Source organism: Stenotrophomonas sp. STEN022, assembly GCF_056760155.1.
Genome location: NZ_JBRREG010000034.1, coordinates 1 through 43,097, shown reverse-complemented (window position 1 = coordinate 43,097; position 43,097 = coordinate 1). Strand labels below are relative to the sequence as shown.

The window sequence follows — 43,097 nt, the reverse complement described above, 5'->3', positions numbered from 1 at the left end:
TTGCCACGGGCAACGTGACCAATGCGGTGCTGGGCAGCGGTACCGACAACCCGAGCTGCGCTACGGCGGGCGGTTGCGATACAAGCACGCCGGTTGCCGCACCTGCGGTGATCTATCGCAAGTCGGTGGTATTGCCCGTGGGCAAGACCGAAGTGTCGGTAGGCGACGTGCTGACCTACACGCTGACCACGGTGGTGAGCAACTCCAAGACTACCGCTGCGGTGGTGTTGCACGACACCCTGGGTACCGGTCTGGCGTTTGCGGCGGTGACCGTGCCGGGTGCGTATACCGCTGTGACCACGGGCAACCCGCTGAGCTTCACCCTGCCGGCCAATACCGCGCCGGGCAGCTATGCAGTGAGCTACACCGCCACGGTAACGGCCGTTGCCACGGGCAACGTGACCAATGCGGTGCTGGGCAGCGGTACCGACAACCCGAGCTGCGCTACGGCGGGCGGTTGCGATACAAGCACGCCGGTTGCCGCACCTGCGGTGACCTATAGCAAGAGCGTGGTCAGTCCTGCGTCGGGCGTTGAGGTCAAGGTAGGTGATCAGATCACCTACCGCCTGACCACTACCGTCAGCGGTGCGCAGACCACTGCTGCGGTCGTGCTGAGCGACACCCTGGGCTCTGGCCTGCAGTTCAATGCAGTGACGGTTGCTGGTGGTTATGCACATACAAGCGTGGCTGGGAAGGAAGTATTTACCCTGCCGTTGGGCCAGCTGCCCAATGCTGATGGCAGTGGCAAGACCTATGTCGTGGAGTACACCGCGACAGTGACCGCGGCAGCAACCACTTCGGTGGCCAACAGCGTGAGCGGCAGTGGTGGTGGCGGTACTCCGCCGACCTGTTCGGGCTCTTGCACTACAACGACGCCGTTGGGCGCACCGGCAGTGACCTATGCCAAGAGCGTGGTCAGCCCCGCCTCGGGTGTTGAGGTCAAGGTGGGTGATCAGATCACCTATCGGTTGACCGCCACGGTCAGCGGGTCGCAGACCACTGCCGACATCGTCCTGAGCGATACCTTGGGCACTGGCCTGCAGTTCAATGCAGTGACGGTCGCCGGTGGCTACACACGCACAAGCGTGGCCGGGAAAGAAGTGTTTACTTTGCCGCTGGGCCAGCTGCCCAATGCAGACGGCAGTGGCAAGACCTATGTCATGGAGTACACCGCTACGGTGACCGCAGCAGCGATCACGTCGGTGGACAACAGTTTGACTGGCACTGGCGGTGGTACTCCGCCTATCTGCAGCGGTGTTTGCACGACCACCACGCCGGTGGCTGCACCCGCAGTGACCTACAGCAAGTCGGTGGTATTGCCTGCGGGCAAGACCGAAGTGTCGGTGGGCGATGTGCTGACCTACACGCTGACCACGGTGGTGAGCGATGCACAGACCACCGCACCGGTGGTGCTGAGCGACACCCTGGGTACCGGTCTGGCATTTGCTGCCGTGACCGCGCCGGGCGTGTACAGCGCCGTGACCACGAGCAACCCGCTGAGCTTCACCCTGCCGGCCAATACCGTGCCGGGCACCTATGCAGTGAGCTACACCGCCACGGTGACCAACGCGGCCACCGGCAGCGTGACCAATGCGGTGCTGGGCAGCGGTACCGACAACCCGAGCTGTGGCACGAGCTGCACGACCACCACCCCGGTGGCCAAGCCGCTGTTGATCGTGAGCAAGAGCTCGAATCCGGGGAATGGCGGTACCGTCAGTATTGGCGACACCATCACCTACACGCTCAATGTGGTGGTGGAGAACGCGGCACTGTTCTCCGAAGTGCTGTTGACCGATACACCGGACCAGGCCTTGGCGATCAGCAATCTGCCGGCCGGTTGTGCACTCAATGCGGGCGTACTGATCTGCCGTCTGCCGGCAGGTACGCCGGTGGGGACGCATACGTTCAGCTATGACGCCGCGGTGTTGCCGTCGGCCAATGGCAAGGTGAACAACGTGGTTGTGGCTTCAAGCCAGGACCCGTTCATGCCGACGCCGGAGTGCGATGTCTGCACGACCGAGCACAACGTCAATGCGCCGTTGATCCGCCTGACCAAGACTGCGGGCAGCTCTGATGTCAGCATCGGTGACCTGGTGCGCTATTCACTCACCGTCGAGAATGTTGGCTCCAGCGACCTGGTTGACGGCATCGTCATCGATACGCCGCCGGCTGGCTTCACCTATGTGGAAGGCTCCGTCGTCGTCGCTGATGGTGACAAGGCCGGGATGGTGACCGGCAGCTCGCCGCTGCGTATTTCCGGGCTGGACGTCGCGGCAGGGGAAAGCGCGACGATCGTCTATGTGATGCGGGTAGGTGCCGGGGTGCGCTCTGGTACCCACATCAACCAGGCGCAGGTACGTTCGCGTAACAACGAACCGGTGTCCAACACGGCCACCGCAGAAGTGACGTTGACCGGCGATCCGATGATCGACGACAGCCTGCTGTTGGGTACGGTGTTCAATGACCGCGATGGCGATGGCTGGCAGGACAACGCAGAACTGACCCGCCTGCATGTGCAGGGTGGCTTTGCTGCTGATGCCTATGTGGCCGGTTCCACCACCATCGATCGAGGCAATGGTCATCAGGCCGAAGCCGATGCCAGTGCGCCGCTGCTGCATGGTCTGGCACTGGGACGCATCAGTGCCCGTCAATCGGTGGCTGATCCGGTTGAAGACCACCAGTTGGTGATCCGTCAGCACCTTACCCGTCTGGCATTCACCGATGACTTCGTGCTGAGTAATGCCCAGGGCGTAACCCTGCGGATGGGTGCCGATGGCAAGACCCGCACCGAACTTTCAGGCGATGCTGTCAAGGGCTTGAACGCGGCGATGCCGGTGGTGGAGCGTCGCATCGCACAGGCGGCGGACGGCTACGTGGTCGATTACATCATCCGCAACCAGGGAATCGATGAGCGCGGCATTCCGGGCGTGCGCATTGCCTCGGTCGAAGGTCTGCTGATCGAAACCGATCAGTACGGTCGCTATCACCTGGAAGGGGTGGACGGCGGCAGGTGGGAGCGCGGTCGCAACTTCATCCTCAAGGTGGATCCGACAACGTTGCCGGCTGGTTCGGTGTTCACCACGGAGAATCCGTTGCTGCGGCGTATCACTCCGGGTATCCCGGTACGCTTCGACTTTGGCGTCAAGCTGGATGAAGCCTTGATTGGCGGTGGCACCGAGCAGGCAGAGATGGCCCTGGGTGAAGTGTTCTTCGCCCCTGGCAGTGCCGAGGTGCGTGAGCGCTATCTGCCGGTGATCGAAACGATGGCTGCCAAGGTGCGTGAGCACCAGCGTGGCGAGGTATTGATCGAGGCGGGTGCGGAAAACCAATCGCTGGCATTTGAACGTGCCAGCGCGGTCAAGGCAGCACTGCTGGGCCTGCTTGAGGGTGTTGATAGCCGCCAGTTGCAGGTCAGCGTCCGCGCCAGCGTGGATGAAGCCGGCGGCATGGTGTCCGGTCTGGATGGTGAAGGCGTGCTGCTAGGCACCGTGTTGTTTGATACCGACAAGTCGGACATCCGTGCCGAGTTCGGTCCGTTGCTGGATACCGTTGCCAAGACCTTGGAAGGCATGGGCGGCGGCAGGGTTGCGATCATCGGCCATACCGATGTGCGTGCCTCGCATAGCTACAACCTCGCGTTGGGTATGCGCCGGGCCAAAGCGGTCTACGAAGCACTGGCTACACGCATGAGCGTGGAAACACGCGCCAAGTTGAGAGTTGAAGCCGAGCGTGAACCGCAGGCTCAAGCGGGAGCAGTGAAATGAGCCGGTTCAAGCACAAGCCGATGAAGATGAAGCTGTTGGATTGCACCCTGATCAGCCTGCTGGCCAGCGGCGCGCCATGGGCGATGGCACAGGACAGCACCGTTGCGGACGCTGCCGATGGCATCGCCAAGGCGGTCGATTGCGATGCGCAGGGATGCTCGGACGAAGGCGAGCTGTTGGTGCGCCTGGGCACGCGTAGCTATGACCAGCCCCGTAGTACGGACACCAACCGCGGCTCATCTTCGCAGCAGCTGCAGCCGGATCGTCGCGTAAGCATCGGTGTGCAGGCGCCGGGCAAGGCCGTGGCGACTGGCAAGTTCGCCATCGACCTGCCGGGCGGCGGCGTCATCTGGGCAACCGAAGATCCCACCCTGGGCTCAGCCGAGCTGGCGGTGTCCGCGCCATCGATGGTTCCCTTCGATGGCCAGACCATCACCAAGCCGGTGCAGTTCTATGTGCGCGGCAACTACCCCGGCTTCATCCAGCGCATGGAAGTGCGGATCTACCGCAGCACCGACACCGATCTGGTCGAGGCACTGGCGGTCGTTCCCTTGCAGGTGGGCGCGGTCACCAGTGCAACCTGGGACGGCGCACTGCCGTCGCGCTACCGCTTCCGCAAGGGCGACGAGCTGATCTATGTGGTGCGCGCCTACGGTGCCGAGGGGCAGCTGGACGAGACCTATACGCGCAGTCTGCAGTTGGTCTCGCCGGAAGAGATGGAGCGCAGCAACACCCAGCTGCGCAACTCCGTGGAACGCACGCTGGGCACCGCGCTGAGCACTGAACAGGCCCAGACCCAGAGCCTGATCGACACGGTATTCGCTGGCAATGGACTGCGCCTGCAGAACATCCCGTTGTACGGTTCACGCGTGCGCATCCAGGGGCGCAACATTCCTGAGGGCCAGAACCTGACCATCAATGGCCAGGACTACCCGGTGGACCTGGAGCGCAAGTTCGTTGCCGAATACCTAGTGCCGATCGGCCCGCAGGCATTCGCCGTCGAGGTGGGTGGCAAGAACAAGTCTGCCTATACCTTGAACATGGACGTCACCGGACGCTATTTCTTCGGCGTCGGCCTGGCTGACGTGACCATCGCACAGAACAAGGTCTCCGGTTCGGTAGAGCCGTTCTCCGGCGACAGCCGCTACCAAGATGACATCATCAGTGATGGTCGCCTTGCGTTCTATGGCAAGGCCAAGCTGCGCGGCCGCTACCTGATCACTGCCCAGGCTGACACCACTGAACGCGATCTGGACAGGCTGTTCAGCGGTTTCACCCAGGCCGACCCGCAGGATGTGTTCCGGCGTCTGGATCCGGACCTGTATTACCCGGTCTATGGTGATGACTCCAGTACCTACCGTGACGTGGACACGATGGGTCGGTTCTACCTGCGCGCGGACTGGGACAAGAGCCAGGCCTTGTGGGGCAACTATTCCACCGGCTTCACCGGCACCGAGTACGCCCAGTACCAGCGCTCGCTGTACGGTGCGGCGCTGAACTGGCGTTCGGAAGCTGCCAATGCCTGGGGCGATGCGCAAACCGAACTGCGCGCGTTTGGTTCGCAGGCCGAGACCGCACCGGGCCACAATGAGTTCATCGGCACCGGCGGCAGCCTGTATTACCTGCGCCATACCGACCTGATGCCGGGTTCGGACGTGGTCACGCTGGAGGTACGCGACCGCACCACGGGTCGCACCGAGACCCGTGTGGTCCTGCAGCGCGGTACCGATTACGAAATAGATGAACTGCAGGGTCGTATCCTGTTGACCCGCCCGCTGGCGCAGATCAGCCGTGAGAACATCAGCACGCTGACCCGCGATGCACCCTTGGACGGTTTTGAACAACGCCTGCTGGTCGACTACGAATGGGTGCCGACGGGGTTTGACGCCGACGACGTGTCCGCAGGTATGCGAGCCAAGCATTGGTTCGGGGACCATGTAGGCATGGGCGCCACCCATGTGCAGGAGCAGCGTGCAGGCGAGGACTACACCTTGACCGGTGGCGACCTGACCTTGCAGGCCGGGCGCGGCACCTTCATCAAGGCCGAGTACACCCGCACCGAGTCCTTCGGTGCGCCGGTGTTCTTCTCCGACAACGGCGGCCTGAGCTTCATCCAGAACAACGACACCAGTGCCAACCGCAAGGGCGAGGCGAAGGCGGTCGAGGCGCGGGTCAACTTCAAGGAGTTGGGCTGGAGCGAGCAGGACTGGAGCGCCGCCAGCTGGTGGCGGCAGACCACCGCCGGTTATTCGACCGGGCGTTACGACAACGGCCTGCCGGTCACTGAATATGGTGCCGAAGTGCTGGGCCAGTTCACCCCAACGCTGGGCATGTATGCACGCTACTCGCGTGCCGAGCGTGGTGCCGAGTCGCTTACCCAGGCCCAGACCACCTTCGATTGGCGGCTCAACGACGACAGCACGCTGAGCGCCGAGCTGCGCCGGGTAAACGAGGAACGCACCGGTTACGCTGCCGCGGGCACGCTGGGTGCGGTCAAGTACCAGCAGCGGATCAACACATCGGTTGAGCTGTACGGCTTGGCACAGGTGACGCTGGATGACGACGGCGGCAAGTATGCCGACAATGACGCGCTTACCGCTGGCGGCAAGTACATCACCGGCAACAACTCCTCGGTCGGTGCCGAAGCGACCACCGGCGACCGCGGCAATGCGGTCACCATGAATGCCGAATACCGCCTGCACCCTGAGCATGCCATCTACGGTGCATATACCTATTCCACCGACACTACTGCCTACGACTCGTTGTTCTCCAACAACGCGCAGAACGGTTGGACACTGGGTCAGCGTTGGCGCTTGTCCAATCAGGTTAACGTTTACAACGAAAGCCAGTTCCTGAAGGAACGCGCGCAATCAGGCATCGCCCACACCTTTGGTATGGATTTTTATCCGGCCCAGGGCTGGAACCTGGGGTTCACCCTTTCCAATGGTGAGCTGACCACCGATGCCGGTGGTGACGTGCAACGTCGTGCGGTCAGCGTATCCGGTGGCCGCACCTCGCAGGACACCGACTGGCAGAGCAAGATCGAATGGCGTCGTGACCGCGGTGCTGAGCAGCGTGACCAATGGGTCAGCAGCAATCGTTTGACCCACAAGATCAACGAGAGCTGGCGTATCGCTGCACGCTTCAACTATGCCGACACCGATGACAGGCTCAATCCGCTGGCTGGTGCCAAGTTCATCGAAGGTAACTTTGGTTTTGCTTACCGGCCCTGGAACAGCGAGCGTTGGGCGCTGTTTGGTCGCTATACCTACCTGTACGACCTGGCTTCGCTGGGCCAGCTTGGCGGCGCAAGCTATGACCAGAAATCGCAGGTGCTTTCCTTCGAAGGCGTGTACAAGCACGACCAGCGTTGGGAATATGCAGCCAAACTGGCACGTCGCGAAGGCAGCGTCCGCTATGGCCGAGGCAGCGGTCAATGGCTGGATGCGGCTACCACCTTTGCCGCAGTGCAGGCGCGTTACGAACTGGTCTACCAGTGGCACGGCCTGGCTGAATACCGCACGCTGGGAGTTACCGACGGTGGTCGCAAGCAGGGCTGGCTGGTGGGCGTGGATCGTGACATCACCCGCAACTTCCGGGTCGGCGTGGGCTACAACTTCACCGACTTCAGCGACGATCTGACCGACTACGACTACAAACATCGCGGCTGGTTCCTCAACCTGGTTGGCAAGTACTAGCCAGCATCTGGCAACGGGGCGGCACGGCCGCCCCGTTGCTGTAGCCCATACGGGGCGGCGGGCGCGAATCGTATGCGTCAGGATAGCCGCCGCCTTGATGCCGAGGGAATGGCTACACTGGCCCGGCTAAGTCGCACGGGAACTACCCTTGGTCTCCAGCTGGATCCTGCTCCTGGTCTCACTCTGCTATGCCGCGCTGCTGTTCGGCGTGGCCTGGTGGGGTGATCGTCGCCCGCTGTATCCCGACCGCCCGTGGCTGCGGCCGGTGGTCTACAGCCTGGCGCTGGCGGTCTATTGCTCGTCCTGGACCTTCTACGGTGCGGTGGGCTCAGCGGTGCGTTACGGCATCGGCTACCTGCCTATTTATCTTGGCCCGCTGCTGATGCTGATGTTTGGCTGGCGGATCATCGAGCGGCTGGCGCTGATCGCCCGCAGCGAGAATGTCGTGTCCATCGCCGACTTCATCTCCTCGCGCTTCGGCCGCTCGCGGCGGTTGGCGGCGTTGGTCGCGCTGATCGCGCTGATCGGCGTGGTGCCGTATCTGGCCCTGCAGTACAAAGCCGTGGCGATGAGCCTGCAGGTGCTGACCGGTGATGCTGCCGGCAAGGGCTTGCTGACCGATCCGGCGCTGTACGTGGCGCTGCTTATGGCCTTGTTTGCCATCCTGTTCGGCACTCGCCAGGTCGATGCCACCGAACACCACTACGGCATGATGCTGGCCATCGCCGTGGAATCGATGATCAAGCTGTTGGCGATCGTCGCAGTGGGCATATTTGCCTATGTCTGGCTGAGTGATCGCGGCGAGTCGGTGGTGCAGTCGGCACGCACCTTGTTTGAAGGCATGCCGCCGGTGGGATTTGTCTCGCAGACACTGCTCAGTTTTCTTGCGCTGATCTGCCTGCCACGGCAGTTCCACGTAGCGGTGGTTGAATGCGGCAATGCCGCCGATGTGCGTAGCGCACGCTGGATGTTCGGCGGCTATCTGGTGCTGATCTCGCTGATGATCGTGCCAATTGCTACTGCTGGTGCGGCGATGTTTGGCACCGGCCTGGCCTCGGACGACACCTTGGTGCTGGCCTTGCCGATGTCTGCCGGCAGTACGACCCTTGCCCTGATTGCCTACATCGGTGGCTTCTCCGCGGCTACCGGCATGGTCATCGTTTCATCTATCGCGCTGGCGACGATGATCAGCAACGACCTGGTCATGCCACTGTTGCTGCGTCGCAGTGGCGACCACCGCGAGGCCGCCAATGTGGCTTCGCGCGTGCTGTGGATACGACGCATGGCGATCGTGCTGCTGGCACTGGTCGCTTACGGCTATTACCGCGGCAGCAATGACGACACCATGCTGGCCGCCTACGGCCTGATGGCCTTCGCCGCGGTGGCGCAGTTCGCACCGGGCCTGCTCGGTGGCCTGTACTGGCGTGGTGCCAGCCGCCGTGGCGTTGAAACCGGCATGCTGGTCGGCTTTGTGGTCTGGGCCTATACCTTGCTGGTGCCGGCGCTGAGCCATGGTGGTTGGCTGGATGCGAGCCTGCTGACGCAAGGGCCGTTCGGCATCGGCTGGCTGCGACCACAGCAGTTGTTCGGCCTCACCGGCTGGGACCCGCTGACCCATGGCACCTTCTGGTCGCTGCTGATCAATACGGTGACCATGTTGCTGGTGTCGATGCGCTGGCGCCCCGATGTCGCCGAGCGCCTGCGTGCGGCTCCGTTCCTCGATCCGTATGCCAAGCGCCCGGTGGTGGCCGGTGACTGGCCGGCGCACGTCAAGGTACGTGATCTGCTGGCCCTGGCGACGCGCGTCATCGGTGACAACCGGGCGCGGCGTTCGTTTGCCGAACAGGCGCAGTTGCTTGAGCGCGAATTCCAGCCTGCCGCTGCTGCCGACCGTGTATGGGTGCAGTTCACCGAGCGCCTGCTTGCCGCGTCCATTGGTGCGGCCTCCGCGCGTCTGCTGCTGACCAGCCTGCTGCGCGGCTCGGGTATGGACCTGGGTGAAGTGGTAGCGGTGCTGGACGAAGCCGGTCAGGAGCTGCGCTTCAACCGCGAGATTCTTTCGACAACGCTGGAAAACATCAGCGCCGGGGTCAGTGTGGTTGATCCGGAGATGCGCTTGACCGCATGGAACCGGCGTTACCAGCAGATGTTTGGTTACCCCGACGGGATGCTTTACGTCGGCCGCCCGGTTGCTGATCTGATCCGCTACAACGCCGAGCGCGGCGAGCTGGGTTCTGGCGATACCGAAGTGCAGATCAATCGTCGTATCGGCTATATGCGCGCCGGTTCGCCGCATGTGTTCGAACGTACCGGTGCCGACGGCAAGGTGATCGAGCTGCGTGGCCAGGCCTTGCCCGGTGGCGGTTATGTCACCAGCTACAACGACATCACCGACTTCAAGAACGCAGAGCAGGCGCTGCTGGAAGCCAACGAGACACTGGAACAGCGTGTAACCGAACGCTCGCAGGCGGCTGAAGCTGCACAACAATCAAAGACACGCTTTCTTGCGGCGATCAGCCATGACGTGCTGCAGCCCTTGAATGCAGCGCGTCTGTTCGCATCGGCACTGCGCGACAGCTTGCACGAGACCGACGAGCAGCGGCATCTGGCCGAGCGTGTCGATGCTTCCCTGCGCGCGGCCGAAGAGTTGCTGGATGGCCTGTTGGATGTGTCGCGACTGGATGCAGGCGGCCTGCGCCCGACCATCAGCGAATTCGATGCCAGCGTGCTGGTGCGCGAGCTGGCGGCACAGTATACGCCGGTAGCAGCGGGACGCGGTCTGCGTCTGCATGTGTTTGCACGTACCGCGTGGGTGCGCAGTGATCGGCGCCTGTTGCGCCGCGTGCTGCAGAACTTCATGGCAAATGCGCTGCGTTACACGCGCAGCGGTCGCATCGTACTGGCGCTGCGTGTGCGTGGCGATGAGGTTGAGCTGCAGGTATGGGATACCGGTCCGGGCATTCCCGAGCACCACATGCAGCAGATCTTCAACGAGTTCCACCGCTACCAGCAGCCGTTCGACTGGGGTGAGCAGGGTCTGGGTCTAGGCTTGTCGATCTGCCAACGCATCTCCCGCCTGCTCGATCACGGCTTGAATGCGCGTAGCCAGCCTGGCCACGGCAGCATGTTCTCGATCAGCCTGCCGCGTGTGGAAACACCGGCAGTGCCGATGCCGCCGCCGCGTCAGCAGACCGCCTTCGGCGGTGATGACTCATTGGCCGGTATGCGCGTGCTGTGCGTGGATAACGACCAGGAAATTCTCGACGGCATGCGCGCCTTGCTCGGCCGCTGGAAGGTGGAGGTCATCGCCGCCAGCACGGTGGACATGGCGCTGGAGAAATTGAGTGAGCAGCCCGACGTGATGCTGGTGGATTACCACCTGCATGACAGGCTCGATGGATTGGATACCTTGATCGCCCTGCGCGAAGCCGCGCATCGGCCCTTGCCGGGCGCCTTGTTGACTGCCGATGGCCGCGATGAGTTGAAACGCATGGCCCGCGAACGCGGCTACCGCGTGCTGACCAAGCCGGTGAAGCCGGCCTCGTTGCGCGCGTTCCTGACCGCATTGAACGACCCGCGCAGGCGCTAGCAGGCAACGGGTGGTGCCGAGCCATGCTCGGCAGGGGGCTTTACCAGCGAAAAGCCAACCCCTCCCCAACCCGCCCGGCCCGAAGGCACAGCCTTCGGTCGTTCATCAGGCCGCGCGCCAGTGGCGCGCAAGCAGGCCTTCTTCACCCCCTTCGCTACGCGAAAGGGAGGGACCAACTGCGGTAGTGCCGAGCCATGCTCGGCAGAGGCTCTACCGGTAGTGCCCCAGCGCAGCATGGCTGCGCTCTACAGGTGGTGCGCTGGCTTCGCGGCTTATGCCGCTCCAACGGCGGCGGTTGCCGCACTCAGGTGCTCGTACAGAATCGCGCAGCCGATGATGATCAGGATCACGCCGCCAACGATTTCCGCGCGCTTGCCAACCAAGGCACCAAGGGCACGGCCAAGCATGATGCCGATGGTCACCATGGTCATCGTGCACAGGCCGATCACCAGCGCGACCACGCCGATATGCACATCAAGAAACGCCAAGCCAACGCCTATGGCCATCGCATCGATGCTGGTGGCGAAACCCGTTGCAGCCAGGGTCCAGAAACTCTTGTGCTGTTCGCCTGCATCCTCGCCGTTGTTGTCGGCTGCGCTCTCATCGTCTGGCTTCAGGCCGGCAATGATCATATGCGCACCCAGCAGGCCAAGCAGACCAAACGCGATCCAATGATCGAAGGCTTGCACGTACTGCGAAGCAGCGCGGCCCAGCAGCCAGCCGATGATGGGGGTGATGGCTTCGATCACGCCGAAGATCAAACCCGCGCGCAGGGCGTCGAGCAGGCGTGGCTTGCGCATGGCAGCGCCCTTGCCGACCGCTGCAGCGAAGGCGTCGGTGGACATGGCGAAGCCGATCAGAACAATGGAAATGGGAGACATCAGGATTACCGGGTCGGGCGGACACAAACGGCATGCGCCGCGCCCAACCGTAGTTGCGCACGCATGCCGCTGGTCTCGCCAACCGGGTCTGGCTGCCCACACCACGGCGCACTGGCCGAGTATGTTGACGTGGGCGCTTCCAATGCTGGAAGCAGGCTACTCCCCAAGGGAGCGCGGATTCTAGCATGGCCCACAATCTGAACGGCGAGCCCCGGGCTACCGGCTTGGCTGCGGGACTGAAACATCACTGTCATCGAAGCATGGCTTGATACGCGCGCACGGCTGGCGCAGCGCGGTAATTTCCTGCAAATCAGCACTCAAGAAACCTGATATGTGGCCGATTTCGAGGCATCTCTACGCCCGGAGTGCGGCATGAAGTTTCCCCTTGGAATCGCCCAGAAACTGCGTCTGAGCCTGCTGGCGCTGGTGGTCGGCCTGCTCGTCATCGGCTCGGCTTATGCCTGGCTCAGTGTTGGCATGCGCGGTGCCGACCAGCGGCTGCAGAGTTACCAGCAGGATGCCGCGCAGCTGGAGGCACTGGTGGCCGCGTTTGCCGAGGCGCGCCGCGCCCAGGCCGAGTATGCCATGTCGTTCTCGGCCGCCGCCGGGCAGGCGTTTGTGGCTGCCAACGCACGCCTGCAGGCTTTGCTGGCCACGGACAAGAAGGGGGCAGGTTGGGAGCAGGCATTGCGCGCGCCTCTGCTTGACTATGTTCAGTCCGGGCAGGCATTGGATCAGCGCATCACCGAACTTGGCCACGATGCCGACAGTGGCATGCAGGGCCAGCTGCGCAATGCCGTGCACGAAGTGGAGAACCTGATCGGCGAGCATCCCGATGCAGCGCTGCAGGTGTCGATGCTGACCATGCGCCGCTACGAGAAGGACTTCATCCTGCGCCGTGAGCAGAAATACGCGGACGAATTGAGTGCGCAGGTGATGCCCTTCGAGCTGCTGCTGCAGGCAGCGCGCATGCCGGACGGCAGCAAGCAGCAGGTGCGCGATGCGATGCAGCGCTACCAGGAGGCATTCCTGTCCTATGCAGCGGCGCGCTATGGGGCCGACAGCGAGACCCAGGCGATGGACGACCTTGCCGGCAAGGCCTTGCCGGTGCTGACCCGCTTGCAGCAGACACAGCGCGCCAGCCTGGCCAAGCAACGCGACGAACAGGCCGCAGCGCGGCGTTGGATGGATGCGGCCTTCGCTGCCACCGTGCTGGTGGTGGGCTTGTTGCTGGTCAGTCTGCTGCTGTTGTTGCTGCGTGCGGTGGAACGGCCGCTGGCCGACGCGGCGGCCTTCGCCCGCGCCATTGCCGACGATGATCTGGACGGCCGGTTGGTGGTGCGCAACGCGCATGACGAGATTGGTCGGTTGGCGGCGGCGCTGATGCAGATGCAGTCCAGCCTGCGCGAGCGCATTGCCGGCGAACGCCTGGCGGCGGGGGCCAACCGGCGGGTACGCCAGGCGCTGGACGTGGCCAGCGCCGCGGTGCTGGTGACGGATGCCGCAGGCCGCGTGGTCTATGCCAATCCGGCATTGCAACAGGCCTTCGCCCAGGCCGGGATCGAAGGCGCGGCCGAGGTCGACAGCGAGGTGGCCGAACTCGGGCCGGCAGTTGCCGCACTCGTGCGGGCAGCCTTCGAGCAGAGCGTGGCGATGGATGCGGAGGTGGAGCTGGGTAACAGTGGCTTCCTGCTGCGGGCCAGCCCGGTGTTGGAAGCTGATCGGGTACTTGGCCTGGTGATGGAATGGCAGGACCGACGGCTTGAGCGGGTGATCGTCAACGAAGTGGCCGCGGTGGTCGCGGCCGCGACCGCCGGCGACCTGCAGGGACGCATCGTGCTGGCCGACAAGCAGGGCTTCGTGCTGCAGCTGGGCGAGCGCATCAATGCCCTGCTGGACAGCGTGCAGGCGCAGGTGGCGGATGCGACGCGGGTGATCGGCCACTTCGCCCACGGTGACCTGAGTGCGCGCATGCGCGGCGACGGCCAGGGCATCTACGCACGCCTGCGGCAAGGGCTGGAGGAGGCCATGCAGCAGGTCGGCGGCATCGTCGCCCGCATCCAGCAGTCGGCGGGCAGTGTGCAGGCCGCGGTGGGCGACATGGCCAGTGGTACCGCCGATCTGTCCGGGCGCGTGGAACAGCAGGTGGGTGATGTGCAGGAGGCGTTGCAGCGGGTGCGCTCGGTGGCCGGTGAGGCGCGCGAGAATGCCGGCAGTGCACGCGAGAGCGCGCTGGTGTCGGCGCAGGCCAGCGATGCGGCCGAACGCGGGCGCCAGGCCACGGCCGCCGCGATCACTGGCATGGACCAGTTGCGGGCGTCCTCACGGCACATCCGCGAGATCGTCGCCACCGTCGACAGCCTGTCGTTCCAGACCAATCTGCTGGCACTGAACGCTGCGGTCGAGGCCGCGCGGGCCGGCAGCCACGGGCGTGGTTTCGCGGTGGTGGCCAACGAGGTGCGCCAGCTGGCACAGCGCTCGGCGGAGGCGTCCAAGCAGATCCGCGGCCTGATCGACGCATCGCTGCGGCAGGTGGAGGAAGGCGCGCGGCTGGCTGACAGCAGCGGTGCGGCGATGCAGGACATCGGTGGTCGGGTGGCGCAGGTGGCCAGCGCGCTGGAGCGGATCGATGCGGGCTCGGCGCGGCAGGTCAGCGCGGTGGATGATGTGGAGCGCCTGTTGCGGCGTATCGGCGAAGGCACCCGCCAGAGTGGCGAGGTCGCACGCGCCTCATCGCAGGCGGCGCAGGCGATGCGCGAGCAGACGCAGGAGCTGGCCGCAGCGGCGGAAGTGTTCGTGGTGGATGCGACGGCAGCAGCGGAACCGGTGCTGCAGCGCTCGGCATGAGCTGCAGCTCCCTCCCTTGCGCAACGCGCAGGGGAGGGGGGCGCAAGGGTAGTTGTTGGCGCTCAGCCGCAGGCAAGCGCCAGCAGCAACTCAATCTTCTTCCGGTGGCAGCACGATGGCGTCGTCGTCGATGGCCAGCTTGCCGGCCATCAGCACCGCCTGGGTGCGGTTGGTGACGCCGAGCTTGCGCAGGATGGCGGTGACGTGGGCCTTGATGGTGGCCTCGGAAACGCCCAGGTCATAGGCGATCTGCTTGTTCAGCCGGCCCACGCCGAGCATCTGCAGCACGCGGAACTGTTGCGGGGTCAGCTCGCGCAGGCGCTGGCCGACCTCGCGTTCTTCGTTCGGGGTCGGCGGCACGTTGTGTGCTTCGGCCGGGGCCCAGCGCTCGCCATCGAGGATGGTGCCCAGCGCGTGACCGATGGTGTCCGAATCGGCGGATTTTGGAATGAAGCCGAATGCGCCATGGTCCAGTGCGCGTCGCATCACCGTCGCTTCCTCGCGTGCGGAGACCACCACGATGGGCAACTGCGGGTGCAGCGAACGCAGGTGCACCAGCGCATTGAAGCCTTGTGCGCCGGGCATGTTGAGGTCCATCAGTACCAGGTCGGCGTCGGGGTGTTGTTCGGCCAGTGCGTACAGTGCTTCGACGCTGTCGGCCTCCATCAACTGCACGCCGGGAATGACGCGTTGCACCGCGCCCTTGAGGGCTTCGCGGAACAGCGGATGGTCATCGGCAATGAGGAGGGTAGGCATATGCGATCCAATGCTGAAGTAAGGGGCGTGACGCCCTTCCGGTGAAACAGGATACCGGCTGCGACGCTGATCCACGCCCTCCACATGGACCGACAGCCGGGGCACCGTGGTGCCCCGGACAGCTACCGCTTAGCGAACCTTGCGCTCTTCCACCAGCGACGCCACCACCGACGGATCGGCCAGCGTGGAGGTGTCACCGAGCTGGTCCGGGGCGTTCTCGGCGATCTTGCGCAGGATGCGGCGCATGATCTTGCCCGAGCGGGTCTTGGGCAGGCCCGGTGCCCACTGCAGGTGATCCGGCGCGGCGATCGGGCCGATTTCCTTGCGCACCCAGGCCACCAGTTCCTTGAGCAGCTCGTCGGTCTGTGCTTCGCCGGCGATCAGGGTGACATAGGCATAGATGCCCTGGCCCTTGATGTCGTGCGGGAAGCCGACCACGGCCGCTTCGGCCACCTTCGGGTGCGAGACCAGTGCGCTTTCCACCTCGGCCGTGCCGATGCGGTGACCGGACACGTTCATCACGTCATCGACGCGACCGGTGATCCAGTAATAGCCGTCTTCATCGCGACGGCAGCCGTCACCGGTGAAGTAGCTGCCCGGGTAGGTGCGGAAATAGGTGTCGATGAAACGCTGGTGGTCACCGTAGACGGTACGCATCTGGCCCGGCCACGAATCACGGATGATCAGGTTGCCTTCGGTGGCGCCTTCCAGCGCCTCGCCGTCGGCACTGACCAGCGCCGGCTGCACGCCGAAGAACGGCAGCGTTGCCGAGCCCGGCTTGAGGTCGGTTGCACCCGGCAGCGGCGAGATCAGGATGCCGCCGGTTTCGGTCTGCCACCAGGTATCGACGATCGGGCAGCGCGCATCGCCAACCACGTCGTAATACCAGCGCCAGGCTTCCGGATTGATCGGTTCACCAACGCTGCCGAGCAGGCGCAGGCTCTTGCGCGAGGTGCGCTTGACCGGCTCCTCGCCGTCGCGCATCAGCGCACGGATGGCGGTGGGCGCGGTGTAGAAGATGGTGACCTGGTGCTTGTCGATCACGTCCCAGAAACGCGAGGTGTTCGGGTAATTCGGCACGCCTTCGAACATCACAGAGGTGGCGCCGTTGGCCAGCGGGCCGTAGACGATGTAGCTGTGGCCGGTAACCCAGCCGACGTCGGCGGTGCACCAGTAGATATCGTCTTCGCGCAGGTCGAACACCGCTTCATGGGTGTAGGCCGCGTACAGCAGGTAACCGCCGGTGGTGTGCAGCACGCCCTTGGGCTTGCCGGTGGAGCCGGAGGTGTAGAGGATGAACAGCGGATCTTCCGCGTTCATGCGCTCGGGTTCGCACTCGGCCGGCTGGGTGTCCACCACATCGTGGAACCAGCGATCACGCGGTGCCTGCATGTCGACCGCACCACCGGTGTGGCGCACGACCAGCACGGTTTCCACGGTATTGGTGCCGGGCAGCTTCAGCGCGGCATCGACGTTGGCCTTCAGCGGCACCTTCTTGCCACCACGCAGGCCTTCGTCGGCGGTGATGATCAGCTTGCTGGCGCAGTCGCCGACGCGGTCGGCGATGGAGTTGGCAGCGAAGCCACCGAATACCACCGAATGGATGGCACCGACGCGGGCGCAGGCCAGCATCGCCACCGCGGCATCGACGATCATCGGCAGGTAGATGGTGACGCGGTCACCCTTCTTGATGCCGAGGTTGCGCAGCGCATTGCCCAGGCGGCAGACGCGCTGGTGCAGTTCGCGGTAGGTGACCTTCTGCGCCGGGCTGTCCGGGCCATCGGCCTCGAACAGGATGGCGGTCTTGTCGCCGCGCGTGGCCAGCTGCCGGTCCAGGCAGTTGACGCTGACATTGAGTTCGCCGTCTTCGAACCACTTGATGCGGAAATCGTCGAGCTGGTAGCTGACGTTCTTGATCTTGGTCGGCTTCTTGTACCAGTCCAGGCGTTCGGCGGCCTTGGCCCAGAACGCATCGGGGTTTTCGATAGATTCGCGGTACAGCTGTTGGTACGTGTTCTTGTCGATCCGTGCCTTCTCGGCGAACGCGGAATCAACGGGATATACATCAGTCATGGCAACCCTCACCTTTGCACTTGTAACCAATGAATGAGCCCTGTCGTGGGACAGGGCCGGGACACCCCAAGTGTGCCGCATCCGCCCCCCATCGCGCTGCCCCCTTTGTTAGACGATGGTCGAACAGACGCCTGCTTACGACTAATGGCGAATAGCCGGCCGCTGCCATCGCCGCGCACGCTGGCTGCGACCGTGCAATCGACGCGGACCGTTCGCCAGCCTGGAGAGAGGCAGTCCCGATGAATCGAAACATGTTGAAAACGGCCCGCCGGCCACTTGCCGCTGCCCTGTTCGTCGCGCTGGTCGCGCCGGGAATGGCCTTCGCCGAGACCGCAAAAGAGAAGGCGCTGGAAGCACGCGTCGCCGATCTTGAACGCCAGGTGCAGCTGCTGCTGTCCACCCAGCAGCAACAGCAGGGCGCCATCGCCCAGACCCAGAGTGAAGTGGTGCAGGTCCGTACTGCGCAGGCCGAGCGCGCTGCCGCACCGGCGGTGCCGGCGGGCAAGCAGCCGATTCAGGTCACCAGCATCACCCCGGGCGCGGCGGCGGGCACGACCTTCAAGGTGGGTGGCTTCATCAAGGCCGATTTCCTCGCCACCCGTACCGGTGACGGCCAGCTGGCCGATGACGCCACGGGGCGCGCGCTGTATCTGCCGGGTCAGACCCCGGTGCACGGCGCCGGTGGTTCGGGCAAGGCCTCGGACGTTGACTACAACGCGCACGCCAAGTTCTCGCGCTTCAACCTGGGCGTGGACCATGTCGCGGAGAACGGCGACAAGGCCGGCGCGATGGTCGAGATGGATTTCTTCGGAAACTCGCTGGGCAACCAGACCGCGACCAACACTTATGGCGTCACCCTGCGCCACGCCTACATGTACTGGAACAAGTGGTTGGCCGGCCAGACCTGGTCCAACTTCATGGACGCGGCCTCGATCCCGGAAGCGGCTGACTTCGTCGGCCCCACCGATGGCGTGATATTCGTGCGCCAGGCACAGATCCGTTACACCAACGGCGGCCTCAGTGTTGCCCTGGAAAACCCGGAAACCACCACGCTTACCGGCACCTTCAACGCGGTCACCAACAAGTGGAACGTGCCGGCGGTTGCCAACTCCGACCGTGGTTCAATGCCCGACCTGACCGTGCGTTACGGTTGGAAGGGCGACTGGGGCACCTTCGGCGTCGCCGGTCTGGTGCGTCAGCTCAAGCTCGACAACCAGACCACCGGTGCCGATGCCAGCAAGGTCGGCGGCGGCGTCACCCTCGGTGGCAAGTGGCTGATGGGCGATGCCGATACCCTGCATTACCAGCTGACCGGCGGCGAAGGTATTTCGCGCTACATCGGCCTGGGCATCACCGCCGATGGCGGCTATGACGCGATCCGCGACGAGATCGATCCGACCGGCGTGGTTGCCGGCTATGTCGGCTGGCGCCATGCGTTCACGCCGAAGCTGCGCACCAACCTGATCTACGCACGCAGCGACTACGACAACAATGCATCCATCACCGGTGACCTGGTGACCAAGAGCGTGCAGTCGATCCGCGGCAACATCTTCTACACGCCGATGCCCAAGGTCGATGTCGGTGCCGAGTTGATGTATGGCGTGCGCGAGATCGAGAACGGCAAGAAGGGCGATATCAGCCGCGTGCAGTTCACCACCAAGTACAGCTTCTGACCCATCCGGTAGTGGCGGCGCAGTGCTGCCGCTACCGCGTCTGAAATGTAGTACGCCCCATCTCCCTACCCCCACGGGGAGCACTCATGTGACCGTCAAGGCATCTCCGCGTGCCGTGGCGTTCGTATTCCCAACGCCTGGAGAATTCCGATGAATGCTTCCGTCGATCCCCGTGTAGAGCGGATCGCCTCCAACCCGAAGTACCAACGGCTGCGCAGTACGCGCAACAAGCTGGGTTGGTTCCTGACCATCCTGATGCTGCTGGGGTATTACGGCTATATCGGCCTGATCGCCTTCGACAAGGCCTTCCTGGCCACGCCGATTGGTGCCGGCAAGATCACCACGGTCGGCATTCCGATCGCCTTGGGATTGATGGTGTTCACCATCCTTATCACTGGCTTCTACGTGCGTCGTGCCAACAAGGAATTCGACAAGTTGACCGAAGAAATCGTGGAGGAAGCGCAATGACCCACTCCTTCCTGCGAACCGGCGCCTTGCTCGGTCTGCTGATCGCCAGTGGTGCGGCCATGGCTGCCGGTGGCGACATCGGCCAGACCGTGCGCCAGCCGACCAACTGGACCGCGATCATCATGTTCGCGACCTTCGTGGTGTTCACGCTTGGCATCACCAAGTGGGCCGCCGGCCGCACCAAGTCGGCGTCCGACTTCTACACCGCCGGTGGCGGCATCACCGGTTTCCAGAATGGCCTGGCCATCGCTGGTGACTACATGTCGGCGGCGTCCTTCCTCGGCATCACCGCTGCGGTGATGACCAATGGTTACGATGGCCTGATCTACGCACTGGGCTTCCTCGTCGGTTGGCCGATCCTGACCTTCCTGATGGCGGAGCGCCTGCGTAACCTCGGCCGCTTCACCTTTGCCGACGTCGCCGGCTACCGCTTCCAGGCCAAGCCCATCCGCATGTTCGCGGCATCGGGCACGCTGGTCGTGGTGCTGTTCTACCTGATCGCACAGATGGTTGGTGCCGGTGCGCTGATCAAGCTGCTGTTCGGCCTGGACTACTGGATCGCAGTGGCGCTGGTCGGCGTGCTGATGATGGTCTACGTGCTGTTCGGCGGCATGACTGCAACCACCTGGGTGCAGATCATCAAGGCCTGCCTGTTGCTGTCGGGCGTGACCTTCATGGCCGTGATGGTGATGTGGCACTTCAACTTCAGCTTCGAGGCGTTGTTCACCGAGGCGGTGCGGGTCAAGACCCAGATCGCGGCCAATGGCGGCAAGAGTGCTGAGGAAGCGGCCAGCACCGGCCTGGCGATCATGGGGCCTGGTGGCTTCGTCAAGGACCCGATCTCGGCGATCTCGTTCGGCATGGCACTGATGTTCGGTACCGCCGGCCTGCCGCACATCCTGATGCGCTTCTTCACCGTTCCCGATGCAAAGCAGGCACGCAAGTCGGTGCTGTGGGCAACCACCTGGATCGGCTACTTCTACATCCTGATCTTCATCATCGGCTTCGGCGCGATCGCGCTGGTGTTGACCAATCCGGAGTATGCGGACCCGGTCACCGGCACCATCCAGGGCGGTCCGAACATGGCAGCCGTGCTGGTCGGCAAGGCCGTCGGCGGCAACATGTTCATGGGCTTCATCTCGGCCGTGGCCTTCGCCACCATCCTGGCCGTGGTTGCAGGCCTGACGCTGTCCGGTGCATCGGCGGTGTCGCATGACCTGTATGCCACCGTGTTCAAGAAGGGCAACCCGGCACCGGGCTCGGAGCTGCGTGTATCGCGCATCACCACCTTGGCATTGGGCGTGATCGCAGTGCTGCTGGGTATCGTGTTCGAGAAGCAGAACGTGGCCTTCATGGTGTCGCTGGCCTTCGCCATCGCTGCATCGGCCAACTTCCCGGTGCTGATCCTGTCGCTGCTGTGGAAGGATTGCACCACCCGCGGTGCGGTGATTGGTGGCTCGTTGGGCCTGGCCTCGTCGCTGATCCTGACCCTGCTGTCGCCGTCGGTATGGGTGGACACGCTGGGCAATGCGGCCGGCAGTGCGCCGTTCCCGTACACCAGCCCGGCACTGTTCTCGATGACGATTGCCTTCGTCAGCATCTGGTTCTTCTCGATCACCGACAAGAGCAAGAACGCACAGGCCGAACGTGCTGCTTACCCGGCACAGGAAGTCCGTGCCGAGACCGGCATTGGTGCGAGCAAGGCTCCGTCGCACTAAGCATTGGTAACGTTTGAAACAACGGCCGGCCTTGTGCTGGCCGTTGTCGTTTGAGCGGTTGGTATCGGGGTTTTCCCTGATGCGGGGCGGGAAGATGGCTTCCTAAGATGCGGGTGAGGGTCCGCATTGTCAGGTCAGCAGCTCCACTTCCAGCCTTCTGCGAGGAACCGTATGCCGTGCCGTATCGCCAGAACCACGTTGTCCACGGGCATCGCCCTGATCATCGCCGGCAGCCTGCCCAGCGCCTTCGCCCAATCGACCGATGCCAAACCTGAGCAGACCACCGACAAGGTGGTGGATATCGGTAGCGTCAACGTCACCGCATCCGGCTCGCGCATCGATCGGCCGGGCTTCAACGCGCCGACGCCGACGGTGAAGGTGACGCCGGAGGACCTGCAGCTCTCCACCCACACCAATATCGCTGCCGCGCTCAACGACCTGCCGCAGTTCCGTGGCACGGTGTCGCCGCAGACCCATACCACCGGCGTGGACGCGGCACGGGCGCCGGTCGACCTGCGTGGCCTCGGCGTCAGCCGCACCCTGGTGCTGCTGGACGGGCGGCGCTTCTCCAGCGACAACGACCTGGCCAGCATTCCCTCGATCCTGATCAGCGGCGTGGACGTGGTTACCGGCGGTGCCTCCGCCGCCTGGGGCTCGGGCGCGGTTGCAGGCGTGGTCAACGTGCAGCTGGACAGCCAGCTGGTCGGTACCAGGATCGATGTGCAGGGTGGCGTGTCCTCGCGCTCGGACAACCAGAAGCAGTACGTCTCGGCCGCCACCGGTTTCGAGATCGCACAGGGCCGCGGCCACATCGTCATCGGCGGCGAGGCCTTGAACAACGACGGCATTCTGCCCAAGTCGTCGCGGTCATGGCTGGGCCGCACCGCGCAGCTGTCCAATGGCGACGGCACGTTCACGATGAAAGACAACGTGGGTTACGGCAATGCCGCGATCGGCGGCTTGATCACCACCGGTGTGCTGGCCGGGCAGGCCTTCAATCCGGATGGCAGTCTGCGGCCGTTCCCGGGCTATACCGGCGCGTCGCTGATCCAGGGCGGCGAGAGCCCGAGCAATGACGACATCAGCTCGCTGATGACGCCACAGCGCCGCTACAACGTGCTGGGCCGGCTGTCGTGGAACCTCACCGACAACACCAGCCTGACCATGGACGTGCGCCACTCACGCAGCTGGAACCGCTTCCCCTGGTTCGGCGACCACAACCGTGGCACCGGCCTGAAGATCGGCGTCGACAACGCCTTCCTGCCCACAGCGGTGCGCGATGCCTTGCTGGCCGCAGGCGAAACCAGCTTCGGCCTGGGGCGCTTCAACAGTGACTTTGCCTTTCCCGATATCGACTACGACCGCCGCACCACCCAGTTCACCGTGGCGCTGGATGGCGTGGTCGGCGACAACTGGCGCTGGAGTGGCTACTACAGCCACGGCGACAACCAGTCCGATCTGGCCGCGCCTGGCTTCCTGCTGACCAGCAACTACCGCAACGCGGTGGATGCGGTGATCGATCCGGTCAGCGGCAAGCCGGTGTGCCGGGTGACCCTGACCAACCCCAACTCCGGTTGTGTGCCAATCAACCTGATCGGTCATGGCGCTCCATCGGCGGAAGCGGCGGCCTACGTCACCGGCACGCCCAGGCGCATGACCAATACCAAGCTCGATGCAGCCGGCCTGGACCTGCGTGGCGAACCGTTCTCGCTACCGGCCGGCGAAGTCTCGGTGGCGATGGGGCTGGAAGCGCGCAAGGAACAGATCGACCAGAAGGTGGGTGCACAGGACCTCACCAAGTCATTCAGTACCTGGAGCTCCTCGCCGATGGCAGGCAGCTTCCAGGTGCGCGAGGCCTTTGCCGAAGTGGCCGCGCCGCTGCTGCGTGACGTGCCGCTGCTGCGCGACCTGCAGGTCAATGCGGCGGCGCGCTTCAGCGACTACAACAGCTCCGGCGCGATCTGGTCGTGGAAGTACGGCATGACCAATGAGTTCTTCGATGGCTTCCGTGGCCGCTTCACCCGTTCGCGCGATATCCGCTCGGCCAACCTGTCGGAGATGTACACCACCAGCACCACCGGCTGGTCGACCATCAGCGATCCACTGACCGGCACCTCGATCAGCGCGCTGGTGATTGGCGGCGGCAATCCGCTGCTGGACCCGGAGAAGGCCGACACCTTGACCGCCGGCTTCACCTGGGCGCCGGGCAGCGTGCCGGGGCTGATCATGTCGGTGGATTACTTCGACATCGAGATCAAGGACGTGATCACCCAGGTGTCGGCGCAGGAAACCGTGCTGCGCTGCATCGCCGGCAACCAGGCCATGTGTGGGCGAATCCAGCGCGATGGCAACGGCGAGATCGAGCGTATCAACTCCAACTACGTCAACCTGGCCGAGTACCGCACCAATGGTGTCGACCTGGACCTGCTCTACAACCTGCCGGCGGCGAAGTTGTTCCCGGCGATGTCGGGCAATTTTCACACCCGCGTACTGGCGACCTGGACCGACAACCTCACCACCTACGACGGCAAGAACACCTTCGAGTACGTGACCTCGCAGGGTCTCACCGGCGGCTCCGGTGTGCCACGCTGGCGTGCGAACGCGACCTTCGGCTGGCGTGGTGACCGCTACGGTGCGCAGGCGCGGGCGCGTTACATTTCCGCCGGTGTCTACAACAACCAGCTGGTGCTGACGAACGGCAACATCCCGTCCTATGTGTACTGGGACCTGGGAGGCAAGGCGCGTTTCACGCTGGCGGGCGACAGCGAGGTCGAGGTCTACGTCGACATAAGCAACCTGTTCGACAAGAAGTCACCACTGGGTGCGGTCGGCTCGCCTTACTACGATGTGGTGGGCCGTTACTTCACGCTTGGCGCGCGCATGCGTTTCTAGGGATGATGACTGCCGCTCAGTGATGGGCGGCAGTGTTCCGTTTGCAGAGGACTCCATATGTACCAGCACCACCTCCGTCGCTCCCCATCGCGTCCACGCCTGCGCGCGCTGTTCGTGGCACCGCTGCTGGCATGCATGCTGTTGCCGGCAATGGCCGCCACCAAGCCGGTATCCAGCCAGGGCCTGCAGTTCGAAGCGCAACGGCTTGCCGCACAACTGCCAGGCAAGCTCGGCGCGGCCATCGTGCATCTGGAAAGTGGTCGCAGCGTCTACCTCGATGCCGACCGCGCCTTCCCCATGGCCAGCACCATGAAGGTGCCGGTGGCTGTGCATATCCTCAAGCTGGTGGACGAGGGCAAGCTCACGCTGCAGCAGCAGGTGACGCTGGACGAAGATGATGTCTATCCGGAAATGGGTGGGCCGATGGACCTGCACCTGAGCGCTGGTTCGGCCATCACCGTGCGCGATCTGCTGCACATGATGATCACGGTCAGCGACAACAACGCCACCGACATCCTGATCCGTCTTGGCGGCGGCACCAGCGCGGTGAATGCACGCATGCAGGCGCTGGGTATCAACGGGATGCGAGTAGACCGCTATATCTGGGAATTGCTGGCCAACTATCGCGGCAATGACGCCTCGCAGGCTAAACCAATGGGGCCGGCGGCCTATGCCGAACTGTCGCGCACTGAACGCAGCGAGGAGCTGCGTCGTGGCCACACCAATGCCTGGAATGAGGATCCGCGCGACACCAGCAGTGCCCGCGCGATGGCGACCCTGTTGCAGAAGGTCTGGCGTGGCGAGGTGCTGCAGCCAGGTTCGACCAAGCTGCTGCAGGACATCATGCTCGACACCCGCACCGGCAGCGCCCGCCTGCGCGGCATGTTGCCGAAGGAAACCCCGGTGGCGCACAAGACTGGCACGGTTGGGGATGTGATCAACGATGTTGGCGTGATCACGCTGCCGGGTGGGCGCAGCCATGCCATCGTCACCGTATTCGTGCAATCACGCGCCAGCAGCGAGGATCGCGACGCGGCCATTGCGCAGCTGGCGCGTGCCGCGCATGACTACTTCCTGTTCGTGCCTTGAGTTGCTGCGCCTGCTCAGCCGGTGACGCTGAGCAGGCGCACCAGCTGCGCACGATGGCCAACATCGAGCTTGCGGTAGATGGCGCTGATCTGGCTTTCGATGGTCTTGCGCGAGCGCCGCAGGTGATTGGCGATCTCGTCATTGCGCATGCCATCCAGCACGAGCTCGGCGACGCGGGTTTCGGTGGGCGAGAGCCTGGACCACATCGGCCGGGTCACCACGGGCGTCGCCGTTGCCACCGATTGCAATGGCGTCAGTCGCAGCAGATACATCGGATGGATACCGTCTGCCTGCAAGCGACCCTGCAGGCCGATCTGTAGCTGTGCAGCCGGCAGGTCCAGCGCTTCCCGTGGAAGCTCAGCATCGCTGACCTGATTCGCCTGGCGCAGCCAGCTGTGCAATGCCGAAGCCACGCTGTCGGGGAAGCGCAGGCGCTTGCCGGTTTCGTCCAGCCAACCCGCGCACAACTGCTGCGCCGCAGGCGACAGGCTGATCAGGTGTAGCTCATGGTCGAGGATGATGTCGGCCTGGCTTTGTCGGTCGAGCAGGGCCTGATAGATGCTGCGACGTTCACGCCGCATCGAACGCACGCGCTGCAGGCCAGCGGTCATCAGCTGATGCAGTTCGCCGAGGAACTGCTGGTGGGCGTCGGTGATCTGCTCCTGGCCGGCCTGCATGCGGATGCTCAGCACCGCATCCAGCCCTTCCCCGCGCCAGAATGCCATGTGGATGAACTCGTTCCATCCGGGCGCGGGGTTCTGTGCGCGCAGCCGCAGCCGGGCCTGCGCGTCGGTGGAGGCGATCTGCGACAGCGTGTACCAGTCGATGCGCGGATTGCGCTGCAGATAGGGAGCGGCTACGTCGAGGCTGCGTAGCGGGCGTGCACCACCGTCAGCGCTGGCACCGAGGAAATGCAGGCTGCGCTGTGGTTGGTAGGTACCGTTGATGTCGTACATCAAGGTGCACGAATGGCAAGGCAGGTGTTGGACGACCAGATCCACGCAGGCACGCCACAGCGAATGCAGGTCCAGTGCCTGCAGCAGGCCACGCTTGGCCTGCACGGGGCAGGCATCGGGGTTTGCTGCAATGTCGTGTTCGCGTCCCAGCATGGTGCGGCGTATCTCCGGGCAATAAAGCGCAGCAACCGTGGTCGCTGTGATCCCCCTCACTTTCTGCCGCAGCGTTTCCGGCGGGGCATGGACTCTTCTAGCACCCGCTGCCGCGCGCAGGCAAGCGCGGCCCGCGCGGGAGCGCAGGACAGAGTGGCAAGTGATGTTGGTCCGGGGCGAAGGTGAACGCATCGCGCCAGCCCGGCGGTAGTTGCAATGCACTGCCGGTCTGGCCGCAGCCAGAGCAGGCCGATGCACAGGCGGCGATACCGCACTAAGCGGTGCTTGCCAGGCCAGCTTCGGCGGGCTCGGTCATGCCAAAGCTGTCATCCAGGGCACGGTACTCGCTGGGGGTCATGCCGACGGTAGCCTTGAATTGGCGGGCGAACGCACTCTGGTCGTTGAATCCACAGCGCTGGCCAATGCGGGCAATGCTGCCATCGCCACGCAGCAGGCGCATCGCCATCTCGATGCGCAGCTTGATGATGTATTGCTGTGGGGTCAGCTGGAACACGTGGCGGAAGTGCCGCTCCAGCTGCGCCAGCGACATGCCGGCGAGCTCTGCGAGTTGTGGCGTGCGCAGGTTGGCCTCGAAGTTCAACTGCATGTAGGCCACCAGCTTGTCGAGCTGGGCGAATGCCGAATGGCGGCTATTGGGTTTGCCCAGATCGCGCGAGACGCCCATCAGGCCGTTGATCACACCATTGCTGTACATGGGCCGCTTGAGGGTAAGACACCAGCCCGGCCGCCGGTTCGGATACAGGTGAACTTCCAGCCGGTCGGCGATCGGGTCGCCGTTCAGGACCTGCTGGTCCTGCAACAGGTAACGATTGCCAAGCGGCGACGGAAATACCTCAAGCGGCGAGCGCCCGATCACTTCGCCACGCTTCTTCTTGCCGAGCCGTTGCACCAGGGTGAGGTTGCAATGGGTGTAGCGTCCCTGCCGGTCCTTGACGAAGAACACGGTATCGGGGAGTGCGTCGAACAGGTGCTGTACGTCGCTGGAGGAATGTTGGGCGTCCAAGGGCATCGTCATCGCGGTGGCGGCCTTCAAGGTGGCGTGCGGCCGATCCTAGCGCATGCCGGGAGCCGCTGTCGCAGCGATTCCGGGCTTGTGCCGAATTCCGCATGAGCGCGCTCATTCGCCTGCTATTCGGGCATTTGCGGCGATGGGAGCATGCTCACATGCACCGTATCGACATCATTGATTCGCATACCGCAGGCGAACCCACCCGGGTTGTGCTGGGCGGATTCCCCGACCTCGGCGGCGGCAGCCTGCGCCAGCGGCGCGAGTCGCTGGCCCGCGATTTCGACCATTGGCGGGCGGCGCTGGCCTGCGAGCCACGCGGCTCGGACACCATGGTCGGAGCGCTGCTGCTGCCGCCCGAAGACGCATCGGCCTGTACCGGGGTGATCTTCTTCAACAACGTGGGTTACCTGGGCATGTGCGGGCACGGCACCATCGGCGTGGTCCGCACCCTGGCCGAGCTCGGCCGCATTGGCCCGGGCACGCATCGGATCGAAACACCGGTAGGAACGGTGGGGGTGGAGCTGTTCAGCGATGGCCGGGTGGCGGTGGACAACGTCGAGAGCCGGCGCTACCTGCATGACGTGGTGGTCGATGTACCTGGCCATGGCAGCGTGCGCGGCGACGTGGCCTGGGGTGGCAACTGGTTTTTCATCACCGCGCAGAGCCCGTGCGAACTGAGTCTGGCAAACCAGCGCGAGCTGACCGCCTATACCGAAGCCATCCGGCTGGCGCTGGAGCAGGCCGGCATCAGCGGCAGCGATGGCGCCATCGACCACATCGAGGTCAACGCCGCCGCACCCGATGGCAGCGGGCAGATGCGCAATTTCGTGTTGTGCCCGGGGCTGGCCTACGACCGCTCGCCGTGCGGCACCGGTACCAGCGCCAAGCTCGCCTGCCTGGCAGCGGATGGCAAGTTGGCCGAGGGTGAGAGCTGGCTGCAGCAAGGCATTCTCGGCAGCGTTTTTGAAGCCTCCTACCGGCGCGGTGTAGACGGCATCCTGCCGCGCATCAGCGGCCAGGCGTGGATCACTGCACGCGCCACCATGCTGATCGATCCGGCTGATCCGTTCGCCTGGGGCATAGGCAGCACGCAGGCATGAGCAGTAGCAGCCAGCATGACCTGATCATCATCGGCGCCGGCATGGTCGGTGCCGCCTGCGCGGAGGCGGCAGTGGCTGCTGGCCTGCGTGTGGCGGTGGTGGAATCGGGGGTGATCGGTGGCGGCGCCAGCGCGGCGGCGATGGGACATCTGGTGGCGATGGATGGCGATCCGCACGAGCTGGCGCTGTGCACCTACTCGCTGGCGCAGTGGCAACGCTGGGCCGCATGGCCGCAGGCGGAGTACCAACGCTGTGGAACCTTGTGGGTGGCACGCAGCGAAGATGAACTGGAAGGTGTGGCGGCACGGGTGGATGCGCTGGCGGCGGCCGGGGTTGGCGCACAGGCGGTGGACGCGCGTGCGCTGTACGAACTGGAGCCAAAGTTGGCTGCCGGCATGTGTGGTGGCATGCGGATGAACGACGATGCGGTGGTCTACCCGCCACGCATCGCCTGGCGCCTGATCGCCGATGCCTGCCGTGATGGTGCGCAGCTGTTCGGTGGTGTGCGCGCCAGCCGTCTGGTCGAGGGCGGCGTGCTGTTGGCCGATGGCCGTGTCCTGCACGGGAAAGTGCTGGTCGCCACCGGCACTGCGTTGCCCGAGCTCCTGCCGGAGTTGCCGATGCGCGCGCGCAAGGGCCAGCTGGTCATCACCGACCGCTACCGTCCCATGCTGCGTCACCAGCTGATAGAAATGGGCTACGCCGCTGCCGCACATGGCGATGATGCGGCCAGTGTGTCGTTCAACGTGCAGCCGCGCCCGAACGGACAACTGTTGATCGGTTCCTCGCGCGAATACGACGCGACCAGCAGCGATGTGTCGCCGTTGCTGCTGCAGCGGATGCTGCAGCGTGCATTCCAGTTCGTCCCCGCATTGCAGGGCCTGCGCGCGCTGCGCAGCTGGTGCGGATTCCGCCCGGCAACGCCGGATGGGCTGCCCTATCTGGGTGCGGTACCCGGCCGTGATGGCGTCTGGGTTGCGGCAGGCCATGAAGGGTTGGGAATTACCGCTGCGCCTGGCAGTGCGCGCTTGGTGATTGATGCCTTGCTTGGGAACTCGCCGGCGCTGGCGTTGACGCCATATCTGCCGGATCGGGTATTGCAGGTGATGCGATGAGCCACGTGGTGTTGAGCGTGGATGGCATGCGCGTGGAAGTCGCCGATGGTGCCACCGTCGCGGCCGCAATTGCCCAGGTACGCAACCGCTTTCGTCTTTCGCCCAGTGGCCAGGCGCGGGCACCGCTGTGCGGCATGGGTGTGTGCTTCGAGTGCAGGGTAAGCATCGGCGCGGAAGAGCAAGTGCGGGCGTGCATGGTGTTGGCGCGGCCGGGCATGCGCGTGGAGACGCAGCGATGAAGCGTCTGGTTTTCGATCTGTTGGTGGTTGGCGCTGGCCCGGCCGGTTTGGCCGCGGCGCATGCGGGTGCGCGGCGCGGCGCCAAGGTTGGCCTGGTGGATGCCCAGCCGCGCGCAGGAGGCCAGGTCTGGCGGCATGATCTGCGTTTTGGTGTGCCGGCAAGGGCGCGCGCGCAGATCGATGGCCTGCAGGCCGCGGGTATCGAATGGCTGCCTGGGCATGAGGTAGCGATGGCTGAGGAGCATTGCCTGATCGCAGCACATGCCGACGCGGCGGTCGCCCTGCACTGGCGCAAGCTGGTGATCGCCACTGGCGCACGCGAGCTGCTGTTGCCGTTCCCGGGTTGGACCTTGCCCGGCGTCAGCGGTGCCGGCGGTCTGCAGGCCCTGGCGAAGCAGGGCTGGCCTGTGGCCGGCAGGCGGGTGGTGGTGGCGGGCAGTGGACCGTTGCTGCTGGCTGCCGCGGCCACGCTGAAGCGCCACAGTGCCGAGCTCGTCGGCATCCATGAACAGGTGGATGCCGCGCAGCTGCGTGGGTTTGCCCGCCAGCTGTGGCGCTGGCCACGCAAGCTCGCTCAAGCCGCCCTGCTGCGTGCAGGCCTGGCGGGTGTGCCGTGGCACAAGCACAGCATCGTGCGCGCCGCGCACGGCGTTGGTGCGTTGTCCGCAGTTGACGTGGAGTTTGCCGATGGCCGTTGCGAACGGATCGACTGCGATCTGCTGGCGGTGGGCTGGGGATTGGTACCCAATATCGAACTGGCGCGCATGCTCGGCTGCGAGCTGGACGGGTCATATACCCATCCCGTGCTGCGGGTGGATCAACGCCTGCGCAGCAGCCATGCCGACATCCATGCCGCCGGTGAGGTGATAGGTGTCGGTGGCCGCGATTGCGCGCACCTTGAAGGGGCGATGGCGGCCTGCTTTGCACTGGGCGATGAGCGCGCCGGCGAAGCGTTGCGGGTCCGTCGTGAGCACGAGCGCGCATACGCGCGCCTGCTGCAGCGCCATTTCGTCGCCGACGCCAGGGTCCATGCACTGGCAGCGGACGACACCCTGGTATGCCGCTGCGAGGACGTTCCACTGTCGGCGATACGCGAACACCGCGATCCACGCCAGTTGCGGCTGGTTACCCGCTGCGGCATGGGCGCCTGCCAGGGCCGGGTCTGCGGCGCCGCGCTGCGTGAACTGCAATTGGCTACACCCAACGCTTCCCCCACGGCCGTGCGGCCACCGTTGACCCCGGTCACGTTGGCAGCATTGGCGAATGTTTCCTTCGACGAAAACGGAACAGGTACTCCTTGATGAGCAATGCAGAATTCTGGCGCGGCGTATTGCCCGCCATCACCACCCCTTTCACCACCGCTGGTGATGTCGACCACGCCTTCCTGGCCGAGCATGCGCGGCAACTGGTCGATGCCGGTTGCAGCGGTCTGGTACCGCTGGGCTCGCTGGGCGAGAGCGCAACGCTGAGCTTCGATGAGAAGGTCGCCATCGTGCGTACCCTGGTCGACGCGGTGGGCGCACGGGTGCCGGTCGTTGCCGGCATCGCCGCGCTGTCCACGCAGGAAGCCATTGCGTTGGCAGCGGCGGTCAAGCAGGTGGGCGCCCGCGGCCTGATGGTGCTGCCGCCTTATGTCTACTCCAGCGATCGCCGTGAGATGGGCGACTACATCCGCGCCGTCATCGCCTCCACCGACCTGCCGGTGCTGCTGTACAACAATCCTATCGCCTACAAGACCGACTTCAGCCCGGAGCAGATCGCCGAGTTCGCCGCTGAGTTCCCGCAGGTGCAGGCGATCAAGGAATCCTCGGGCGATGTACGTCGGCTGGCTGCGATCAAGGCCTTGCTTGGCGAACGTCTGGTGCTGCTGGTGGGTGTGGATGACCTGATCGTGGAAGGCATCGCGATGGGCGCCGAGGGCTGGATTGCCGGTACCGTCAATGCCTTCCCGGCCGAAGCCGTGCAGTTGTTCGAGCAAGCACGCGATGGTGGCTATGCGGCTGCGCGCGAACTGTATGAGTGGTCGTTGCCGCTGCTGCGCATGGACACCGTGCCCAAGTTCGTGCAGCTGATCAAACTGATGCAGGAGCGCGTAGGTCTGGGCAGCGAGCGCGTGCGCGCGCCGCGACTGGTGGTGGAAGGTGCCGAACGCGCGCAGGCGCTGGCGCTGATCGACCACGCCATCGCCACCCGCAAGCGCTGAGGTGGATATGGTCGCGCCGCTACTTATCGCAGGCCAATGGCGTGCCGCAGACGACTGCACGGGCAGCTTCCGCGCAATCGACCCCTCTTCCGGGCAGGCCATCGGTATTGCGTTCCCGCGCAGCGGCGCGGCCGACGTGGAACAGGCGCTGGCAGCCGCCAGCGCCGCTGCACCATTGTTGGCGGCGGTTGAGCCGTCACGCATTGCTGCGTTCCTTGAAGGCTATGCGGCCGCGTTGGAGGCCGATGTAGAAGCGCTGGTGGCGCTGGCCCATGCCGAGACTGGCTTGCCGGCAGCCACCCGCCTGCGCGGCAATGAGCTGCCGCGTACCTGCAACCAGCTGCGCCTGGCCGCACAGGCGGCGCGCAGCGCCAGCTGGGCGCGACCGGTGATCGACACCGCCGCCGGTCTGCGCTCCTGCCATGCACCGCTGGGCAAACCGGTCCTGGTGTTCGGGCCGAACAATTTCCCGTTCGCCTTCAATGCGGTTTCGGGTGGCGACTTCGCTGCCGCCATCGCCGCGCGCAACCCGGTGATCGCCAAGGTGCACCCGTCGCATCCTGGCACCAGCCAGCGCCTGGCCGAGCACGCACAGCGGGCTGCCGACGTTGCGGGTTTGCCGGCGGCGACAGTGCAACTGTTGTACGACGTGGCAGCGCCGCTGGGGCTGACACTGGCCGCAGACACGCGCTTGGGAGCGATTGCCTTCACCGGGAGCCGTGCTGGCGGGTTGGCCTTGAAGCAGGCAGCAGATGCTGCCGGCACGCCGTTCTTCGGTGAGTTGTCCAGCCTCAATCCGGTGTTCCTGCTGCCGGGGGCATTGGCCGAACGTGGCGCGGCGCTGGCGGAAGAGTTCAGCGGCTCCTGTCTGCTCGGCAGTGGCCAGTTCTGCACCAACCCGGGCTTGGTGGTCGTGCCGCGTGGCGTAGCCGGCGATGCATTCGTTGCAGCGGTTCGCAGCCGTTTTGTGGAGACCCCGCCGCAGCTGCTGCTTTCATCGGCGGTGCGGGCATCGCTGCAACATTCAATCACCGCCCTGCGCGATGCGGGCGCTCGCCTGCTGTGTGGCGGTGCGCCGGGCAGTGTGGGCGTCACCCATGCGCCGACCCTGTTCGAAGTCGATGTCGAGACGTTCCTGGCTGCGCCATCGCGCTTCCAGGTCGAAGCCTTCGGCCCCAGCAGTCTGATGCTGCGGGTAGATGATGTGGCGCAGATGCAGGCAATCGCCGCAAGCCTGGAAGGCCAGCTCACCGGCACCCTGTACCGCGCCAACGACGGCAGCGATGACGCGACGTGGCAAGCATTGGCTCCTGTACTGCGTCCGCGGGTGGGACGGCTGATCTGCAACCGCATGCCGACCGGCGTGCTGGTCAGCCCAGCGCAGCAGCACGGTGGGCCGTTTCCTGCATCCACCCAGCCCGCTTTCACCGCAGTGGGCCTGCCGGCGGCAATCCTGCGCTTCAGCGCCCTGCAGGCATACGACAATGTGCCCGATGCGCTGCTCCCGACCGAGCTGCGCGATCGCAACCCCGGTGGCTTGCTGCGTTGGATCGACCAGCGCTGGACCACCGACGACATCGGAGCCTCGCCATGAATGCACAGATCGGACATCTCACCCTCGAGCAGGCACGCGCCCAGTTGGCGCCGTGGCCGCACCGTGCGCCGGCCATCAGTGCCGAGGAGCGCGCACAACGCCTGCAGCGCGCCCGCACGCTGATGCGCGAGCAGGGCGTGGATGCGCTGCTGGTCAGCGCGGGCAGCTCGTTGCGCTGGTTCTGCGGCGTGCCGTGGGGTGGCACGGAGCGGCTGGTGGCGCTGTTGTTGACGCTGGAGGGCGAGCCGTTGCTGATCTGCCCAGCGTTCGAGGAAGGTTCGTTGGATGCGGTGCTGCGCATCCCGGTCGGCAAACGCATGTGGCAAGAGCACGAAGATCCGCACGCCATGGTGGCCGCGGCAATGGCCGAGCGTGGCGCACGCACGCTGGCTCTGGACCCGGAGGCACCGTTCCGCATCCAGGTCGGTTTGGCAGCCCATCTGGGCGCGTCGTCCATCCAGTCCGCAGCACCCATCATCGACGGTTGCCGCATGTGCAAGTCGCCGGCCGAGCTGGCCTTGATGCAGCAGGCCTGCGACATGACCCTGTTCGTGCAGCAGCTGGCGGCGGGCATCGTCCATGAAGGCATCGGCACCGACACCCTGGTGCGCTTCATCGATGAGGCGCACCGCGCCTTGGGTGCCGATGGCGGTTCCACCTTCTGCATCGTGCAGTTCGGCCAGGCGACGGCCTTCCCGCACGGCATTCCCGGCGTGCAGCACCTGCGTCGCGGTGAGCTGGTGCTGATCGATACCGGCTGTGCGGTGCAGGGCTACAACTCGGATATCACCCGCACCTGGATCTTCGGTGAGCCCGATGCCGAGCAGCTGCGGATCTGGAACCTGGAGCGTGCGGCGCAGCAGGCCGCGTTCGATGCGGTACGCCCGGGCGTGCCTTGCGAGGCGGTCGATCAGGCCGCGCGCACGGTGCTGGAGGCCGCCGGCCTCGGCCCGGACTACAGGCTGCCGGGCCTGCCACACCGCACCGGCCACGGCTGTGGCCTGGCCATCCATGAAGCGCCGTATCTGGTGCGCGGTAATGCGTTGCCGTTGGCGCCGGGCATGTGTTGCAGCAACGAACCGATGATCGTGGTGCCGGGCAGCTTCGGCGTGCGTCTGGAAGATCACTTCTACGTGACCGCCGATGGCGCGCGCTGGTTCACACCACCATCGCCGGCCATCGACCGGCCATTTGCCTGACCTTTGAACGCAAGGAGACACGCTGCATGCTTCGATCCGGGGGAATCCACTGTCACGCCCGTCTGCTGGTGCTTGGCCTGATCTGCGCCGCTTCACCGTTGCTGGCACAGGCGACCGCGCCACCGGCCCCGGACGAGGCCGCCTTCAGCCGTTCGTTGCAGCTGCGCGAGCAATGGATGTACCTGACCCAAGGCCTGGCCGGGCCTGCGACCTGGACGGATGCGCAGCGCTACCGCTACCGGCGTACCGTGCCGGGCGGCTTCGAGTTCGTGAGCCGCAGCGTGGACGAAGCGCAGGCCGTGCCAGCCTTCGATCAGACGCGTCTGGCGACGGCCTTGTCGCCGCTGCTCGGTCGCCGCGTGGAGGGTCGCCGCCTGCCTTTCTCCGACTACACGCTGGAAGACGACGGCCGCGCCTTGCGTGCCTGGATTGATGGCGGCTGGATGCGTTGCGAGCTGGCAGAGACCTACCGCTGTGCGCGTTGGAGCGAACCCGGGCCGAGTCCGCGCCCGCGTGGCTGGGGCGTGGTGCGAGACCTGTCGGTGGCTGCCGACGATACGCCGCAGCGTTCGCCGGATGGACGCCATGAGGCGCAGGTGCGCGATGCCAGCGTGATTGTGCGCAATCTCGCCGATGGCAGTGTGCGGGTGTTGGCACGCGATGGCGCGGCCACCGATTTCTATGATCCGGAAAGCATCATCTGGTCACCGGATTCCTCGCGTTTCATGCTGCTGCGGGTCACGCCCGGCTACCCTCGGCAGGTGACGCGGGTGGAAACCTCTCCGCGCGATCAGGTGCAGCCGCGGGTCCGCACCCAGTTGTATCCGAAGGCAGGCGATCCGGTCGATATCGATCGCCCGGTGATCTTCGAAGTGGACAGTGGCAGGCGCATCGAGGTGCCGACCACGCTGTTCGCCAACGCTTACGAAATCACCACGCCGCAGTTCCGTGCCGATGGCAGGACCCTGGTGTTCCGCTATACGGCGCGTGGCCATCAGCAGGTGCGCCTGATCGAGGTAGATGCGCATAGCGGCAAGTCGCGCAGCGTGGTGGAGGAAAACAGCAAGACGTTCGTCAACAGCTGGTGGTACCGCGCCGAGTTCCACGATGTCGGCAAGCGTGGCGAGCAGATCGTTTGGATGTCCGAGCGCGATGGCTGGAATCACCTGTACATGGTGAACGGTCGCAGTGGCCGCCTGCAGCAGTTGACCCGCGGCCCGTGGGTGGTGCGGCAGATCATCAAGGTGGATGAAGCGCGCCGGCAGATCTGGTTTGCTGCCAACGGCCGTGAGTCGGGCGACCCGTACATGCAGCACTTCTATCGCGTCGATTTCGATGGCCGCAATCTGCAGCACATGACGCCGGGCAATGGCTGGCATGAGGTCAGTCTGTCACCGGACAACAATCACTACGTCGATACCTGGTCGCGGCTGGATCAGCCCAATATCAGCGAGCTGCGCGATGCGCGCGACGGCAAGTTGCTGCAGACCATCGAACGCGGCGATGCCAGCGCGCTGTTCGCCGCCGGCTACCGCGCGCCGGAGACTTTCTCTGCACCTGGCCGCGATGGCAGTACGCCAATCTTTGGATTGGTGGTGCGGCCAAGCAACTACGACCCCGCACTGCGCTATCCGGTGATCGAGAGCATCTACGCCGGTCCGCATGATGCTTCGGTGCAGAAAAAATTCTGGCCGTTCGACTCGCAGTCCAGCAATGAGCGGCTGATCGGCCTGCAGGCGTTGGCGGACCTGGGTTTCATCGTGGTCGAGATCGACGGCATGGGCACGATGAACCGTTCAAAGGCCTTCCACGATGTGGCCTGGAAGAACCTTGGCGATGCCGGCTTCCCCGATCGCATCGCCTGGCACAAGGCGATGGCGGCGCGTGATGCGTCCTATGATATCAGTGCCGGCGTCGGCATCTACGGCGCCTCGGCGGGCGGCCAGAACGCGCTCAACGCGCTGCAGTTCCATCCGCAGTTCTACAAGGTGGCGGTGGCCTACAACGGCTGCTATGACAACCGCATGGACAAGCTCAGCTGGAACGAGCAGTGGCTGGGCTGGCCGGTGGACGCCAGCTACAGCCGCGCCTCGGGCGTGGACAATGCGTCCTTGCTGCAGGGCAAGCTGCTGTTGATCGTTGGCGAGCAGGACGAGAACGTTGATCCCGCCTCGACCTACCAGGTGGCTGACGCGCTGATCCGTGCCGGCAAGGATTTCGACCTGCTTGCGGTGCCGGGCACCGGCCACGGCGTGGGCCGTTCGCAGGAGCCGGTGGATTACATCCAGCGCCGCAAGTTCGATTTCTTCGTACGCCACCTGCGCGGTCTGGCGACACCGGATTGGAATCAGAAAGCTTCGCCATAGGCGATGCGTCGGTTGAGATGGACCGTGTCTGTCTCATCGTTCCTTGCTTGCGCTTCGCGTCCCCTCTCCCCAACCCCCCGTTCCGCGCCCCGGCCCTTGCGCAAGCGCAAGGTCGTTCAAGGTGCTACGAACCTTCGGTTCGTCAGCCGGCCCCTTTCACCGCGCAAGGGGAGAGAGGCTAAAGCCGCTGTTGCACGCATTGCTGGAACTCGCAATGCACCAAGCCCCTCTCCCCTTGCGGGAGAGGGGTTGGGGAGAGGGGGGGCGCGAAGCGCCCATACGCAGCCAGCAAAGCGAACGACCACCTGCGTGGCGATATCGGAACAGGAACGATCAGTCTGCTGGCAATCAGCAGGCTCTCTCATCCCGGCTGCCCTGTGCTTACCCGGGCTACGAAGTCTGCATCGCATGGTTCGATCAACTCGCAGATTGCAGGCAAAAAGAAACCACCGCAGCGACAAGGCACTGCGGTGGTTGAGGGAATCAATCAGCCAGCGGGTTCTATAGTTTGTATTCCACCGTCATGAAGTACTCGGTGCCCACCGGGTTGTACTTGCTGATGTCCGCATACGGCCACCATTTCTCCGACGAGTGGCGGTAGGGCGTCTTGTCGAACAGGTTGACCACCGCCAGATTGAAGGACAGCTGTTCGGTGGCGCGGTAGCCCAGCGACAGGTTCACCGTCATCCACGGCTTGAAGCGTTCGTACTGGTCGGCCCAACGCACCGGCGAGGAGCCGAGGCGGTTGAAGTGCAGGTAGCTGGAGAAGCGCTTGTGCTCCCAGCCCAGGGTCATGTTGGAGCGGGTGCGGAATTCGCTGTTCCACTGCCGGTCGCGGATGTTCTCCACTTCGTCCTCGGGCAGGTAGCGGCTCAAGGTCTTGAGGATGTGGGTATAGCTCAGGCGTGCGGAGAACTTGCCCCAGTTGTCGGTGGGCAGGCTTGAGCTCCAGCTCGCATCAATGCCGTTCTGCTGGTACATGCCGGTATTGAACGGGCTGGTGATCACCGACAGCACGTCGTTGTTGCGACCACCGCGCTCAACCCGCGCCAGCATGGTCTGGCACTTGGGCGAGTTGGGGTCCACGTCCAGGCCTTGCTGGTCGTAGCCCAACGCGCACTCGGCGGCGTAGCGCAGGGTCGCGTCGGCGCCGATCAGGCCCACCTGTTCTTCCAGCTTGATGCGGTACCAGTCCAGCGTGAATGAGTGGTTCTGGCCGATCTGCGCGACCATGCCGATGGTGTCGCTGCTGCCTTTTTCCTCATGCAGACCAGGGTCGCCTTCGGAGTACTGGCGGATCGAGCCGGTACCGTAGTCATTGCCACAGGCCTGCCAACTCTGCCCGCGCTGCAGGCCTTCGCCCTGCACGCAGCCGAGGTAATCAACTCCGCTGGTATAGGACGAGCTGCGTTCGGCGAACATCACGTGCATGTCCGGTGCGCGGAAGGAGGTGGCATGCGAGGCACGGAACAACAGCCAATCACTCGGCCGCCAGCTCAGGCCGGCCTGCCAGGTGAACGCGCCACCGACATCGGAGGCATCGTCGTAGTGGTCGTAGCGTGCGGCCAGCTTGGCGTCCCATTGGCCGAAACCGGAACCCGCCGCCAGCAACGGCACCGAGAACTCCGTGCCCAGCGCGTAGTGGTTGCGCTTGCCCTTGCCACGGATGCCGCTCCAGCCATAGATCTCACCGTCGACGGTGGGCTGGTCGGTGATGAAGCGGTAGCTGTCGCGCGTAGCTTCCAGCACGCCGGCGAACGCCAGCGGACCGGCCGGCAACTCGAACAGGCTGCCGGACAGGTCGGCACTGAACGACTGCGAAGTCGAGCGGCCATCGCCAACCGAGGTATGCATGGCGTCGCGGAACATCTCCGGCGACAGATCACCGAAGAAGTCGATGTTGGCGTTCGGCGCATAGTTGGCATCGAGCTGGTTCTTGCCCACGCGTACCCAGCGGCTGCCTGCCCAGGGGAAGGACCAGTCGCGGCCTTGCTGGCCGAACATCAGCGACAGCATCGCTTTGTCGTTGAAGCGTTCCACCGTGTCCCGGTAGCGATAGCGGCCGTAGTTGTAGTTCACGCTGTAGTCGAACTTGCCCAGCGCACCGCGCAGGCCGGCGATGATGACGTCGTTGTCTTCCTTGAATTCCTGGTTGCTGCCGGGGAATTCATCGTTGCGGAAGGTACGGTAGGCGTGGCGCCACGCAATCGGGTTGGGCTGGGCGGCCTGCATCTCGTCGACCACTTCGTAGTCCACCGCGAAGCCGTAGCGGTACATGCCTGCCTCGGCACGTGAGCGGGTGCTCAGCGCGGTCGCATACAGCTCGTGCTCGCCGAGCTGGTGGGTCAGGTTGAGGAAGCCGAACAGGCGCTTGCGGCCGTTGCGGATGGTGTAGCTGTCGAAGTCGTTGTCGCCGCAATACTTCTCGCTGCCGGCGCCGGCCCAGCCGGGCCGTACCGAGTCATAGCCCTGGGCCTGGCAGCGCGGACTCAGATCCAGCAGGTCCCAGCCGGTATCGCGGTCCCAGAACGACATCACCTGGGTAGCGCCGCGATAGTCAGGGTCGGGTGAACGTTCGGGTGAGTCGAACCAGTCGCGCTGATTGCCCTTGATCGGCCAACGGCGATCCCATTCCAGGCCGGCGGTGACCTGGGTATCACCGAACTCGAAGCCGCTGGTGACCGAGACGCGCTCGGAGCGGCCGCCGCCGTGCACGGTATCGCCATGCCGATAGGACAGGGTGGTGCCCTCGAGCTTGTCCTTGAGGATCACGTTGACCACGCCGGCTACCGCATCGGAGCCGTAGATGGCCGAGGCGCCGCTGGTCAGGATCTCGATGCGGTCCACCGCCGAGGTGGGAATCATCGCCAGGTTGGTGACGTTGCCACTGACCGTGCCGGACGGCTTGGGCAGCATCGGAATGCGGCGGCCGTTGAGCAGCACCAGCGTGTAGCCCGGCCCGAAGCCGCGCAGGTTCAAGGCCTGCGCATTGGCGTTGAAGTTGTTGGTGCTTTCCTCGCCGACGAACACGCCGGTATTGGCGGTGATGTTGGACAGCGCATCGTAGACATTGGCAAAGCCCTGATGCTCCAGGTCCTCGGCGGTGATCATCTGCACCGGATCGATGCCTTCGATCTCGGTGCGCTTGATGCGCGAGCCGGTGACCTCGACCTTGTCCAGCGTCCTGGCCCCCTCGCCAGTGGTGCTTTGCTGGGCCATGGCCAGGCCCGGTAACAGCGCCAGGCCAATGGCCGTAGCGATGGTGCAGCGTTTCGGTAAACCCCTCATACTCCCTCCCGAGTGTGGCGTTTGTTTGGCGGTTCTAGTGCCGCCGTGTCGGGCGCAATGGCGCCTTTTTCCATGGTGTTGAAGGCGGGGCGGGGCCGATAGCACGAAAGGCCGGGGACGAATGCGGAACTCCGCACAGCCCTGGTACGGGCATGCGAAACCGGCAGCGCGATCCCGCGTTACCGGAGCAATGCCGATGAATCCAGTGGTTCCACAGAGCGAAGACCTGCAGCTTGTGCTGGCGCGGCTGCGTTACGCCTGGCAGCAGCACAAGCCGGACTACACGCAGCGCCGCAACGACCTGCGCCGCCTGCGTGCGGCATTCAAGGCGCGCATTCCGGAGATGACCGAGGCGATAGCCGCTGACTTCGGTCATCGCTCCAAACACGAATCAGTGATCGCCGACGGCATGACCGTCACCGGTGAGATCGATCATCTGCTCTCGCACCTGCGCGGCTGGATGAAGCCGGAGCGGATCGGCGTGGGTTGGCGCTTCTGGCCCGCGCGGGCGCAGGTGCGGCCGGTGCCGGTGGGTGTGGTCGGGGTAATCTCGCCGTGGAACTACCCGGTCAATCTGGCGCTGGTGCCGTTGGCGACCGCGATCGCCGCTGGCAACCATGTGATGCTCAAGCCGTCCGAGCACACGCCGAACAGTTCGGCCTTCCTGCAGTCCTTGTTGGCCGAGGTGTTCCCTGCTGATCGGGTGGCGGTGCTGCAGGGCGACGTCAGCGTGGCGTCGGCATTCTCGGGCCTGCCGTTCGACCACCTGGTGTTCACCGGCTCCACCGCGATTGGCCGCAAGGTGATGGCGGCTGCCGCGCAGCATTTGACGCCGCTGACGCTGGAGCTTGGCGGCAAATCACCAGCGCTGGTGGCAGCGGACTATCCGGTGGAAGGCGCAGCGGCGCGCCTGGCCACCGGCAAGTGGTTCAACGCCGGCCAGACCTGCATCGCACCGGACTATGTGTTGATCGACGAAGCACGGGTTGATGCCTTGGTTGCCGCGCTGCGTGCGCAGGTGCAGCTGCGTTACGGCGACTTCAGTGACGCTGCGGATTACAGCCGCATCATCAACGAAGGCCAGTACCAGCGCCTGCAGGGCTATGTGGATGACGCGCGTGCGCGTGGCCTGCAGGTGTTGCCGCTGGCGGACATCGACGCCGAGCGTTCGCGGCGCGAGCGCTTGTTCCCACCGACCTTGATCCTGCAACCGGGCGATGACGCGACGGTGATGCAGGACGAAATCTTCGGGCCGATCCTGCCGATTCGCAGCTACCGCTCATTGGACGAGGCCATTGCCACCATCAACGGCCGCGACCGGCCCTTGGCCCTGTATCCCTTCAGCCATGACAAGGCGACGGTGGAAAGGATCGTCGGCCAGACCATTGCCGGCGGCGTCACCGTCAATGACACCTTGCTGCACTTCGCGATCAACGGTTTGCCGTTTGGCGGTGTTGGCGCAAGCGGCATGGGCGCGTACCACGGCAAGGCCGGCTTCGATGCAATGAGCAAGCGCTTGCCGGTGTTGTGGCAGACCCGCCGGGCGGGCAGTGATCTGCTGCGGCCGCCGTACACACGGGTAGCGCGTTTCATCGAGATGATTTCGCGCTGAGGGAGAAAAGCCGCAACCAGGCACAGGGGGCCGGCTGCGGTGACACTGGCACGAGGGAGAGGGAGCCGGGTGTCGAAAAGCTTTTGAAAGCCCCTCTCCCTGCGGGAGAGGGGTTGGGGTGAGGGTACGGGGGCGAAGCCACTTGCAGCCAATTATCTCTAGGCTTCGCACTTACCCTGATCCGCCCCTTCGGGGCACCTTCTCCCGCAGGGAGAAGGGAGTGGTCAGGCATCGCTTTTGCTATCAGCCGCCCAGCTCATCTGCAATCCGCAAACGCAAAGCCTGCAGATCCTTCGCAAACGCCTCAATACCAGTAGCCAACTTCTCGGTCGCCATCGGATCAGCGGCCATATCCGCATCAAACTTCGCTTCATCAATCGCAGCGACGTTCATTGCTTCAGCAGCACCGGCCGCCAGCTTGCGCGGCAGCTCACCGAAATCCGCATCCAGCTTCTCCAGCAGGTCCGGCGAGATCGTCAAACGGTCACAGCCAGCCAGCGCTTCAATCTGCGCGGTCGAACGGAACGAGGCACCCATGACAACGGTGTTGGAGCCGCGGCGCTTGAACTCGGCGAATACGCCGCGCACGAACACCACGCCCGGGTCTTCGTCGATGTTGGCCGGGGTCTGGCCATTGGCCACGTACCAATCCAGGATGCGGCCGACAAACGGCGAGATCAGGAAGGAACCGGCTTCCGAGCAGGCCAGGGCCTGGGTCGGGTTGAAGATCAGGGTCAGGTTGCAGTCGATGCCCTCGGCCCGCAGTACGCGCGCGGCTTCGACGCCGGCCCAGG

The 43,097-nt window shown here is 64.7% G+C and carries 25 protein-coding genes and 1 riboswitch; of the genes, 18 read left to right on the top strand and 7 right to left on the bottom strand.

Annotated features, from left to right (window positions below; genetic code table 11):
- From ACVOMF_RS09305 to ACVOMF_RS09295, 3 genes are all read left to right on the top strand, one after another.
- Positions 1–3,764: isopeptide-forming domain-containing fimbrial protein (locus ACVOMF_RS09305; protein ID WP_481509029.1), on the top strand; the 3,764-nt coding region annotated here is incomplete at its 5' end.
- A complete protein-coding gene (locus ACVOMF_RS09300) occupies positions 3,761–7,462 on the top strand; it encodes a TonB-dependent receptor (RefSeq protein WP_481509028.1) in 3,702 nt (1,233 codons plus the stop codon). The genes ACVOMF_RS09305 and ACVOMF_RS09300, both read left to right, overlap by 4 nt.
- Before the next feature lie 148 nt (positions 7,463–7,610).
- Positions 7,611–11,051, top strand: coding sequence for a hybrid sensor histidine kinase/response regulator (locus ACVOMF_RS09295; RefSeq protein ID WP_481509027.1), 3,441 nt, complete (start codon positions 7,611–7,613; stop codon positions 11,049–11,051).
- A gap of 272 nt (positions 11,052–11,323) precedes the next feature.
- Here ACVOMF_RS09295 and ACVOMF_RS09290 read toward each other — a convergent pair whose 3' ends face one another.
- Complete coding sequence (locus tag ACVOMF_RS09290; protein ID WP_481509026.1) at positions 11,324–11,932, bottom strand: manganese efflux pump MntP; 609 nt, start codon at positions 11,930–11,932, stop codon at positions 11,324–11,326.
- A gap of 9 nt (positions 11,933–11,941) precedes the next feature.
- Positions 11,942–12,104: riboswitch (yybP-ykoY riboswitch) on the bottom strand.
- A gap of 200 nt (positions 12,105–12,304) precedes the next feature.
- Here ACVOMF_RS09290 and ACVOMF_RS09285 point away from each other — a divergent pair.
- Positions 12,305–14,779: a methyl-accepting chemotaxis protein gene (locus ACVOMF_RS09285; RefSeq protein WP_481509025.1), complete on the top strand. Its 2,475-nt coding sequence runs from the start codon at positions 12,305–12,307 to the stop codon at positions 14,777–14,779.
- A gap of 90 nt (positions 14,780–14,869) precedes the next feature.
- Here ACVOMF_RS09285 and ACVOMF_RS09280 read toward each other — a convergent pair whose 3' ends face one another.
- Positions 14,870–15,535, bottom strand: coding sequence for a response regulator transcription factor (locus ACVOMF_RS09280; RefSeq protein ID WP_057629262.1), 666 nt, complete (start codon positions 15,533–15,535; stop codon positions 14,870–14,872).
- Positions 15,536–15,664: 129 nt separating this feature from the next.
- Positions 15,665–17,608 (bottom strand): acetate--CoA ligase, encoded by a 1,944-nt coding sequence (gene acs, locus ACVOMF_RS09275; protein ID WP_481509024.1) that lies wholly within the window; start codon positions 17,606–17,608, stop codon positions 15,665–15,667.
- A 239-nt stretch (positions 17,609–17,847) separates the two neighbouring features.
- Between acs and ACVOMF_RS09270 the strand changes: the two genes are divergently transcribed.
- The 5 genes from ACVOMF_RS09270 (at position 17,848) to bla (ending at position 25,448) form a co-directional block, all read left to right on the top strand.
- Positions 17,848–19,281: a DcaP family trimeric outer membrane transporter gene (locus ACVOMF_RS09270; RefSeq protein ID WP_481509023.1), complete on the top strand. Its 1,434-nt coding sequence runs from the start codon at positions 17,848–17,850 to the stop codon at positions 19,279–19,281.
- Between the two features lie 150 nt (positions 19,282–19,431).
- Positions 19,432–19,749 carry a DUF485 domain-containing protein gene (locus tag ACVOMF_RS09265; protein ID WP_431595488.1) on the top strand — a complete coding sequence of 106 codons (318 nt, stop codon included), beginning with the start codon at positions 19,432–19,434 and terminating at the stop codon, positions 19,747–19,749.
- Positions 19,746–21,467 (top strand): cation acetate symporter, encoded by a 1,722-nt coding sequence (locus tag ACVOMF_RS09260; RefSeq protein WP_481509022.1) that lies wholly within the window; start codon positions 19,746–19,748, stop codon positions 21,465–21,467. The genes ACVOMF_RS09265 and ACVOMF_RS09260 overlap by 4 nt, the downstream gene beginning before the upstream one ends.
- Positions 21,468–21,638: 171 nt before the next feature.
- A complete protein-coding gene (locus tag ACVOMF_RS09255; protein WP_481509021.1) occupies positions 21,639–24,359 on the top strand; it encodes a TonB-dependent receptor domain-containing protein in 2,721 nt (906 codons plus the stop codon).
- Positions 24,360–24,416: 57 nt separating this feature from the next.
- On the top strand, positions 24,417–25,448 hold the full coding sequence (gene bla, locus ACVOMF_RS09250; RefSeq protein WP_481509020.1) for a class A beta-lactamase: 1,032 nt from the start codon (positions 24,417–24,419) through the stop codon (positions 25,446–25,448).
- A gap of 14 nt (positions 25,449–25,462) precedes the next feature.
- Here bla and ACVOMF_RS09245 read toward each other — a convergent pair whose 3' ends face one another.
- Both ACVOMF_RS09245 and ACVOMF_RS09240 read right to left on the bottom strand, forming a co-directional pair.
- Positions 25,463–26,557 carry a helix-turn-helix transcriptional regulator gene (locus ACVOMF_RS09245; protein WP_481509019.1) on the bottom strand — a complete coding sequence of 365 codons (1,095 nt, stop codon included), beginning with the start codon at positions 26,555–26,557 and terminating at the stop codon, positions 25,463–25,465.
- Positions 26,558–26,831: 274 nt separating this feature from the next.
- On the bottom strand, positions 26,832–27,593 hold the full coding sequence (locus ACVOMF_RS09240; protein WP_481509030.1) for a PAS domain-containing protein: 762 nt from the start codon (positions 27,591–27,593) through the stop codon (positions 26,832–26,834).
- Positions 27,594–27,742: 149 nt separating this feature from the next.
- Here ACVOMF_RS09240 and ACVOMF_RS09235 point away from each other — a divergent pair, with 149 nt between their 5' ends.
- Genes ACVOMF_RS09235 through ACVOMF_RS09200 form a run of 8 tightly spaced genes read left to right on the top strand, consistent with a single transcriptional unit; the run spans position 27,743 to position 37,403 of the window.
- Positions 27,743–28,687 (top strand): proline racemase family protein, encoded by a 945-nt coding sequence (locus tag ACVOMF_RS09235; RefSeq protein ID WP_481509018.1) that lies wholly within the window; start codon positions 27,743–27,745, stop codon positions 28,685–28,687.
- A complete protein-coding gene (locus ACVOMF_RS09230; protein ID WP_481509017.1) occupies positions 28,684–29,802 on the top strand; it encodes an NAD(P)/FAD-dependent oxidoreductase in 1,119 nt (372 codons plus the stop codon). The genes ACVOMF_RS09235 and ACVOMF_RS09230 overlap by 4 nt, the downstream gene beginning before the upstream one ends.
- Entirely contained in the window at positions 29,799–30,041 is a 243-nt protein-coding gene (locus ACVOMF_RS09225; protein WP_481509016.1) for a (2Fe-2S)-binding protein, read from the top strand. Before ACVOMF_RS09230 ends, ACVOMF_RS09225 begins: the two co-directional genes overlap by 4 nt.
- Positions 30,038–31,342: an FAD-dependent oxidoreductase gene (locus tag ACVOMF_RS09220; RefSeq protein ID WP_481509015.1), complete on the top strand. Its 1,305-nt coding sequence runs from the start codon at positions 30,038–30,040 to the stop codon at positions 31,340–31,342. Before ACVOMF_RS09225 ends, ACVOMF_RS09220 begins: the two co-directional genes overlap by 4 nt.
- Positions 31,342–32,244 carry a dihydrodipicolinate synthase family protein gene (locus ACVOMF_RS09215; RefSeq protein WP_481509014.1) on the top strand — a complete coding sequence of 301 codons (903 nt, stop codon included), beginning with the start codon at positions 31,342–31,344 and terminating at the stop codon, positions 32,242–32,244. Before ACVOMF_RS09220 ends, ACVOMF_RS09215 begins: the two co-directional genes overlap by 1 nt.
- A gap of 7 nt (positions 32,245–32,251) precedes the next feature.
- Positions 32,252–33,838, top strand: a complete 1,587-nt coding sequence (locus ACVOMF_RS09210) for an aldehyde dehydrogenase (NADP(+)) (protein ID WP_481509013.1) — start codon at positions 32,252–32,254, stop codon at positions 33,836–33,838.
- Entirely contained in the window at positions 33,835–35,037 is a 1,203-nt protein-coding gene (locus ACVOMF_RS09205) for a M24 family metallopeptidase (protein ID WP_481509012.1), read from the top strand. Before ACVOMF_RS09210 ends, ACVOMF_RS09205 begins: the two co-directional genes overlap by 4 nt.
- Positions 35,038–35,063: 26 nt before the next feature.
- Positions 35,064–37,403: a S9 family peptidase gene (locus ACVOMF_RS09200; RefSeq protein WP_481509011.1), complete on the top strand. Its 2,340-nt coding sequence runs from the start codon at positions 35,064–35,066 to the stop codon at positions 37,401–37,403.
- Between the two features lie 501 nt (positions 37,404–37,904).
- Here ACVOMF_RS09200 and ACVOMF_RS09195 read toward each other — a convergent pair.
- Positions 37,905–40,691 carry a TonB-dependent receptor plug domain-containing protein gene (locus ACVOMF_RS09195; RefSeq protein WP_481509010.1) on the bottom strand — a complete coding sequence of 929 codons (2,787 nt, stop codon included), beginning with the start codon at positions 40,689–40,691 and terminating at the stop codon, positions 37,905–37,907.
- Positions 40,692–40,887: 196 nt separating this feature from the next.
- On the opposite strand from ACVOMF_RS09195, the gene ACVOMF_RS09190 reads away from it, so the two are divergent.
- Positions 40,888–42,303, top strand: coding sequence for a coniferyl aldehyde dehydrogenase (locus ACVOMF_RS09190; protein WP_481509009.1), 1,416 nt, complete (start codon positions 40,888–40,890; stop codon positions 42,301–42,303).
- Between the two features lie 243 nt (positions 42,304–42,546).
- Here the strand turns inward: ACVOMF_RS09190 and ACVOMF_RS09185 are convergent.
- Positions 42,547–43,097: transaldolase family protein (locus ACVOMF_RS09185; RefSeq protein ID WP_481509008.1), on the bottom strand; the 551-nt coding region annotated here is incomplete at its 5' end.

Excerpts from the sequence above, each read along its gene's own strand:
- ACVOMF_RS09265 (WP_431595488.1), top strand. The coding sequence starts at position 19,432 with ATGAATGCTTCCGTCGATCCCCGTGTAGAGCGGATCGCCTCCAACCCG.
- ACVOMF_RS09195 (WP_481509010.1), bottom strand. The coding sequence starts at position 40,691 with ATGAGGGGTTTACCGAAACGCTGCACCATCGCTACGGCCATTGGCCTG.
- ACVOMF_RS09235 (WP_481509018.1), top strand. The coding sequence starts at position 27,743 with ATGCACCGTATCGACATCATTGATTCGCATACCGCAGGCGAACCCACC.
- bla (WP_481509020.1), top strand. The coding sequence starts at position 24,417 with ATGTACCAGCACCACCTCCGTCGCTCCCCATCGCGTCCACGCCTGCGC.
- ACVOMF_RS09210 (WP_481509013.1), top strand. The coding sequence starts at position 32,252 with ATGGTCGCGCCGCTACTTATCGCAGGCCAATGGCGTGCCGCAGACGAC.
- ACVOMF_RS09225 (WP_481509016.1), top strand. The coding sequence starts at position 29,799 with ATGAGCCACGTGGTGTTGAGCGTGGATGGCATGCGCGTGGAAGTCGCC.
- ACVOMF_RS09220 (WP_481509015.1), top strand. The coding sequence starts at position 30,038 with ATGAAGCGTCTGGTTTTCGATCTGTTGGTGGTTGGCGCTGGCCCGGCC.
- ACVOMF_RS09205 (WP_481509012.1), top strand. The coding sequence starts at position 33,835 with ATGAATGCACAGATCGGACATCTCACCCTCGAGCAGGCACGCGCCCAG.
- ACVOMF_RS09290 (WP_481509026.1), bottom strand. The coding sequence starts at position 11,932 with ATGTCTCCCATTTCCATTGTTCTGATCGGCTTCGCCATGTCCACCGAC.
- ACVOMF_RS09200 (WP_481509011.1), top strand. The coding sequence starts at position 35,064 with ATGCTTCGATCCGGGGGAATCCACTGTCACGCCCGTCTGCTGGTGCTT.
- ACVOMF_RS09280 (WP_057629262.1), bottom strand. The coding sequence starts at position 15,535 with ATGCCTACCCTCCTCATTGCCGATGACCATCCGCTGTTCCGCGAAGCC.
- ACVOMF_RS09270 (WP_481509023.1), top strand. The coding sequence starts at position 17,848 with ATGAATCGAAACATGTTGAAAACGGCCCGCCGGCCACTTGCCGCTGCC.
- ACVOMF_RS09260 (WP_481509022.1), top strand. The coding sequence starts at position 19,746 with ATGACCCACTCCTTCCTGCGAACCGGCGCCTTGCTCGGTCTGCTGATC.
- ACVOMF_RS09255 (WP_481509021.1), top strand. The coding sequence starts at position 21,639 with ATGCCGTGCCGTATCGCCAGAACCACGTTGTCCACGGGCATCGCCCTG.
- ACVOMF_RS09245 (WP_481509019.1), bottom strand. The coding sequence starts at position 26,557 with ATGCTGGGACGCGAACACGACATTGCAGCAAACCCCGATGCCTGCCCC.
- ACVOMF_RS09240 (WP_481509030.1), bottom strand. The coding sequence starts at position 27,593 with ATGACGATGCCCTTGGACGCCCAACATTCCTCCAGCGACGTACAGCAC.
- ACVOMF_RS09190 (WP_481509009.1), top strand. The coding sequence starts at position 40,888 with ATGAATCCAGTGGTTCCACAGAGCGAAGACCTGCAGCTTGTGCTGGCG.
- ACVOMF_RS09230 (WP_481509017.1), top strand. The coding sequence starts at position 28,684 with ATGAGCAGTAGCAGCCAGCATGACCTGATCATCATCGGCGCCGGCATG.
- acs (WP_481509024.1), bottom strand. The coding sequence starts at position 17,608 with ATGACTGATGTATATCCCGTTGATTCCGCGTTCGCCGAGAAGGCACGG.
- ACVOMF_RS09285 (WP_481509025.1), top strand. The coding sequence starts at position 12,305 with ATGAAGTTTCCCCTTGGAATCGCCCAGAAACTGCGTCTGAGCCTGCTG.
- ACVOMF_RS09300 (WP_481509028.1), top strand. The coding sequence starts at position 3,761 with ATGAGCCGGTTCAAGCACAAGCCGATGAAGATGAAGCTGTTGGATTGC.
- ACVOMF_RS09215 (WP_481509014.1), top strand. The coding sequence starts at position 31,342 with ATGAGCAATGCAGAATTCTGGCGCGGCGTATTGCCCGCCATCACCACC.